Origin of the sequence: Streptomyces sp. SID12488, assembly GCF_010548275.1 — a bacterium.
Classification (GTDB): Bacteria; Actinomycetota; Actinomycetes; order Streptomycetales; family Streptomycetaceae; genus Streptomyces.
Map to the genome: position 1 here is coordinate 57,268 of NZ_JAAGLT010000032.1, position 55,771 is coordinate 113,038.

Here is a 55,771-nt window from a genome sequence, read left to right on the forward strand (position 1 = left end):
ATCCGTCGCCGGCGTGGCCGTCGTGTGGGCGCAGACCGACGACGGCATCCGCGGGTTCGTCGTGCCCACCGACACCCCCGGGTTCTCCGCGCCCGAGATCAAGCACAAGTGGTCGCTGCGCGCCTCCGTCACCAGCGAACTGGTGCTCGACGACGTGAGGCTGCCCGCCGACGCCGTACTGCCCGAGGTCACCGGACTCCGTGGTCCCCTGAGCTGTCTCTCCCACGCCCGCTACGGGATCGTCTGGGGTGCCATGGGCGCTGCCCGCTCCTGTTTCGAGGCCGCTGTCGACTACGCGAAGACGCGCGAGCAGTTCGGGCGGCCCATCGGCGGGTTCCAGCTCACCCAGGCCAAGCTCGCCGACATGGCGGTCGAGCTCCACAAGGGGATTCTGCTCGCCCACCATCTGGGGCGGCGCATGGACGCCGGCCGCCTGCGTCCCGAGCAGGTCAGCTTCGGCAAGCTCAACAACGTACGAGAGGCCATCGACATCTGTCGTACGGCCCGGACGATCCTCGGCGCCAACGGGATCTCGCTCGAATACCCCGTGATGCGGCACGCGACGAACCTCGAGTCGGTGCTCACGTACGAGGGCACCGTCGAGATGCACCAGCTGGTGCTGGGCAAGGCGCTCACCGGACTTGACGCCTTCCGCTGACCTGAACAACGGACGGCGGGGCCGGTGAGCGGCCTTGCTCAGCTCTGGTTGAAGAAACCGTCCGCGCGGTGCGGCTGGGCCTCCCCGCTGACGATCTCCGTGTCGGCGGGGGTCAGCAGGAACACGCGGTTGGACACCCGCTCGATGGAGCCGCGCAGGCCGAAGATGAGGCCTGCGGCGAAGTCGACGACGCGCTTGGCGTCGGCGGCATCCATGGCGGTGAGGTTCATGATGACCGGAACGCCGTCCCGGAAGAGCTCGCCGATGGCACGGGCGTCCCGGAAGCTGTCCGGGGTGACCGTGCCGATCCGGCGGCCCTTCTCCTCGGCCACCTCGCCGGCGACCTTGACCCGGGGGTCCGTGACCCAGGCATCCCCGGGCTGCTCGGTCCCCTCGGAGTAGTCGTCGTCGTAGTAACGCTCGTCATCGTTGTTGTCGTCGACGAGGCCAAGCCAGGCACTCGCCTTGCGTACCGATCCCATGGACGCCTCCTCTCACAGCGGTCTCTCATGCATTCCGCATCCCTATGGTCATCCATGATGCGGATGGCGCGCCAAGTGAATAGACGCCGCGCGGGGGTTTCGTGACGGTACTGGTGCACAACCATTTCGTCGAGAGGCCCCACGCCGCAAGGGTCTTGCTGTGTCCGGCTGCTGACTGAGAGTGAAATATGATTCTTCGTGGCGTATGGGTGACCGTTGGGACGTATGGGTGAATGGGCGTCCTGCCCGCTTTCCTGACGGATGCTCAGTCACGGTCAGCGGGTGCCCAGTCACGTCCGGATCACACCTGACGTCGGGTCAGCCCTTGATCTCCGGCGGGGAGATCGGCGAGCCCGAGCCGTGCGCGGCGATCGGATGAGCGGATGTACAGGTGAGCGGCAGCGCGTTCCTGAGGTGGTCTTCTGAGACGGTCTCCCGGGGGCAGACAGAGGCCAAGGGCAAAAGGCAAAGGGAAGGGAAGGGGCGGGGCCGGGAAAAGAAAAACGCGGTGCTTGAGGGGAGGGGTGTGCGCGAGTGTGAAGGCGCGGATGAGGCGTGAGATGTGCGGGAGAAACGCGAAAAGGCGCCCGGGCGAGCGGGCGCGCAGGGGGTCAGCTCAACAGGACGAGGACCACACTCGACCGAGGTCGATGTGGGAGCGTTTGACCAGCCACTGCTGTGGATGCATGGGGCAAGTGGAACAGGCATTCGATGTGGCGTCAACGACGTGAGATGAACCGCTCACAGTTCGGACAACCTTGACAGTGAGGGGAAACGTCCCCGTACAGTCGGTGGACGGCCCTGCTGAGGGGCTCGGCCGTACCGTGCGCATTGACGGCTGTATCGCGTCCTGCGGCACCCGTGTGAAGGCATCACCGTGTTCGACCTATCGCGTCGCGGAGCCTTTGCATGTCCTCAGACACCCTGGCCGGATCGGCCCCACCCGCAGACCCGGAACAGCCGCGTGACGCGGCGCTGTCGCCGACTCTCGTCATCGTCGGGGCCGGTCCGCGGGGGACCGGCCTCCTGGAGCGGATCGCGGCCAACGCGCCCGAGCTGTACGGGGACTCCGGCCTCGACATCCATCTCGTCGACCCCTATCCGCCGGGCGGCGGCCGGATCTGGCGCGAGGAGCAGTCCCCGCTGCTGTGGATGAACTCGCAGGCCCAGGACGTCACCATGTTCACCGACGAGACGGTGGCCATGGCGGGCCCGGTGCGTCCCGGCCCCACGCTGCACGAGTGGGCGGACATCGACGGCCGCGTCTTCTCGGACCGCCGGCGCCTCGGCGCCTACCTGAACTGGGTGTACGAGGACACGCTGGCCGCCCTGCCGCCCGGCATCCGCGTCCAGCACCATGTCGGGCGCGCCCTGCGGGTCGACGGACCGCGCGAGGGACGCCAGCAGGTGTGGCTGGAGGGGCGCGCCCGGCCCCTGGTCGCCGACCTCGTCGTACTTACGCTCGGGCACCTCGACGCCGAACTCGACGACGAGCAGAGCGAGTTGGCTGCCTACGCGCGGGCCAACGGCCTGGTTCATCTGCCGCCCGACTTCACCGCCGACAGCGACCTGTCCGCGCTGCGGCCCGGTGAACCCGTCCTCGTGCGGGGTTTCGGGCTCGCCTTCGTCGACCTGATGGTGCTCCTCACGGAGGGGCGCGGCGGGCGCTATGAGGAGGACGGCGAGGGGGAGTTGGTCTACCGGCCGTCCGGGCGCGAGCCCGTGCTCTACGTCGGTTCGCGGCGCGGGGTGCCGTACCACTCGAAGATCGGCTACGACTGGACCGGCGAACGGCCGCCCCTGCCAAGGTTCTTCGGGCCCGGCGAGGTGGACGCCCTGCTCGCCCGTCCGGACGGCTTCGACTTCCGGCGGGACGTATGGCCGCTGGTGGAGAAGGAGTTGGGGTTCGCGCACTACCACCGGCTGTTCACCGTCCACCCGGAGCGCACCGGCGGAGCCTGGACGGACTTCGAGGAGAAGTACGCAGCCGCGGACCGGGCGGAGCGCGAGGTGCTGATCGCCTCCGCCGTGCCCGATCCGGCCGACCGGCTCGACCTCGGCGCCCTCGACCGTCCGCTGGAGGGGGTTAGCCATCCGTCGTACGAAGCGCTCCAGGAAGGGCTGCGAGGGTACATACGGGACGATCTGACCCGACGTCACGACCCTTCGTGCAGCCCGGACCTGGCTGTCTTTCTCGGGCTGCTCTCCGTCTACGGGCAGCTGGTGCGGCTCGGCGACATCGGGTCCTGGTGGCACGGCTTCTTCAGCTATCTCGCCTCCGGGCCGCCCGGACCCCGGCTGCGGCAGATGCTCGCGCTGTCCCGGGCCGGCTTTCTCGACTTCCTCGGCGCCGACACGACCGTCACCGCCGAGGACGGGGTCTTCCGGGCGAGCGGCGCCAGTGTGCCCGGTGCCTCGGTGGAGGCCCGCGCGCTCGTCGAGGCGCGGCTGCCGGAACCCACCCTGGAGCGCGCCCGCGACACCCTGCTGCGCGAGCTGTACAACGACGGGGCCGGTGTGACCCCCGAGGGGCTGCTCGCCGTGGACGCCGGTGACGGGCGGCTCCTGGACCGGGACGGCCGGCCGCATCCACGCCGCTTCGCGCTCGGGCCGCACACCGAGGCTCGGGGCTCGGGCGCGTTCACCCGGCCGCGCACCGGCGGCCCCGCCTTCCGGCAGAACGACGCGACGGCGCGCGCTGCACTGACCTTCCTGGGGGCGCTGGACGTTCGCCGGCGCGGTGCCGAGGACCGCGAGTACGGCGAGTACGGCGAGTACGGCGAGGACCGCGATGCCGAACACCTCGACGATGGCGATGCCGAGCACCGTGACGAGCGGGTTGCCGGTCGTGTTTCCGTGCGCGATGCCCAACCGGTGGCCGATCACGGCACCGCCGCATGAAGCCTCCCTCACGACGCGGGTGCTGTGACGCACCGACGAAAGGTTCAACCTCATGACCTCAACGCACGGCCGGGGGCTGCTGCACCTGGCCGCCGCCGTCGATCAGCCCGTGGCCGGTCACCAGGCTCTGCTCGACGCCGACCTGTACGTCGAGTCGGCGCGGCTCGCCGAGAGCGGCGGCCTCGACTTCGTGACGCTCGGCGACTCCTTCGCGCGCCCCGGTCCTGACGCGCTCGGCGTGCTCGCCCGGGTCGCGCCCGCCACCGCGCGGATCGGTCTGGTCCCCACCGTGACCACCACGCACACCGAGCCCTTCCACGTCCAGGCGGCCGTGGCGACCCTCGACTGGGTCAGCGGCGGCCGGGCCGGCTGGCAGCTCGACGTGTCGGCGACCGAGGCCGAGGCCCGGCTCTTCGGCCGTCGCCGCGCCGCACCCGGCGACGAACTGTGGCGGGAGGCCGGTGAAGTCGCCGACGTGGCGGCCCGGTTGTGGGACAGCCGGGAGGACGACGCCGAGACATGGGACGTGGCGGCCGGTAGCTTCGTCGACCGGGACAAGCTGCACCAAGTCGACTTCGACGGTGCCACCTTCTCGGTCAAGGGCCCGTCCGTCGTGCCCCGGCCACCGCAGGGCCACCCCGTCCGCGTCGTCGACGCCACCGAGGGACAGGCCCGGCAGACCGCGGCCCGGTACGCCGACGTGGTGCTCGTCCGGGCGGTGAGCGCCGAGCAGGCGGGGGCCGTACGGGACGAACTGCGGGTTGCCGCGAAGGACCTGGGACGTGACCCGGACGAGCTGCGGGTCCTCGCGAGCCTTGTCGTCGACCTGGGCGGCGGCGAGCACGCGGCCGAGCCGGGGCACGGGGGCGGTGGTCCCCGGCCGAGCGCGCACGGCCCGCTGTACCGGGGCGGGCCCGTCGACCTCGCCGACCTGATCACCGCCTGGCACACGTCCGGAGTCGTCGACGGCTTCCATCTGGTCCCCGTCGAGCCGCGCCGCGACCTGGAACGGCTGGTCAACGGAACGGTGGCACTGCTCCAGCACCGCAGCCTGTTCCGCACCTTCTACCCGGGCCGCACGCTCCGGGAACACCTGGGGCTGGCCCGGCCGGCCAACCAGTACGCGGGCCGGTCGTGACCGCCGGGGGCGCGCCGTGACCGTACGGGCGCCGGGGCGGGGGCAGATGCACCTCGCGGCGTGTTTTCCGGGCGTCGACGGCACCGCCGTGCGGGCCGGCCCGGGGGCGGGGCCGCAGGCCGGGTTCTCCTCGTTCTCCTCCTTCGAGCGGCTCGCCAGGACCGCCGAGCGTGGGATGTTCGACTTCTTGCTCCTCGCGGAGGGGCTGTGGCCGCACGAAAACCTGGGCCGGGTCCATGACCTGGACGTGGTCGGGCAGCCCGAGCCGATCACCGTCCTGGACGCGCTCGCCGCCGTCACCGAGCGGATCGGGCTCGCCGCCACGGCCGACGCGGCCTTCAACGAACCGTACGAACTGGCCCGTGGATTCGCCACGTTGGACTATCTCAGCGATGGCCGGACCGCCTGGCACGTGGTGACCTCCTCCCGCGCCTCCATCGGCGAGAACTTCCGGCGCGGCGACTTCCTCGACCCGGCCGAGCGGTACCCGCGCGCGGCCGAGTTCCTCGATGCGGCGTGGGAGTTGTGGGACTCCTGGATGCCGGACGGGGTGACCAGGCCCTTCGCCTACCGGGGTCAACACTTCGACATCGCGGGTGAGTTCGGCGTACCGCGCTCGCCGCAGGGGCATCCGGTGGTGATCCAGGCGGGGGACTCGGAGCAGGGGCGGGAGTTCGCCGCGTCGTCCGCCGACGTGGTCCTCACGCGGCACGGGAGCCCGGAAGCCGGCCGAGCCTTTTACACCGACGTCAAGGGGCGGCTCGCGAAGTACGGGCGGGCGCCCGGGGACCTGAAGATCATGCCCGGGGTGACCTTCGTGCTCGGGGACACCGCCGCCGAGGCGCGGGAGAAGGCCGCCGGGATCCGCCGGCAACAGGTCTCGCCCGAGCACGCCATCCTCGCCGCGGAGCAGGTCTGGGGCACCGATCTCTCCTCCTACGACCCCGACGGTCCGCTTCCCGACTTCGACCCGGTGCCGGAGCCCGCCCTGGCGCAGGGGCGGGTCAGGGCCGCCGATCCGGTGAAGGTGGCCGAACAGTGGCGGGCCCTGTCCCGGACCAGGGGGCTGTCGATCCGGCAGACCGTCGCCGAGGTGAGCGGCCGGGACTCCTTCGTCGGGACCCCGAGGTCGGTCGCCGACGCCCTTGAGATGTTCGTGCGGGAGGGCGCGGCCGACGGGTTCGTCCTCGTCCCGCATCTCGTCCCGCGTCTCGCCCCGGGCGGCCTGGACGAGTTCGTGGACCGGGTCGTGCCGCTGCTCCAGGAACGTGGCGCGTTCCGTACGCAATACGCAGGGGTCACGCTGCGCTCGCACCTCGGGCTGGGCGAACCCGTATGGCCGGGCTGACTGAGCGCCGCACTTACAAAGATGACATACAGGTTGTGTACGGGCCGCGCGCGGACCGCGTGGTCCGGGGCGTGTGCCGAAGGCGGCGCATGGTGGGTTTCCAGGGAGTGAGCTGGCGTGCGTTCTGGAGTGGGTTCATGACGGCGGACGGGGCCGAGGCGTGGCAGAAGTGGCACGAACGGCGCATCGAGACGGTGTCGGCTTCCTACGGGCCCCTCGCGCTCGTCGGTACGCACTGGCTCGAGGACTTTCCGGACGGTCGACTTCCGGCCATCCCCGGCCGTTGGACGGCCGACGGTGACGGGATCGTCCTGGACGCCGGGGCCGAGGACGGGCTGACGCTCGACGGCGAGCCCTTCGCCGGGGAGGTCCGGCTGACCGCCGACGCAGGTCCGGCGGGCGTGGCCCGGGTCGGGCTCGGCGAACGACGCCTGGTCGTACTGGTGCGCGAGGGCAGCTGGGGTGTACGCGACTTCGACCCCGCCGCGGAGACGCGCACGGTGTTCAAGGGCATCGAGGCGACCCCGTACGACCCGCGCTGGTCGGTACCCGGCCGGTTCGCGCCGTACGACGGGCGGTGCACTGTGCGCGTCGCGAACGCGGACGGGCGCGAGCGTGGGCTCGGGCTCGGCGGTGAACTGACATTCTCGCTCGGCGGGCAGGAGCAGGCGCTGCGCGTGAGCGTCGAGGAGGACGGCACGCTGTGGGCCGTCTTCGCCGACTCGACCAGTGGTGACGGCAGTTATCGCTTCCGGTTCCTGCGCCCCCGCGGCTCCGGACGCCGAGGGGCGCACAACGGTGGACTTCAACCGGTCCCTGCTCCCACCGTGTGCGTTCGCCGACCATTTCGTCTGCCCCTTTCCGCCGCCGGGCAATACGCTGGGCGTCGCGATAGCCGCAGGGGAGCGAAACCTTCGTCAGAACGCCGTGGTTCCTTGATCAACTCCTGCGGACTGTACGGGGGTTGAACAGCGTGCGGCCGAAAGGCGCCCTTGCGTCGATCGGTTGAATGGCCGAATACTCCCACTCAGCGCTTGTCAGGGTCACAGCAAGTTCGGAATCCGGACGGAACAGACCCTGACTGCGCCTCACGGGCCCCGACCCCACGCGGGCCCCCGACTTCCCATGTGGAGGAACGACAAGTGAGGATCAAGCGCACCACCCCCCGCAGTGGCATCACGAGACGGACCCGGCTGATCGCCGTCAGCACCGGACTCGTTGCCGCAGCCGCCATCGCGATCCCCAACGCGACCGCCGCCGACGTCAACACCTTCAGCACCGCCCAGCTCACCAAGGCGAGCGGCTCGGTGCTCAAGGCCGATATCCCGGGCACCGCCTGGGCCGTCGACGCCAAGACGAACCGCGTCGTCGTCACCGTCGACAGCACGGTCTCCAAAGCGGAGATCGCGAAGATCAAGCGCCAGGCGGGCACCACCGCCGACGCCATCACCATCAAGAAGACCCCGGGCAAGTTCAGCAAACTGATCTCCGGCGGCGACGCAATCTATGCGAGTAGCTGGCGCTGCTCCCTGGGATTCAACGTTCGCAGCGGCTCCACCTACTACTTCCTGACCGCCGGTCACTGCACCGACGGTGCGGGCAACTGGTGGTCCAACTCCGGTCGTACGACTCTGCTCGGTGCGACCTCGGGCTCCAGCTTCCCGACGAACGACTACGGGATCGTCAAGTACGCGAGCAGCTACCCCGTCAGCTCGATCTCGGGCAGCGTCGGCAGCGTCGACATCACCAGCGCCGCCACCCCGTCCGTGAACACCACGGTCTACCGCCGCGGTTCCACCACCGGCATCCACAGCGGCCGGGTCACCGCGCTGAACGCGACCGTGAACTACGGCGGCGGCGACGTCGTCTACGGCATGATCCAGACCACGGTCTGCGCCGAGCCCGGCGACTCCGGCGGCCCGCTCTACTCCAACGGCGGCGTCGCCTACGGTCTGACCTCGGGCGGCAGTGGCAACTGCTCCTCCGGTGGTACGACCTTCTTCCAGCCCGTCACGGAGGCCCTGAGCGCCTACGGCGTCAGCGTCTTCTAGGGCAAGGCCACGGCACCATCGGTTTCCGCACGGCCTGACCTGCAGCCGGCAGCAGCAGGAGAGCCCTCGTACGCGACTCGCGTTCGAGGGCTCGCCCTTGTCCGCCCGACGGAGTTACCTTCGGAGTGCGGGAAGAAGCGCGGGAACAAGTACGGGAAGTATCGGCAGCACAGGAAGTCTCCCCTGCATACGCCCACTTCGGACCCTGGGGGCCGGCATGGTCGAGGAGCTGGTGACGGCGGGAGTCGCTGTCGCGTCCGTCGGAGCGCTGTATGTGGCGGCTGCGGCGCGGGTCGTCAAACAGTACGAGCGGGGTGTGGTGTTCCGGCTCGGGCGGCTCTCGTCGAATGTGCGCGGGCCGGGGTTCACCGTGATCGTGCCCTTCGTGGACAAGATCCGCAAAGTCAACATGCAGATCGTGACGATGCCCGTGCCCGCGCAGGAGGGCATCACACGGGACAACGTCACGGTCCGGGTCGACGCGGTCGTCTACTTCAAGGTGGTCGACGCGGCCGAGGCGGTCATCCAGGTCGAGGACTACCGGTTCGCGGTCTCCCAGATGGCGCAGACCTCGCTGCGCTCGATCATCGGCAAGAGCGACCTGGACGAGCTGCTGTCCAACCGCGAAAAGCTCAACCAGGGCCTGGAGTTGATGATCGACAGCCCGGCGATCGGCTGGGGTGTGCAGATCGACCGGGTCGAGATCAAGGACGTCTCCCTGCCGGAGACCATGAAGCGCTCGATGGCCCGGCAGGCCGAGGCCGACCGTGAACGCCGGGCGCGGATCATCAACGCGGACGCGGAGTTGCAGGCCTCGAAGAAGCTCGCGGAGGCCGCCGAGGTGATGTCCGAGCAGCCCGCCGCACTCCAACTCCGCCTGCTCCAGACGGTGGTGGCGGTCGCGGCCGAGAAGAACTCGACACTCGTCCTGCCCTTCCCGGTGGAACTGCTCCGCTTCCTGGAACGAGCCCAGCAGCCGGTCGCGCCGCCGGCCGCACCAGTGGCGGCACAGCCGGTCGCGCCCTCTGCGAGGCTGACACAGGTGGCGCGGGCGTCGCAGGAAGGGGCGCCGCCGGAGATCGCCGAGCGGGCAGAGCAATCGGTGCGGGAGCAACTGCCGTCCGCCGAGTCCCTGTTGGAATTGAACCCCGAGAGGGCGAATTCAAGACAGGACTAGACCTTACGGTCTGCCTATTCGTTACTCACACGTAGTGTTTGCAGTGCGAATATTTGTGAAGCAATCGTGAGATGACCGTGGACGGTCAAGGTGGGTCTGCGGATGGGGGCGCGCGCTCGTTTGTCTACGCGCGTCCTGAAGTCGACCTTGTGTGCTCCCCGGACGCCTCGGAATAGTGGGTGGCGTTCAACCGGCAAGGAAGGTCCCCACAACCTCCCTGCCGAACCCCCCACAGGAGGACGCAAGTTGAAGCATCGACGCATATCCAGGCGCCGTGCCACCGTGGTGGGTGCGGGCATCACCGCACTCGTCGCCGCGGGAGTGACCTTCCAGAGTGCGAACGCGAGTGAGGTCATCAAGGCCCCCGAACCCAGAGTCCTTTCGGTTCTGGCGGCCGGAAAGGTCGCCTCGACGCTCGGCAAGGACCTCGGCGCCGACGTCGCGGGAACGTACTACGACGCGAAGACGAAGAACCTCGTCGTCAACGTGCTCGACGAAGCGGCGGCCCGGACGGTCGAGTCGGCAGGCGCCCGGGCCCGGCTCGTCGAGAACTCGGTCGCCGAACTCGATAGCGCCCGTACGACCCTGAAGCAGGACGCGACCATCCCCGGCACCTCGTGGGCGGTCGACCCGACGGCCAACAAGGTCGTCGTCACCGCCGACCGCACGGTCTCCGCGGCCGAGTGGACCAAGCTCACCAAGGTCGTCGACGACCTCGGTGGCACGGCCGAACTCCAGCGTACGAAGGGGGAGTTCAGGACCTTCGTCGCCGGCGGCGACGCGATCACCGGTGGCGGTGGCCGCTGCTCGCTCGGCTTCAACGTGGTCAAGGGCGGCGAGCCGTACTTCCTGACCGCCGGGCACTGCACCGAGTCGATCTCGACGTGGTCCGACTCGTCCGGTGTGATCGGCCAGAACGAGTCGTCCAGCTTCCCCGGCAACGACTACGGCCTGGTCAAGTACACGGCCGGCGTCGCTCACCCGAGCCAGGTCAACCTCTACAACGGCAGCTCCCAGCGGATCACCGGCGCCGCCTCGGCCACTGTCGGCCAGTCTGTGACCCGCAGCGGCTCCACGACCCAGGTGCACTCCGGCACGGTCACCGGTCTGAACGCGACCGTGAACTACGGCAACGGCGACATCGTCAACGGGCTCATCCAGACCGACGTCTGCGCCGAGCCCGGTGACAGCGGTGGCTCGCTCTTCTCGGGCAGCAGCGCGATCGGCCTCACCTCCGGTGGCAGCGGTGACTGCAGCGCGGGCGGGGAGACCTTCTTCCAGCCGGTCACGGAGGCGCTGTCGGCCACCGGTACGCAGATCGGCTGAGGCCTCTCCTGGCACGCGTCATCCCTTTCGCGGGCCGATCGGTCCGCGACGGTCCCGCCCCTGGTTTCCAGGGGCGGGATTTCGTCGTTCGCGAGGCCCTGCGGAGCGGGCGGTGACGGCGCCGACGACCTTTGATCGCCCGCAGTCGACCTTGATCAGGTCGCTGACCGGGGCCGATGGGGCTAGAGTGAACGAATCAATCGAACGGAAGTGCGAATAAGCGTGAGTCGAGTATCGAACTGGTGATCGATTGAGTGGCTGAAAAGGGGTGGAGTGATGGAGGTGCGGCATGACGGGCTTCGCCCATCTGCACGTCGCGTCCGGTTACTCCGCCCGCTACGGCGCCTCCCATCCCGAGCAGCTCGCCCGGCGGGCCGCCGAACGCGGCATGGGGGCGCTGGCCCTCACTGACCGGGACACGGTCACCGGTGCCGTACGGTTCGCCCGGGCCTGTAAGAAGGAAGAGGTGCGGCCGATCTTCGGCGTCGACCTAGCGGTGGCCGCCCTCGCGCCGCCGCCCCCGGACCGGCGGCGCCGTACCCCGGTGCGCGGCGGCGCCCATGTGGTCGAGCCGCCGCTGCGCTTCACGCTGCTCGCACAGGACCGGGCCGGATGGGCGCGGCTGTGCCGGATCACCTCGGCCGCGCATGTCGGTACGGCGTCCGGCGCGGCGCCGGTGATGGTGCCGTGGGAGGCGCTGCGTGAGTACGGCGGCCCGGGTCTGACCGTGCTGCTCGGCCCGCTCTCGGAGCCGGTGCGGGCGCTGGCGGTGGGCCGGGAGGATGTCGCGGTGCGGTTGCTGGCGCCGTGGAAGGAGATCTTCGGGAGGGGGGTCCGGTTGGAAGCCGTTGCACAGAAACGTTTCGGCACAGGTTCGGGATCCCTCCGTCTGGCCGCCCGCACCCTCGCCCTGGCCGACCGCACCCGTACCCCCGCCGTCCTAACCAACGCCGTCCGCTACGCCGATCCCGGCCAGCACCGCCTCGCCGACGTTCTGGACGCCGCCCGGCTGCTGCGGCCCATCGACCCGCGTCGCCTCGACACCGGGCAGCGGTGGCTCAAGGACGAGAGAGGGATGGCGGTCGTCGCGCGGATGGTCGCCGAGTGCGCCGGAGCGGACGTCCGAAGAGCCCGCCGACTGATGGCGGACACCACGGACACGGCGGCCTCGTGCCGCCTCGACCCGGTGTCGGACCTCGGGCTCGGCACCCGGCACTTCCCGGAACCCTCGCTCTTCGGCGCCGAGCATCGAACGCATCAGGTGCATCGGGCGAGCGGAGCGAACGGAGTGGGCAGAGCGGATAGAGCGGACGGAGCCGCACAGTTGCTGCGCAGGCAGTGCGAGGAAGGCCTGGCCCGACGCGGCCTCGACCGAGACCGTGAGGCGCTCGACCGGCTGGACCAGGAGCTCGCCGTGATCTCCCACCTGGACTACGACTCGTACTTCCTCGCCGTCGGCCAGGTCGTCGCCGACATCCGGGCCAAGGGCATCCGGGTCGCAGCCCGCGGCTCGGGCGCCGGCTCACTGGTCTGCCACGCCCTGGACATCGCCACCGCGAACCCGCTCGACCACCGCCTGCTGTTCGAACGCTTCCTCAGCGTGCGCCGCGCCTCGCTGCCCGACATCGACATCGACGTGGAGTCCGCCCGGCGTCTGGAGTGCTACGACACGATCTTCGAACGGTTCGGCAAGGAACGGGTCGCCGTCACCGCGATGCCCGAGACCTACCGGGCACGCAGGGCGCTCAGGGATGTCGGTCTCGCCCTCGGTATCGCCCCGGCGGACGTCGACCGGATCGCCAAGAGCTTTCCGCACCTGCGCGCCTCCGACATCACCGGCGCCCTCGCCGAGCTGCCCGAGCTGCGTCAACTGGCAGCCGAGGCGCACCGGTTCGGACCACTGTGGGAGCTGGCGGAAGGCCTCGACTCCCTGGTCCACGGCATGGCCATGCACCCCTGCGGCGTCGTCATCAGCGACGCCACCCTCCTGGACCGGCTGCCGGTGCAGCCCACCCCGCAGGGTGACTACCCCATGGCCATGGCGGCAAAGGGGGAGATCGAGGCGCTGGGCAATATCAAACTGGACGTCTTGGGCGTCCGGATGTTGTCCTCGATGGCTCATGCGATCACCGAGATCGAACGGACCACCGGCAACCGCATCGACCTCGACGACCCTCGGCAGGTGCCGCTCGACGACGTCTTCGCGTTCAAGCTCATCCAGGAGAGCCGGACCCTGGGTCTCTTCCAGCTGGAGTCGCCCGGCCAGCAGGACCTCCTGTCTCGGCTTCAGCCTCGCGACCCGCAGGACGTGATCGCCGACATCAGCCTCTTCCGCCCCGGCCCGGTCGCGGGCGGCATGCCCGAGCGGTACATCGCGGCCCGGCACGGCGGCACACCGGTGTACGCCCATCCGGATCTGGAGCCGGTGCTCGCCGACACCTACGGCGTGACCATCTGGCACGAGCAGATCATCGAGACCTTCGCGGTGATGACCGGCTGCGACCGCGCACTGGCGGAGATCGCCCGAAGGGCACTTGGCGACAAGGGCCGACTGCCGAGGATCAAGGAGTGGTTCCACGGCCTGGCACGCGCGCGTGGCTATAGCGCGGCCGTGCGGGACGAGGTCTGGAAGACCGTCGAGGCCTTCGGTGCGTACGGTTTCTGCCGGGCCCACGCGGTCGCCTTCGCCGTACCGGCCCTGCAGAGCGCCTGGCTCAAGGCCCACTACCCGGCGTTCCTGCTGGCAGGCCTGCTCGAACACGACCCCGGGATGTGGCCCAAGCGCGTCCTGGTCGCCGACGCCCGCCGGGGCGGCGTGCAGGTTCTGCCCGTCGACATCAACCGCTCCCGGGTGAGGCACACCGTGGAGAAGGACGACGGGGAGCGGTGGGGTGTGCGGCTCGCGCTGTCCGGGGTGCACGGCATCGGCGAGGAGGAGTGCGCCCGGATCGAGGAGGGTCAGCCGTACGGATCGCTGTCGGACTTCTGGCAGCGGGGCAGGCCCAGCAGGCCGGTCGCCGAACGCCTCGCCGAGATCGGCGCCCTGAACTGTCTCCACGACGGCCGCCTCACCCGGCGCGATCTGCTGCTCCAGATCGCCGAGTTGCACCGGCAGTCCCGCAGCCGGACCACGGGTTCGGGTCAACTGCCCATCGACGCAGGGGCTGTTGGTGGAGTGGAACCGAGCGGGTTGCCCGAGATGACCGGACGCGAGGCCCTCAGCGCCGAGTTGAACACCCTCGGCATCGACGTCTCGAGGCATCTGATGGAGCACCATCACCGGCTGTTGCGGGAGATCGGCGCGACCGACGCGGCCCATCTGGCCGGGCTGCGTGCCGGTCAACAGGTGCTCGTCGCCGGGGTACGGGCCTCCACCCAGACCCCGCCGATCGCCAGCGGCAAGAGGGTCATCTTCGTGACGCTGGAGGACGGCTCGGGCCTGGTCGACCTGGCCTTCTTCGAGGATTCGCATCCGGCGTGCGCGTACACCGTCTTCCACAGCGGGCTGCTGCTGGTGCGCGGCACGGTCCAGGTGCGCGGCACCCGTCGTACCGTCGTCGGCTCCATGGCCTGGGACCTGGACGAGATCGCCGCCGCCCGCCGCGACAACGGTCCCCAGGCGGCCCTCGCCCTCCTCGGCGCCAGCCACCCGCACCCGACCCCTGTACAGCCGCAGCGGACCCTGGCCAACGGCAGCACCGGCGCCCGGCTGCACCCGTACGCCGACCTCCAGCCCGCGGGAACCCGCTCGGCCGACCTGAAGAAGTTCGGTCACCGCAGCCCCGGGAGCGCGGGATGAACGGGGTGATCATGCGGCAGCGCCATATTGCCCACCTTTACCTGCACGCTGTGCTGACCGGGAATCAGTACGCCGATGTAATCGAACTGATGTCTGGTGTCACGCCTCATGTCCAGGCCGTCCCGCCCAACGCCGTGCAATTGGAGCTGACATCGGCGCTCCGGTACTTCGATCTGTCTCCCTACAACGTGGTCCAGTTGGCGAAGATGAGGCTGAAGGCGCTGTACGGCATCGACAGCAGTGCCGGGCTCGCGGGCAACCGCATGCTGGCGGCCATGGCCGCCGACGCCTCTGCACCGGGAGACACCACCTGGGTGCCCACCAGCCACGTGGCCGACTGGCTGTATCCGCGGCCGGTCACTGCTCTGCCCGGGATCGGCCGCACCACAGCGGAGACGCTACGCAGATACGGCCTGCACACCATCGGGCAGGTCGGCGATCTGCCCGCCGGAACCCTGCAGCGACTGCTCGGTGCAGGTCCCGCCCGGCTGCTGGCCGAGCGCGCCCGTGGACACGACCCACGCCCGGTCACCTCGGTGGAACCTGCGGCGAATCTGGTCGCCGACCTGGCGCTGGAGCGGGACTGTCTCGACCCGGCACAGCATCACCGAGCAGTCTTGGGGCTCGCCGACCAGATAGGCCAACGCCTGCGCGGCGAACGCCAGATCACCAGTCGGCTCACCCTCACCGTGCGGTACGCCGACAGCAGTTCCACCACGCGTACGCGCACGCTGTCGGAACCCACCAGCCATTCACCCGCCCTCGCGGTAACCGCCCTGGGTCTGCTGAACGCCCTTGGGCTGCAACGGGCGAGAGTTCGCGCCTTCGTGATCCGTGCCGACGTCCTGCTGCCGGCCGACAGCGCCTACCGCCAACTCTCCATGGATCCGGGCGACGATCGCGCCCACGCCGTCGAAGCCGCCGCGGACCGTGCCCGGCGGCGCTTCGGGCCGGAGGCCGTACGTCCGGCGGCGCTGGCCGACTGACACCGACGCGACTCAGGCCGGGCGTACCAGGCCCGCGTCGTACGCGAAGATCACCGCTTGTACGCGGTCCCGGGCGCCGATCTTGGCGAGGATACGGCTGAGGTGGGACTTCACGGTGGACTCGGCGAGGTGCAGGCTCTCGGCGATCTCCGTGTTGTTGGAGCCGCCAGCCATGGCGGGCGGCTCCTCGCGTTCGGCTTCGGTGAGGTCGGCGCGCCGGAGTTCGTGCCCGGGTGCGGGACCGGCCCGCCGGCTGGGGAAGGTGTCGATCAGCTTGCGGGTGATACCGGGGGAGATCGCGGAGTCCCCGGCGGCCACCGCGCGGATGCCGACTCGGCCGGCCAGGTGTAGCCGGTCGGGTTGGCCCCGTACCCGCACGCGTGCGGGGTGCCCTGCCGGTCGAGGCGGGACGTGCCCACGCGCAGCCTGCGGCCGGGGCGGCCGTCCGAGCCGTACGTCATGTCGAGGAGGAAGTCGGGGCCGCCCTTCCAGGCCGACCGGTTCACGCAGCGCCTGCCCGGTGCTCTTGAGGCCGCTGCCGGTGCCGTGCCGCCTGACGGAAGCCTGGCGGGACGGTGTGGGCGGAGGCCGGGTTGGCCGACACGGGTCCCCGGCCCACGTCTGGCCACTGCAGCCGACAGGGCGTCAGCTTCCGCCGCGTCCGGCGGGGTCGATGTCTCCGAAGTCTCAAATGCGACGGGACCCGCGAGTGGGATGCGGGCCGAGTCGCATTTCGAACGGATAACGATGCGCTGGGTGGGGTGTAGTGACCCACTATCACAGTTTCTGGTTGTGGTGGAAATCTTTTACCGACGCGTAACTTCCCCGTTGCGCTACTCGCCCGTAACTTGACGAGTGAACGACATCCAGTGATCCGGATCACAGGGCGTAGAGCCGTCGCAACTCCCTTGAGCCGCAAGGAGATCACTCGATGCTGCCCTGGAAACGTGCGCTCAGACCTCTTGCCGCACTGCTGCTGGCCGCCGCGGCCACCGCCGTGCCCGTCGCCACCGCGCAGGCCGAATCGCAGACCGCAACGCAGACCGAGACGCAAGCCGAATCCGCCTCCAGCAGGGGCTGGAACGACTACTCCTGCAAGCCGTCCGCCGCACATCCCCGCCCCGTCGTCCTCGTCCACGGCACCTTCGCCAACGGAGTGGACAACTGGCTCACCCTCGCACCGTACCTGGTGAACCGCGGCTACTGCGTGTTCTCGCTCGACTACGGTCAACTGCCCGGCGTACCCCTCTTCTACGGCCTCGGCCCCATCGACAGGTCGGCCGAGCAGCTCGCCGCCTTCGTCGACAAGGTGCTTGCCGCGACCGGCGCCGCCGAGACCGACCTCGTCGGCCACTCGCAGGGCGGCATGATGCCCCGCTACTACCTCAAGTTCCTCGGCGGCGCCGCCGAGGTGCACACCTTCGTCGGTATCGCGCCCAGCAACCACGGCACCACCCTGAGCGGTCTCACCAACCTGCTGAAGTACTTCCCAGGGGCCGACGACCTCCTCACCACGGCCACCCCCGCTCTCGCCGAACAGGTGGCCGGGTCCGCCTTCCTCGCCAAGCTCAACGCGGGCGGTGACACCGTCCCGGGGGTCAGCTACACGGTCCTCGCGACCCGGTACGACGAGGTGGTCACGCCGTACCGCAGCCAGTTCCTGAGCGGCTCCGACGTACACAACGTCCTGATCCAGGACCTGTGCCCGCTGGATCTCTCCGAGCATGCCGCCATCGGGCTGCTCGACCGGATCGCGTTCCACGAGGTGACGAACGCACTCGACCCGGCGCACGCCACCGCCACCACCTGTCTGTCGGCGGTCGGCTGACTCCGGTCGGGGATCGTCCGCCGGGGCATGGCAGGCCTGAGCCGCCGGCCATGCCCCGGCGAACGGAGTGACAGGTCAGCGGCCGGATCGTCCGCCGCCGCCCACCGCGCGTCGGCGGACCGAGAGGAACAGGGCGGCGGCGCCCACCGCCAGGGCGCCCGCGCCGCCCACTGCGAGGTACGAGGTGCCGGAAGTGCCGCCGGTCTCGGCGAGGTTCACCGCGGCGCCCGCTGCCTTCGGCTGCGCGACCGGCGCGCTGACGGACGTGGCGGATGGTGTGCCGGGGGATGAGTTGGCGGGGGATGGGTCGGGGGAGGCGTCCGCGGACGTACTGCCCTCCGCCTTCGCCTCCGCATGCCCCGTGTGTCCGACCGTCGACTCGTCGGCACCGTCCGCGATCTGCTCCTCGGAGGGTGCGGAGGCGCCGCTCGACGCACCGGTTCCTGCCCCCTCGCCCGCCCCTTCGCCCGCACCCGAACTCGCGCCGAACGTCACGTCGGAGCACGAGTAGAACGCCTCCGGGCTGTCCGAGCGCTGCCAGATCGCGTACGGGAGCTCTCTGCCGGAACGTTGCGGCAGAGTGCCGGAGAACGTGTAGAAGCCACCCGCAGCGACCGGGTCCGTCGCCGTCGCGACCGGGTGGTCGAGGTCCAGGTCGGCCCAGGACAAGGGCTGGGCCGGGTCGTAGCCCGTTTTGGTGAGGTACACCACGAAGGTGCCCTTGTGCGGGGCGGTCACGCGATACCTGAAGGTGTACGACCCGCCGCGCACGCCCGTCGCAGGCCAGTCGGCGCGGGCCAGGTCGAGGCCCCTGAACTCGTCGTTGCCCGCGCTGCACAGTTCGCCGTCCGGAATCAGCGCCTGGTGCCGCCCGCCCGCGTCACCGATGCGGATGCCGTTCCAGTCGTAGAGCGCCTGTGTACCGCCTGCCGCGACCGCCGCCCGGCACGCGGCCGACGCGGGATGCTCGGGGCCCTCCGCGTAGCACTGGGCGACCCTGCTGACCGGATCGCCCATGGAGCCGTGCGCGGACGCGGGCGTGGCGCCCAGGGCGAGCGCGGCGACACCGAGGGTGGTGACGGTGGTGATCGCGGCGGCCGTGCGGCGGCGTGCGGGCATGCGGGATCTCCTCGCAACGGTCGATCGGGGGCGCTCAGCAAACTAGCCCCAGGAAACCGCTGAATCGCCTGCTGGAGGCGGGTGGGGGAGATCCTTATGGTCGACTTAAGGAAGGGTTCGGACTGCGCTCAGGTAGGGCGCCCCGACTCAGCCGTCCGGCCACCAGGTGCGGGCGATGTCCTTGCGGACCTCGGGACGCTCGGTGGTGCGCTCGTCGGCCTCTTTCCGCACCCGCCGGGTGTCGGACTTCTTCAGGGGCTTCTGCACGGTTACGCGGCGCATGGCTGCCTCCTTCGGTCCACCGGGTTCCGCGTTTTCGCGGAGATAGACCATTTCCGGGAGGGTGACTCATCGGCGCCGGTCTGTCAGTGGCGGCCGTCACGATTCGATTGTCAGTGGCGGGTGTCACTCTGGGCCCATGACCTACACCGACTGGGACGCCGAGGCGGCCACTTTCGACGACGAGCCCGACCACGGCCTGCGCGACCCGCTCGTGCGTGAGGCCTGGGCGGTCCGGCTGCGCTCCTGGCTGCCGGACCGCCCGGCCGACGTCCTCGACCTGGGCTGCGGCACCGGCAGCCTGTCGCTCCTCGCCTCCGAACAGGGACACCGCGTCACCGGCGTGGACGCGTCCGAGGCCATGGTCGAGCACGCCCGGAGCAAGCTGGCCGGCCGCGCCGCGGTGTTCCTCGTCGGCGACGCGGCGGCTCCTCCGGTCGGGGAGGAGCGCTTCGACGTCGTGCTCGTACGGCACGTCCTGTGGACGCTGCCCGACCCCGCACGCGCGCTGCGCCACTGGCAGGGGCTGCTCAGGGCCGGCGGGCGGCTGGTGCTCGTCGAGGGCGTGTGGGGGACGGTCAGCCCGGCAGGCATACCCGCCGACACGCTCAGCGCACTGCTCGTGCCCCTCGCCACGGACGTCCGCGTGGAGCGGCTGTCCGGCGACGCCCGGCTGTGGGGACGCGAGGTCGAGGACGAGCGGTACGCGGTGCTGGCCCAGCTGTAGGCACGCGAGGAGGCTCCGACGAACAGGTTCGGACGAGCGGCTTCAGGCGAGCAGTGCCTCGAAGCCGCCCTCGCGTGCCAGCGACTCCAGCTCGTCGAGGGCCGACACGGCGGCGGACGCGGCCCGCGGGTCCGACCGCGCCAGACCGCTCTCCTCGAACTCGTCCTCGTCCAGCCGTCGTACGTCCGTGCCGTCGGCGGAGAGCCACAGGTCCAGGTCGAGATCCTCGACGACCAGTTCGGTGCCGGCGAGCGTCGCCGGGCGGGCGATGTCGCAGTACCAGCCCTTCAGCGTGCCCGTCGCGGCACGGACCTCCTTCACGGAGTACCAGCGGTCCCGCCAGTAGTACTCCGTGAACACGTCACCGGGCTCGAAGCGGACGAAGCCGAAGTCACGGACTCCGTCGCCGGCCCAGGGGGCGCGTACGGCGAGGCGTGTGCCGTCGTCGTGGAGCAGCTCGGCGGGGTAACTGATCTTCGTGCGACCGGCCTTGACCAGGACGACGTTCACCCTGGGTGCGGACTGGGCTGTGGCCTCAGTCGAGTTCGCGGACATACCGCACCTCCGTGGCGCAGATCTCGTATCCGAACCAGTTGTTGATGGCGATCATCGGGCCGTTCCCGGCGTCGTTGCCGGTGAGGGCCTCCGTGTACCCGGCTGCGCGGGCTCGGTGCAGGGAGTCGTTCTTGGCGAGCTTCGCGAGGCCGCGGCCACGGAAGTCGCGGGCGGTGCCGGTCATCACGGTGCCGTAGCGGGTGGCGCCGTCGGTACGGGCCGCGCTGAAGGCGGCGGGGCGGCCGTCGACGACGGCGACCGAGGTCAGCTCGTGGCTGAGCAGCGGGTGCTGCCAGGTCTCGCGGAGCCAGGCCTCGTAGTCCGTGAACTCGTAGTCCACATCGCTCGGTTCGTCCAGTGTCGTCTCTGCGTCCAGGGTGAACAGAGGACGTGGATCGGCGGCGAAGTCGGCAGCCGTACGGAGTTCGACGCCGGGCGGGGGGTCCTGGAGCGGGGGCAGCTCGCCGTTCGCCAGGTCCAGGCGGAGGAAGTGCGCGTTGCGGCTGGAGCGGTAGCCGTGACGTTCGGCGAAGGCGCGGTTGCCGGGGGCGTCCAGCACCCAGGAGAAGGACCTCGTCACCCCCGCCGCGGCGAGGTGCCCCTCGGCGGTACGGACGAGGAGCTCGCCGGCGCCACGACGGGTCCGCTCCGGGTGCACGTACACGTTGACGTATCCCTGGCCGGGCTCCGGGCTGTCGTGGACGACCGCGGTCTGGGCGGTGCCGATGACCTCGCCATCCTCCTCGGCGACGAGTGCCCGGTAGTGGGCGTCGGGGTGGGCGTGCGCGATGTCGTACGCGACGGCCTCCGGCGTGAACAGGAGGAAGGGGAGCGCGATGCGCCGGACGTGGGCGAACGCCTCGACGCCGGGCCGGTCTTCGGTGCGGAGGGCACGCACGGTCACTGTCATGAGCTCGGACGTTACGCGGGGAGATACGGCGGGTGCCTCTCATTTTCCGGCCGGTACGGGACAATCGCAGCGTGACCTTGAAGATCCGCGTCGACGACAGCGCGCCGCCCTACGAGCAGGTGCGCGCCCAGATCTCCGAGCAGGCCCGGGCCGGGACACTGCCGGTGGGATACCGGTTGCCCACCGTGCGAGGGCTTGCCGAGTCGCTCGGCCTCGCCGCGAACACGGTCGCGAAGGCGTATCGGGCGCTGGAGTCGGACGGGGTGATCGAGACGCGGGGGCGCAACGGAACGTACATCGCTGCCGCGGGCTCGGCTGCGGAGCGGGGTGCGGCGGTTGCCGCGCAGGAGTATGCGGAGCGGGTTCGGCGGCTGGGGCTGGGGGAGGGGGCGGCACTCGACGCCGTCAGGGATGCCCTGCGGGCGGCCTATCAGGGGTGAGAGGGCGTGGTTCTTTGGCTGCGGCGCCGTGGGGGCTTGTCGCGCCCACGCGGCGGAGCCGCAGATCGACACAGCCCCGCGCCCCTCAAAGGCCTGCGGTTCCCGGCGTGTTCAACGCGGCGCAGTTCCCCGCGCCCCTCAAAAGCCTGCGGTTCGCCGCGCCTCTGAAAGGCCTGCGGATTGCTGCGCCCCTGTGCACGCCCCGGTGACTACAGGTACAGGCCCGCGTCCGCTCCCTCTCTCTGGTCCGGGACTGTTGTCGGGGATGTGCCTCTGCGCAGGGCGTACAGCTCGGCCAGGGTTGCGCCCTCGCGGCCCACTCCCTCCTCCGCGCCCAGCCACGTCGTTGCCTCCCGGCGGGTCAGGGGGCCCACCTCGATGCGGGCCAGGCAGCGGCCGGGGCGGACGACGGCTGGGTGGAGGCGTTCCAGGTCCTCGTTGGTGGTGACGCCCACCAGGACGTTGCGGCCCTGGCCGAGGAGACCGTCCGTCAGGTTCAGGAGACGGGAGAGGGCCTGACCCGCCGTGTGCTTCGCCTCGCCCCTGATCAGTTCGTCGCAGTCCTCCAGGAGGAGCAGACGCCAGCGGCCCTTGCCCGTGCCGTCCTCCTCGCCGATCGCGATGTCCATCAGATAGCCGACGTCGGAGAAGAGACGCTCGGGGTCCAGTACGCAGTCCACCTGGCACCAGTCCCGCCAGGAGCGGGCCAGCGTGCGCAGCGCGGACGTCTTGCCGGTGCCCGGCGGGCCGTGGAGCAGCAGCAGGCGGCCCGCGATGTCCTCCGGCGTCGTCTTCATCAGGCCGTCCATCGCGTCAGCGACCGGCGCGGTGTAGTTGGCGCGCACCTCGTCCCACGTGCCCGCCGAGATCTGGCGGGTCGTGCGGTGCGGGCCCCGGCGCGGGGACACGTACCAGAAGCCCATCGTCACGTTCTCCGGCTGGGGTTCGGGCTCGTCCGCCGCGCCGTCCGTCGCCTGGTCGAGGACCTTCGCGGCCAGCTCGGCGGTGGTCGCCGTCACCGTCACGTCGGCACCCCGGTTCCAGCGGGACACCAGGAGGGTCCAGCCGTCGCCCTCCGCCAGGGTCGCGCTGCGGTCGTCGTCACGGGCGCTGCGCAGGACGCGGGCGCCCGGTGGGAGGAGCGTCGCCCCGGACCGTACGCGGTCGATGTTCGCCGCGTGGGAGTACGGCTGCTCGCCCGTCGCGAAGCGGCCGAGGAACAGCGCGTCGACGACGTCGGACGGGGAGTCACTGTCGTCGACGTTGAGCCGGATCGGCAGCGCGTCGTACGGGTTCGCGGACATGCCGCCATGATCCGGCACCCGGACGCCGAGTGCACCCGGTTTCCGTGGTGCGCGCCGAGTGTCACCCAATGCGACGCCTTCGGCCCGTACATCCGATACATCCGTGTTCTGTTACCCGGCTGTGTGCTGCGGAGGTCTGCCCTCCGCCCGTACCCCGCCGTTACTGTTGCCCTTGATGGGACGTCATGGGTGGAATTCGGGGGCTCGGCGGTGGCAGCTCACCGCCCTGCTCGGTGTGGGGGCCGCCGCACTGGCCCTGGTCCTGACCCTGCTCAACACACTGCCGTCGAACGGTGGCAGCACCGCGGGAACCTCCCGAGACGGCGACAAGGTGCACGGCACACCGTCCGTGTCCTCGCCCGGGTCGTCGGACCCGGACGTCGGATGGGGCTTCACCCACACCCAGTTCAGCGCCGACGAGGGCAGCGGGGCGGCCGTCGAACGGGTCGAGGGACTGCTGTCGAAGGACCCTGGGCTGCCGCAGAACCAGCACATCATGGGCTGGGGCGCCGGCAACCCCGAGCCGGTCAAGGGGCGTTACGACTTCACGGAGATGGACCGCCGCATCGACTTCATGCGCGCCTCCGGCGCCACCCCGGTGGTTACCCTGTGCTGCGCCCCGGACTGGATGAAGGGCGGCAGGTCCGGCTCCGACAAGACCGACTGGAGCCAGTCCGCCCTGGAGACCGCCCCGGAGCGCGCGCACTACAAGGACTTCGCCGCGCTCGCCGCGACTGTCGCCAAGCGCTATCCCGACGTACGCCACTTCATCGTGTGGAACGAGTTCAAGGGCTTCTGGAACAACACCGAGGCGCGCTGGGACTACGAGGGCTACACCGAGCTGTACAACCTGGTCCACAAGGCGCTGAAGAAGGTCGACAAGGACATCATGGTGGGCGGTCCGTACCTCGTCATGGACAGCCTCGACCCACGCCAGAAGCCGGACGCCTCCACGACCGTCAAGGGGCCCTGGGGCGCCATGGATCAGCGGATCCTCGACGCCTTCGACTACTGGAACGCCCACAGGGCGGGCGCCGACTTCGTCGTCGTGGACGGCTCCAGCTACACCAAGGACGACGAACTGCAGCCCGACGAGTTCGCGGCGACCGACAAGTTCACGGCCGTCGGCAAGTGGGTGCGCGCACGGACGGGCGGGCTGCCGCTGTGGTGGGCCGAGTACTACGTCGAGCCCGCCGACGGCAACGACGACCGCACCGGCTGGTCCGAGACCCGCCGCGAGGCCGTCCAGGCCGCCGGCCTGATCGCGATGGCCAAGGGCGGCGCCTCCTCCGGCTTCTACTGGAACCCCGAGGAGGAACAGGGCGCTGGTTGCGCCGGCTGCCTGTGGACTCCCACCTCGAGTGGCAGCGGGGGAGCGGCACTTCCCATGTACGACCTCGTCTCCCGCTTCGGTGCCGCGTTCCCGCCGGGTACGGAGTACCGGACCGTCCCGGTGGCCCCGGACGACCGGTCCAACGTGCGCGTACTCGCCGACGACAAGGCCGTCCTCGTCGTCAACGTCCTGGACCGGCCGATCGACGCGCAGGTCGACGGGAAGCGGTTCGGGATGGGCGCGTACGAGGTGAAGTGGCTCAGCCGCTGAGCCACTCGGTCAGTTGGCCGGTGAGCCAGTCAGTGGCTGAGCCACTCGGTCACTCGGTCACTCGGTCGGGTCGGTCGGTGGCTGAGCCACTCAACCACCCAGCGGGTGAGCCGCTCGCCGGCCGAACCACTCGGCCGCTCAGTGGTTGAACCACTCGGCCGCTCAGTGGTTGAACCACTCGGCCTCTCGGTGGCTGAGCCACCCAGCCACCCAGCCACCGAGACGCTGAGCCAGTCACCGGCCCAGCCACCTCACCCCAGCCGCCACGCCCCGCGATCACGCCCGTCATCGCACCCCCTCACTTCATGGTCAGGAACCGCTGCACCAGCGAGGCCAGCAGCAACGCCAGCAGCGGCAGCGAGAACCAGAAGCTGCTCTGCAGCCACCGCAGTTGCCGAACCCCCGGGCGCACCGCGACCCGTACGGCCTCCCGGGCTGTGAGCAGCAGGATCAGGGCGACGGCCGCCAGGCCGCCCACCACCGACCATGGTGTCCACGTCACCTGGGGACCGATCGGGCCGGGATCGGCCTTCGCGACCCTGCCCTCCGGTTGCTGCCGCAGCGCGTACATCGTGACGTCGGAGTTGACGAACACCTTCTTCAACTCGTCCCGGCCGTCCAGGTTCTGGAGCAGCCGGTGCTCCCAGGCGGCCGAGTAGCCCACGTCCAGCTGGAGATAGACGACCTGGCTGCGGTTGACCATCAGGTACGAGTTGGGGCCCGCGTCCTTGAGCGCCTTCACCAGCCCCGACACCAGCACCGGGTCGGCCGGTGCGAGCGTCGGCTCGTACCGCACCTTCTCCATGTCCCGGGCGCCCCACGGCAGGGCCGGCGTCACGTTGTCGACGAGGTCGTTGCTCAGCCACAGCAGCCGTACGGTCGGATCGTCGTGGGCGTACACGTAGTTCATCGCGGCGACCTCGCCGGGGCGGGTCCGTTCGAACGACTCGTTGCCCCAACGGGCCACCAGGAAGCCGCCCATGAGGAGCAGGCCCGCCATCAGGGCCGCCAGCGGGGCGAGGCTGATCCGGTCCCGCTCCTGTTCCTTCGGGGTGACACCGGTGCGCGGGAAGAGTGCGAGCGCGGCGAGCAGGGCCGCGCCGGGCAGGGCGAACATGAAGACGCGCAGGGCCATCTCGCCGCCGTACGACTGCATGCCGAAGCCCAGGAACGGGACGAAGGTGAGGACGAGCAGGGAGCGTTCGCGGTACTTGTGGTCCCGGCGGCGCCACCAGCCGTAGCAGGCGAGGGTCATGACCCCGCCGGCCAGCAGGACGCGCGTGTAGAGGACGAGTTTGTGGGCCGAACTGCCGCCCTCGATACGGCCGGAGACGCTCGACGACACATTGCCGCCCACTCCGCCCATCCCGCCGAAGAGTTCGTCGAAGTGCCCCGACCAGTACGGCTCGGCCATGAAACCGACCCAGGCCGCGACGATCACGCCGAACAGGATGGGCAGGCCCCGCAGTTCGGACCTGCCGATCAGGACCAGGACCGCCAGCACGCCCAGCATCACGAACGGCGTCAGCTGGTGCGCCGGGACCGTCGCCGCGAACAGGACGATCAACACGGCCAGCAGTACGGCCTGTTGGCGGCGGTCCGTCGGCTCGACCTCCGCCTCGCCGGGCCGCACCTTCGCCCACAGCACCCGCGGCGCCCGGAACCACACCAGCAGGATCGCCACGAAGACCAGATACAGGAGGTAGGTGAAGCCCTGCGGGGAGAAGTAGTCCTGGCCCACCCAGCCGCTCAGGACGAAGATCCACACGCCGGTCCACTTGGCGCGCCAGCTCGCCCGCAGTGAGCGCGTCAGCAGGAACAGCGGTGCGAGGTACAGGAGTTGCATGGTCAGGGGCCACCAGCGGATGACCTCGGTGAGATCACCGACCCCGCAGGCCTTCGCCACGAACGCGGCCCCCGCGAAGAAGCCCGGCCAGCTCCAGCGCGCGTCCAGGTCCGGTACGGCGGTCCCGGTCCGGTCGATGTAGTCGATGAACCCGAGGTGCTGCCAGGCCGTCGCGAACCGCGGTTCGGCCTCGATCACCGCGGGCAGCGCGTGCAGCGACACGACGGTCGCGAGCAGCGTGAGAGCCAGCAGCGTGCGGTGTTCCCGGTTCCCCCACAGCAGCGACGAGAACACCACGACCAGCAGCGCGGCCCCGATCAGCGTCGGCAGCGGCAGTACGGAGACCAGCCCGAGCCCGCCCATCCGGTCCAGGTCGGCCTCGCCGAGGCGGGACGCGGGCACCCAGTAGAGCAGGAGCGCGGCGATCAGCAGACCGCCGAGGACCAGTCCGCCCCGGGTGGGCAGCAGACGTGCGCGCAGGGAGGGCAGAGGCGGTGTCGTCGCGCCGGGTGGGGTGTGCGGGGTGCGCAACTCCCGTACGAGGGAAGCCTGTACGGCGTGTGCGAGTTCGGCGTCCGCGCCCGCCGGCACGGCGAGGTCCCGGGAGGCGCCCTCCACCGGCAGTCCCAGGGCCTCCGGCCCCACCTGTTTCAGTGCCCAGGCCGGCCGGTGGTCCGCACGTGGAGCCGGTGTCCCCGTGGGCGGGGTCCCCGGCCCCGGGCGGACGTCCGGGCGGCGTTCCAGGTGGTCGAAGTCGAGGCGGACGCCGAGCGCGAGGGTGTCCGAGTCCCGTGCCCAACCCTGTCCGCGCCTGCGGGAGTTGGCCGCCAGGACATCGCGTGTACCCAGGTCGGCGAGGTCCCCGTCCGGTGCCGGGCCCTCGGGTACGGCGTCTGCCGGCGCCGCCATGACCGTCCGGTACAGCCTGGGTGCGGCGAGCGCGACGATCACCGCGAGGGACGAGATCTCCGCGACGCCCGCGCCGGTCAGACCCATCCGGGGGAGCAGCAGCAGCGTCAGTCCGAGCACGAGGACGCACAACAGGCCCTGCATCCAGGCGAGTGGGCCGGTACGGCTCTGGGCGCGCAGCACCGCGAAGTACGTCTCCATGACGACCCGCAGCACCGCGCCGACCGCGAACCAGCGCAGCAGCGGGGTCGCCGCGTCCGCGTAGCCCGAGCCGAAGACGCCCAAGATCCGGGGCGCCCCGAAGAACAGCACACCGGCGACCGGCAGCATGATCCGTGCCATGCGTCTGAGGGCGGCCCGGGTGTTGGCGGCCAGCCGGGCCGGATCGTGCGAGCCCTCGACGGTCAGTGAGGCGCCCATGTTGATGGCGAGCAGGTTGACCGTGCCGCCGATGGTGGTGGTGATGTAGAAGTACGCGTTGTCGGTGGAGCTGACCTGCGAGGCGACGATCACCGGCACCAGGTAGACCACCGCGAGGGAGAACAGGGACCCGGTGTAGTCGCCGGCCAGGAACCGGCCGATCTCCTTCGGCGTCGGCGGGTTCGCCTTCGCGTGCTCCTCGGTCGCCTTGACGTGCCGGGGCACCAGCCGACGGAACACCAGCCAGCCCAGCGGCAGTACCGACATGGCGATCGCCGCGACCCACGACACGAAGACACCGCTCGTCGGGATCGCCGCCGCGAAGGCGACCAGCAGCCCCAGCTTGACCGCCGAGAACGCCGTGTTGCCGACGGGTACCCACAGCGCGCTGCGCAGCCCGGTCAGCACCCCGTCCTGGAGGGTGAGCAGGTTCCACAGGACGACGGCGCCGACGAACCCCAGGGCGGGCACCGGCCCGTGCAGGAACCGGTATGACGGCCCCCAGCTGTTCAGCGTGAGCAGGAAGACACCGCCTGCCAGTGCGACGATCATCGAACTGCCCACGTACGTACGGAAGATGAACCGTCCGGTTTCGCGGCCCGCGACTGGGATGAAGCGGGCCAGGGCACCCGTCAGCGTCACCGCGGTGAGACCGGCGAGGAGCTTCATGGCGGCGATCGCGGCGGAGCTCTGGCCGACTGCCGACTCCGAGTAGTAGCGGGCGGCGGCCAGCCAGAATCCGAGCCCGAGCACGGCGGAGATACCGGTGTTGAGCATCAGCGCGTAGGCGTTGCGGAACAGCTGGCTGCCGCCCCCCTGGCCCCCGCCCAAGCCGGGTAGCCGCAGCCGCCGCCCAGGACGCTGCTCGGGTGTCTGGGCCCCGGGAGTGCCGGCGGCCTCGGTCGTGGGTGTGGTCGTCGTGTCAGACACGGGAACGGATGGCCTTCCGGCGGACCTGACGTGCTCTGCGGGCCAGGGCGTACCCCTTGGTGAGGGCGCGGTCCCGGGCGAAGTTCCGGGCGATCTCACGGCCTTCGATCAGCCGCTCGAACTCCTGGACACTGGTGCCGTGACGCACGGTGACGCGTTTCAGGGCGTACGGACCCTGCGCCCGGCGTGCCAGACCGTTGCCGACGGCGAGCGCCTGCGCGAACCCCGCCTCGCGGACAGCGGTACGCACCCGGCGGCTGGAGTAGCCGTAGGGATAGGCGAACGACACGGGTACGGCGCCCAGTTCGTCCGCGACGATCTCCCTGCAACGCGTCACTTCGAAGCGCAGCGCGTCGTCGTCGAGCTGGTCCAGCTCCGGGTGCGTGTGGCTGTGGCCGCCGATCTCGACGCCCACGGCCGCGAGTTCGCGCACCTGGGCCCAGTCGAGCATGGTGTCGAGAGCGCCACCGGTGCGGTGCGCGCCCCGGAGCCAGCCCGTCGAGACGAACAGCGAGGCGGAGAAGCCGTGTTCGGCCAGCACCGGCAGCGCGTGCCGGTGCACCCCCTCGTAGCCGTCGTCGAAGGTGATCAGGACCGGCTGCGGGGGCAGCACCCGCTCCGTCGAGAACGGGCGGCGCCAGGAGTCGGCCAGCTGGGCCGTGGTGACCGGATGGAAGTCCCGGTTCGCGAGCAGCGCCATCTGCTCGGCGAACGCCTCAGGCGTCACGGAGAGGGCACGAGTGGGGGGATTGGGCGTCCGGGTGACCGAGTGGTACATCAGGACGGGTACGGGCGCGTTCATGCCGTCCCCCCTTCGACGCTCCGCTCGATCTCCACCACCGTGAACGTGGCCCCGCCCCGGCGCGCCCGCAGGCTCCCGAGGACGTACCCGCCCGCCGCCGTCAGCACACCGACGACGATCGCGCCCGCCCGGCCCGCGCCGCCCGGCCTGGCCAGCAGGGCGTCGCGCAGACCGCGTGCGATCCCTCCGGGCAGCACCCGGGTGGTGTAGCGGCGTTCCGACTCAAGTCCCTTGTCCGCGCCCACACTTCGGGCGACCAGAGCCTTCGACAGGCCCTCGGCGTAGGTGCGGGTGCGGAAGTAGCCGAAGTGCTCGCGGACCTCGGGCACCCGATGGTGGATCACCGCACGGTCGTCGATCAGCAGCACCGCGTCGGGCCTGGCCCGGGCGAGCCGGATGCACAGTTCCGTCTCCTCACAGCCCAACGGCCGCTTGTCGCCGTCCCGTCCGATACCGGTGGCGAAACCGCCGGCCGCGTCGAAGGCCGTACGCCGGAAGGAGGCGTTCCCGCCCAGCACGTTGCGGACCCTGACGCGTCCCCCGGGCAGCCCCTTGTAGGTACAGCCGACCACCCAGTCGAACTCCTCGGGGAACCAGGCCGGCCGTCGGCCCGACGCCCAGATCGGCATCGTCCGGCCGCCGACGGCCATCACCCGGGGGTCCGCGTAGCCCTCGGCCAAGTGACGCAGCCAGTCGCGTTCGGCCACGGCGTCGTCGTCGAGGAAGGCGATGATCCCGCCGTACGAGGCGGCGATCCCGGTGTTGCGGCCGGCCGACAGGCCGCGCGGGCCCGCGTTGGCGAGCACCCGTACCTCGTCGGTCTCCTTGTACTCCTTGGCCAGCCGCGCCAGGAGTGCCTGGTTGTGGTCGACGACCAGGAGGGTCTCCAGGGCCGGCCGTGACTGCGCCCGCACCGAGGCGACCGCCGCGAGGATGTCCTCCCAGCGGTCCTCGGTGTAGACGCAGACGACCACCGAGACGGCCGGCTCGTTCAAGACGACTCTCCCCGGCTCGTGCTGAGAACGCGGGAGTGCGAACGGCTGCGCAGCGCACGCCGGTTGGAGCGCTCCTTCAGGATCACCCGCAGGACCCGCAGCCCGTCGTGCACGGCCCGCAGATTGCTCGCGCCGTGAATACGGAGGTACTCGTGGCTCGGGATCTCCTGCACCTTGAGCCCCGCCTTGACGACCCGGATGTTGATCAGGGTCTCGATCTCGAAGCCGGTGCAGTCGAGGTCGATCTTGTCGAGGCAGTGTCGCCAGAACGCGTTGTAGCCGTAGCAGAGGTCGGTGTAGCGGGCGCCGAACTTCTTGTTGACGACCGTGCACAGCGCCCAGTTGCCGAGCTTGCGGATCGGCGTCATGTCGTCGGTGCCGCCGCCGTTGGCGAAGCGCGAGCCCTTGGCGAAGTCGGCGCCCGAGACGAGCGCGGACACGTACGACACGATCTCGTTGCCGTCCGCCGACCCGTCCGCGTCGACCATCACGATGATGTCGCCGGTGCAGGCCTCGAACCCGGTGATCAGGGCATCCCCCTTGCCCTTGCCCTGCTGCTCGACCACCTTGACGCCGGGCCACAGGTCGCGGGCGACCTGGACGGTGTCGTCGGTGGAGTTGCCGTCGACCAGGATCACCTCGTGGATCCAGTCGGGCAGGGTCTTGAAGACGTACGGCAGGTTCTCCGCCTCGTTCATGGCGGGGATCACCACGCTCACCGGCGGCGTGATCGCCAGGTGGGAGGAGATCGGCCGGTACACGTCGGCCGTGATCGGTTGCTGATCGGCGATCGCGGGCTCCTGGCCCGGTATCGCCGGTCGCAGAACGGAACTCATGAGTCTGGTCCCTCTCGTCCGGTAGACCGCCCGCCCCTGGGCAGCCCGGTTTTTTGTCCGGTTCGAAAGGGGGGTTCTCACTTACGGCATGCCGAATGGACTCTCCGTATCAGTTGCTAGCTGTTTACGAACATGCCGGGTGAGCTGGCAAAGCTGGCCGAACACCGTGACCCGGTGGTCGGTTTCGCGGCACGGCCCGGCGGGACGTACGTCCACCGAGCACGGCACCCCCCTACCGCGTCCCGCTCCGACGGTCGTCGTGGACCCTGAGCCCTCCCCTGAGTCACAGGACGACGTACCGATGCGGGTGAGAGTACGACGGTATTGAGGATTGTGCCCTTATGGCAAGACCTGGAACGAGGTCTCACGTTTTTGTTGGTTTGACCGTTACGCAACTACTTTGATCGATTTCTGGAACGGATTTGTCCCATCCGCTTCAGTGCCCGGTCCGCCGGTTCGAAGAGCTCCGGCCGTGACAGCACCACGTTGCGCAGCGCGCGTACCGGAGCGCGCCGCGCCCGATGTCCGGCCGCCACCGGGTGACGACGTGTCACCCACCCCTCGGACACCAGGAGTTCACGTGTTTTCAGGGAGTCCTTGTACTCCTTCTGGCCCCGGCCCAGATCCAGGTACGCGATACCGTCGGCGGCTGCCGCCTCGGCCATCCGCAGATGCAGGATCAGCCCCGGCGAGTACTTCGAGTACGCCGGGTCGTATGCCGGGAACCAGCAGGCCAGTACGCGTTCGGTGCGCAGTCCGAAGTGGGCGGCGATCGGCTTCCCATCGGCGTAGAGCACCGAAAGGATGCCTGCGAACGGGTCGGAACGGGTGTGGAAGAGCTGCTGTACGAGCCGGGTGATCCAGGGGTGCGCGAACCGGTCGCTGCGGCCGGTCCTGCGGTACTGGGCGGACTTCCACGCCATCAGCCTGGTCAGCGCCTCGGGATCGCGCTCGTCGTGCACGTAGTGGACCTCGCCGGCGTCCCGGCCGAGTCTGCGCTCCTTGGCGAGCGTCGTGCGCGTGAACTTCGGGGAGCGCGCCCGGAGTCCGGCGAGATAGGTCTCGTACCCCTGGTCGACGTCCATCACCGGGGACGGGAAGGTGCCGGAGGCTCCGGCCTCGAACGGCGTCTGGCCGCCCACCAGATGGTCGAACTCCCACACCGCGAGCCCGCAGGCCCGCAGCAACTCCCTTGCGTCCCAGTCGAATCCGGGGCGGTGCACCAGCCCCTGGCAGTCGGAGACACCGAGCCCGATCGCCCGGCCGACTCCGGCGGCGGATCTCTGGAACGGGAAGAACGCGGCCGGTTCCCCGCCCTCGTGGAGCACCGCGATGCGTACGCCGCGTCTGCAACGGCCGATCGCGAGCGCGAACTCCGGGGACAGGAAGGGGTTCGCCAGTTCGGGCGAGCCGTGCAGATGGGCCTTGGCCTGCAACGCCGTCCAGGCGGCCCGGTCGGCGGCGGTCAGTTCGCCGGGCCGGTGCACGGTGAGGGTCACGTCGGGAGTCAGATTACGAGCCACGTCACCAACCACGTCAGGGGGTCCGTCTTCTCGCCGTACGGCCGCGCTGTCGCCCTGCCAGAACCAGCAGGAGGATCAGCGCGCTGATCACGGTCACGGCCACGACTGCACCGCGGACCGACCACCGGTGCGTCGCCAGCATGCCCTGGGCGACCAGGAGATCGAGTGCGACCGCCGCCGCCACGGATGTGACGACCCGGCCGAACGGCTCCAGCCCGCGCAGCGCGGCTCCCACGGCGACCGCCGGCGCGGCGAGGAGGAGGAACAGCGTGAGGGGGCCGCGCAACGGCGAGACGGTGGCGGTCAGCGCGAGGGCCGCACCGACGGCCGCGAGGGCCACGAACACGCCCGTGAGCAGCGGCAACAGGTCCTTTCCCGGCCCCTGTTCCGGCGGCTCACCGCCGCCCGATCCGCTCCCGGATGAAGATGGCTTGATACGTATGGTCTGCATTGGCGACTTTGCCCCCCGACGCGCCGGATGCCGGGCTTCAATGTCGCGCAGCGGGCCGGACGAGTCAAGATGCGCAACCCTCGCGACAACTGGTCCGAATGCGTACACGACGTTCCCAGGAGGGGAACGAAGGGGTGGACGGACGAGTTCCCCGGAGGTGCCGGCTGCCTCCGGGGAACTGCCGTTCAGGTCGGGCGGGTTACTGGTGCGGGACGGGTGTTACGAGACGAGCTTCAGCAGGCGGTTCGGGGAACCGGTGCCCGGGCTGGTGACCACGCCGGTGGTGGCGCCGCCTGTGAGAGCGGTGGCTACCTGGGCCGGGGTGGCCGAGGTGTGGCCCGCGAGGTAGACCGCCACCGCACCCGCGACATGCGGGGTGGCCATCGACGTACCCGAGATCGTGTTCGTCGCGGTGTCGCCGGTGTTCCAGCCCGCCGTGATCGAGGAACCCGGGGCGAAGATGTCCAGCACCGATCCGTAGTTGGAGTAGCTGGCCCGGGCGTCCGTGCTGGTCGTGGCGCCGACCGTGATGGCCGCCGCGACCCGCGCGGGGGAGTAGGAGGAGGCGTTGGCGCTGCTGTTGCCGGCCGCGATCGCGTAGGTCACGCCGCTGGCTATGGAGTTGGAGACCGCGGTGTCCAGCGAGGTGGAGGCGCCGCCGCCGAGCGACATGTTGGCGACGGAGGGGCCGCTGTGGTTCGCGGTCACCCAGTCGATACCCGCGATGACGCCGGCAGTGGTGCCGGAGCCGGCGTTGTCGAGCACGCGGACCGCCACGATCTTCGCCGCCTTGGCGACACCGTAGGTCGAGCCCGCGATGGTGGTGGCGACGTGGGTGCCGTGGCCGTTGCCGTCCTGCGCGACGTTGTCACCGTCCACGGCGTCGTAGCCGTTGGCGGCCCGGCCGCTGATCTGGGAGTGCGTGATGCGTACGCCGGTGTCGATGACGTACGCCGTCACCCCGGCGCCGGCCGTGTCCGGGTAGGTGTAGGTGCCGGACAGCGGCAGAGCGGCCTGGTCGATGCGGTCGAGGCCCCAGGGGGCGCTGGACTGTGTGGCGTCGACGTGCACCGTCTGGTTCTGCTCGACGGCTGCCACCGCGGGGTCGGCGGCGAGTCTGCGGGCCTCGGTCGCGGAGAGGGTCGCCGTGTAGCCGTTCAGCGCGGTGCTGAACGTCTTCTTCACCGTGCCGCCGTACTCCTTGATCAGGCCCTTGCCGGCGCTCGACGCGGACTTGAGGCCCGCCGTCTTCTTGAGCGTGACGATGTAGCTGTCCTTGACGGCTGTGGGGGAGCCGGCGGCCAGCACGTTGCCCTCGGCGGGTGCCGGGGCTGCCTGGGCGGGGAGCGCGGTGAATCCGCCGACGAGAGCGGCGGCTGCCACGACGGTGGTCGCGGCGGTCCTGATCTTCTTGCTGCGCAGTTGTGCCATTACGAGGGAGTCCTCCTCTTAGGCAGCACACGCCTGGATACGGGCGCGTCTGTGGGGGGTGCCCGCTGGTGCGGACACAACCCGGAGCGTCGCGTTCCGCCCGGGCTGAGGTAAAGACTCGGTCATGGACGGGAGTTGCTCAAGGGTCTGGCTCGCTTGTCACATGCATGTCATAAGCAGGCAATCGAAGGCGCCGTGAGCGCGGGTGATCCGGCCCTTTAGCGGCGGAAAAGTCTTGGCATGGACACTTCCGGTCAACACGCGTAGTTGATACGAACGTTGTGGCAGAGATCCTGCTAATGGAGGTTTCATGAGACATTCCCGATTCACGGCATGCATGATCTCGCTCCTCCTCGCCGGCGCCGCCGCCCTCACCGGGGCAACATCGGTGCAGGCGTCCCAACTCGCCGCCCCCACCGGCTATGTGGCCCTCGGCGACTCCTACTCCTCGGGGGTCGGCTCGGGCAGCTACATCGGCTCCAGCGGCGACTGCAAGCGCAGCACGAAGGCGTATCCGTACCTCTGGGCCGCCGCTCATTCACCCTCGAGCTTCAACTTCACGGCCTGCTCGGGCGCTCGAACGGGTGATGTTCTGGCGAACCAGCTGACCCCGCTCGGCGCCTCCACGGGCCTCGTCTCGATCAGTGTCGGCGGCAACGACGCGGGCTTCGCCGACGTCATGTCGACCTGTGTGCTCCAGTCCGACAGTTCCTGTCTCGCCCGTATCAACACCGCGCGGGCGTACGTCGACTCGACCCTCCCCGGCCGGCTCGACACCGTGTACGACGCCATCAGCTCCCGGGCGCCCGACGCCCACGTGGTCGTCCTGGGCTACCCCCGCTTCTACCAGCTCGGCCAGGCCTGCCTCGGACTCTCCGAGACCAAGCGGTCCGCGATCAACGGCGCGTCCGAATACCTGAACAGCGCGATCGCCAAGAGGGCCGCCGACCACGGCTTCACCTTCGGTGACGTCAAGCCGGCCTTCACCGGTCACGAACTCTGCTCGGGCAGCTCGTGGCTGCACAGCCTCAACCTGCTCAACATCGGCGAGTCCTACCACCCGACGGCCGCCGGCCAGTCGGGCGGCTATCTGCCGGCGTTCAACAGCGCCGCCTGACCGCCTGACTGTCCGATCGCCCGACCGGCGTCCGTTCAGGGCGTGGCGGCGGGAGTGCCCGTGGGAGAGGAGACCCCGTCCGTCGGGGTCTCCGTCTCGCAAGTCACCGAGAACGGCACGGAGTTGGACTTCACGCTCACCGGGTCGCGGACCTCCACGCCGATCGCGTTCTCGATCGTCCCACTCTTGTCGTACGTCGTCACGAAGACCTTGTTCTCCTTGGTCTTCCCGCCGCCCGAGGGGAACGACAGCGTCCGCCAGCCCTGCTCCGGCGCCTCGCCCGTCTCCGTCACCCAGCGGTAGGAGATCTTCGTGGGCACGTTGCCCACCGTGAACGTCGCCGTGAAGCCGGGCGCCTGGGCCTCGGGCGGCGGACAGGCCCCCGAGTAGTCGGTGCCCGAACCGGCGACGTGGACCTCCACTGTCTGCGCCGGCTGTGAGGTCCTGCCGCTGTCGCTGCTGCTCGGAGTGGGGCTCGTCTTCTCGTCGCCGGAGTCGCTGGGGCTGTTCTTCGGTGAACTCGCCCCGCCCGTACCATCATTGCTCTGCTGTGTGCTGCTGTCGGCGCCGGCGTCGGTGCCGTCATCGCCGTTGTCGTGGTTGAGCAGCGCGTATGTCAGTCCGGCGAGCGCCAGTGCGATGGCGGCGAGGCCCGCGACCAGGGCGACGGCCGCCCGGCGGTTGCGATCCGGTTCGGCCGGGCGAGTGGTCGCGCGGGTGTCCGGGGGAGGCGGCACGGGCCCGGTCGCGGCCGTGGGAACGGGCATCGGCTGCGGGGGCGTAGCCGGGTGCTGCGGGAAGGCCGCCGCGATCGGCGGCGTGTACGGGGCCGTCCGGACGGTGTCCGCGCTCAGGGTGCCTCCCGCCCCGATGATCCGCAGATCGTGCTCGGCCCGCTCGGCGGGAAGACGTTCGGCCGGATCCTTGCGCAGCAGCCCCTCGATGACGGGCGTCAGCGGCCCCGCCCGGAGCGGCGGCGGCAACTCCTCGTCCACGATGGCGCGCAGGGTGCTGAGCGGGGTGTTCTGCCGGAAGGGCGAGTTGCCCTCGACCGCCGCGTACAGCAGCACGCCCAGCGACCACAGGTCGGACTCGGGGCCGGGGGTGCGCCCCAACGCCCGTTCGGGCGCGAGGAACTCGGGGGAGCCGATGAGTTCGCCGGTCATGGTGAGGGCCGAGCTGCCCTCGACCGTTGCGATTCCGAAGTCGGTGAGCACCACCCGGCCGTCGTTGGACAGCAGTACGTTGGCCGGCTTCACGTCCCGGTGCAGCACCCCGGCCTCGTGCGCGGCCCGCAGCGCGGCGAGTACCTCGGCGCCGATGTGCGCGGCCCGCTGCGGGGACAACGGGCCCTCGGCGTCCAGCTGATCGGCGAGCGAGAGCCCGCGGACCACCTCCATGACGATCCAGGGCCGGCCCCCGTCGGTCGCCACGTCGTACACCGTCACGACGTTCCGGTTGGAGACGCGGGCCGCGGCCCAGGCCTCGCGCTCCAGTCGGGCATACAGCCGTTCGACCTCCGAGGTGGCCAGTCCGGCGGGCGCGCGCACCTCCTTGACGGCGACCTCGCGGTGCAGCACCTCGTCCCGGGCCAGCCACACCGTGCCCATACCGCCCTCGCCGAGCGGTGAGAGCAGTCGGTAGCGGCCCGCGATCACCCGTTCACTGCCCGGTTCCTCGGACACGGACGTCCCCCCATCGCAGCCGCGCGTTCACGGATCCGGTCTCATTGCACGCCGATTTTCTGCACTCCGCCTGATTTCTTACCAAACGTAGCTCAGCCGAGTGCGGATGCCGCCCCCTTGAGCACCAATCCGGCTCCCAGCGCGACAACGAGGAACGCGGACGCCAGCGGCGCGGTACGCCGGACGAGCGCGAGCATCGGGCCGCCGGCCAGCCCCGGACGCCGGTCCAGCAGCCGGTTGGCCCCGCTGCCCAGCCGTACGACGAGGAACCCGGCCCCGGTGAGGGTGAGCGCGAGCCCGACCCCGTACGCCAGCACGAGCAGGAACCCGAACCACGCCTTGCCCAGCGCGGCGGCCCCGACCAGCACGACCACGGCCGACGGACTCGGCACCAGCCCACCGGCGAACCCGAGCAGGATCGTGCCGCGCAGGGTGGGCGCGATGTCGTGCGTGTGGGTGAAGCCGCCGTGGGTGTGTTCGAGGGTGGTGCGGTCGTGCTTGTGCTTGCCGTCGTGGTGCTCGTGGTGCTCGTGGGTGTGGCCGTGATCGTGCTCATGCCCGTGGTCGTGCTGGTGGCCGTGGTCATGGTCATGCGTATGTGCGGGAGCCGCGGCGGGTGCGGGTGCGAGCGCGGTGTCCGAGTGCGCGTGGGCGTGCGATGCGTGGGCGAGGACCAGTTCGCGTTCCGGCGCCTTGTCGGCGGCGTGAGTGTGGCTGTGGGGGTGCTCGTGCTCATGGTCATGGTCATGGGAGTGACCGTGCTCGTGGTCATGCGGATGGGGGTGCGGACGGGAGGCGAGGTGGGTGCGCTCGTGTGCGCGCTGGCGCCAGGCCCGGCGAGTGAGGGTCAGGCCCGCCCCCGTCACCAGCACACCGCTCGCCACGCCGAGCCAGGCGATCACCGAGGGCGCCGCCGCCGAACCGGCCGTCACCAGCAGGCCCAGGGCGACCACGCCCAGCGTGTGGGTGACCGTCACCGAGGCGGCCAGCGGCATGACGTCGCGCAGCCGGGCCTTGCCGCCCCGGGCTGCCGCCGTGGCCGCCATCAGGGTCTTGCCGTGGCCCGGGGCGAGCGCGTGCATCGCGCCGAGGAAGATCGCGATGACCAGGGCCAGCGCGGCGAAGCCGACCGTGAGGTCGTGCCGGGCCACCAGGGAGTCCAGCGCGCGCGTCCACCGGTCGGCGCCGCGCGGCAGTACGGAGGACGCCGGTGCCGCCTTCTCGCCGCTCTCGGCGAGGGCCGGGCCGCCCGGGCGCACCTGGACGGCGGCCGTCGCGGTGTCGGCCGGCGAGGAGAGCAACTCCTGCGGATAGCTGGTCAGTTCACCGGATACCGACTTCTGCGGTACGTCGGACTCGGCGAGGGTCATCCGGTCGCCGCGCGCGGTGATCTCGCGCCAGCCGGGCCCCGACTCGGTGCCCGCACTGTGGAACCCGAGGGCGAGGGTGTCCCCGTCGGCGACCTCGGGGAGGGCGGCCGTGAGTTCGCACTCCACGCGCAGGGTGTCGAGGCCGGCCTGACCGGGGCGCGCGCTCGCCTTGGCACTGCCGACGGAGAGCGGGACCGTACGGCCGGCGACGGTGACCTTGCTGCCCTGCGCGGCGGTCGAGCACCGCTGCGCTGCCCAGTCGGTCAGGCCCAGCTTCTCGATGTCGGGTTTGGCCTGGGTGGCCGGGATCTCGGCGAGGTCCTCGACATGGGCGACCCGCAGCTGGCCGGGGGCGACGACGAGACCGTCGTACCGGTTGACGGTGAAGTTGCCGAGCGGATGCGCGCTCGCGGCGGAGGCGGGGACCAGGACGAGCGCGCAGGCGGCCGTGAACACGGCGGCACCGGCGGCGGCCGAACGACGGGGCTTCACTTCGCCGCCTCCAGGGACTTGAGAGCCGTACGGGCCTTGCGGGCGCCCAACGGGGAGAAACCGGGGTTGAGTTCGAGGGCGGCGGAGAGCGAGGCGCGGGCTTCCTTCGGGTGGCCCGTGCCCTGCTCGATCATGCCGCGATGGTAGAGGAACGAGGCGTTGCGGTAGCCGGTCGCGGTGGCTCGGCGGGCGTACGGGAGAGCTTCCTCGTCCTTGCCGTTGACGTGCAGTGCCCACGCGAGGGCGTCAGCCGTGTGCACGGTCTCGCGACGGTCCCACTCGGCGCGGGCCGCGCGCAGCGCCGACTTCCGGTCGCCGTGGTCGGCGGCGGCCAGCGCGGTGTCCAGGTCGGCGTTGACGCCGTTGGCGCGGGCGATGGCCGTCCACGCGTTGACGAGCGCGTACTGGGCGCGGGCCTTCGCCAAGTCACCGTCGCCGCCCCGGACTTCGTACAGCTCGCCGAGTTCGACGAGCGGACCGGGCAGCGGATAGCGGGAGACGACGTCCTCCATGCCCTTGATCGCGCCGGCCCGGTCGCCGTCGGCGGACTGGGCGCGGGCACGGCCCTCGAGCGCCGGAAGGTAGTTGTCGTCGGCGGCGAGGGCGCGGGCGTAGTGCTCCAGGGCGGACTTGTACTCGCCCTGGTTCCAGGCGAGTTGCCCGAGTGCGGTGGACACGTACGCGATGTCCCCGCGCGAGGTGGCGGAGTCGAGCGCCTGCTCCAGCACACGCCGGGCGGTGCTGACATCGCCGCGCAGCTCACGCACGTACGCGTACCGGGTGAAGACAGGAACCCCGGGCCGCTTGGCGTCGGCCTCGTCGGTGGCCTTCAACGCCTCGTCGTAGCGCCCGAGTTCGACCAGGGCGTCGATACGGGTGGACAGGGCGCGCTCGCTGTAGGGGTTCTGCGCGAGGGCCTGGTCCGAGTACTTGAGGGCGCCGGGAAAGTCGTGGCGAGCGGCGGCGAGAGCGGCACGCCCGGCGAGAGCGGGATCGTTGTCGGGCTCCAGCTCGAGGGACCGCGCCAAGGCCTGCTGAGCCTGCGGATACCGGGAGGGATCGCCCTTGGTGCGGGCCTGCTCGACATACGCGAGCCCGAGAGTGGCCCAGCTGCCGAAGTCCTTGGGCTGCGCCCGGAGATGGGCCTGAAGAGAGGCGATGCTCGCGCCGATGTCCCCGCTCGCGAGCAGCGCGGGGGACATCGCGGCCGGCGCCGACGAGACGGTGGCGGTCCCGGCCCCGTCCCGAACGGCCCCCAGCACCACGGCACCGGCGGTGAACGCCACCGCCAACGCGGCGGCACAGGCACCGAGTTGCACCGCCCGCCACCGTCGCGACGACTCGCCGAGCCGCCGGACAGCGGCGACCCGCTCGTCGGGGGCGGGGGCGGGGGCGGCGCCGCCGGTGGCGGTGAGGGACGACTGGTCGGGGGAGACGTGCGGCGCGTCCTCGGCAGCCACGCCGCCCACGCCTGCGGGCGAGGCTTCGGGGCTGGGGGCCGCGGCTTCTTCGCGGCTGCTGGGCAGGCCGTCGGCCTCCGGCACATCCCGGGTCTCTGGAGCGACTTCGGCCGTCGGGGTCTTCCGGCTGTCGCCGGACGCGGCGTGGTCGTCGGCGCCCTGCGCGGAGCTGTTCCGCTCGGGGGCGGACGTGTCACGCGGCGCGTGCGTCCGGTGGGCGTCCGGCCCGGCCGTGTCCGTCCCGCCCGGTACGGGCAGGGCCGTGTCGGCGTGTTCATCGGTGACCCCGGCCCTCACCGTGCCGAGGATGTCGGCCGCCCCCGCCGTGTCGGTCGGCCGGCTGCCGAGCTCACGGCCCGGTCGCGTGAGTGGCGGCTGTGGCGCCTGCTCGCGATCCGGTGCGCTGTCGTTCATACGCGGGGGCATGCCCTCTCCTCAAGGTTCCTGGGCGGGTCATCTGCGGGGGAATCGGGGGTCGACCGCCCGGGTGGGGCCGGGAGTCGACGGGAGTGCGGCGCGGCCCGCGCCGTGGGGATGGAAACGGGCCGCGCCAGCTGGTGGGGGTGGGAACTGACCGCGGGTCAGTACGCCCGGTTCCCCATGTTCCGGCGCCACCACACGAAGCCGGCGGTGAGCAGCAGGAACCCGGCCGCACCGGCCGCCGCCGAACCGGCGATCAGCATGGTGTCGGTGCCACCGGAGGTGCCGGCGGGCTGCAGTGCGTCACCGAGCTGGCTGCGGACGTCGTTGGTGCCGGTCGTGCCCTTGGCGAGCGGACCGCGCGAACCCTCGGTCGGCAGAGCCACGTACGGGAAGTACTTCTCGAAGTTCTTGTCGTTCTTGTCGACCGCGTCACCGAGGTCGTTCTTCGCGCCGAGCAGTTCACCCTCGACGACCTGGAGCGAGGCGTCGATCACGTCGTCCGTCAGACGACGGCCGTTCGGGAAGCCCGCGGTGTCACCGTCGAGGACACCGAGACGCTTGGGGTGCGCGGACGGGGCGATCGAGGTGTTGAGACGCAGTTCCTCGGCCGGAGTGACGTACGGCGGCTGGTTGAGACCCTTCACACCCTTGAGGAAGACGTCCACCAGGTCGTTGCGCGGCTCCTTGGGCGCGGGGATCTTGTAGATCGCCTCGATGAGCTTCGGCAGCTCGGGGTTGGTCACGTTCTTCAGGAACTGGGCGTCGCCGTACGGCGAGGACGCGTTGAACTTGTCCTTGTCCTTGATCGGGTTGACGACCTCGTTGACGAGCGGCATGCCCAGTCGCGAGACCTGGGAGTAGTAGCCGCTGGCGTTCTTGCGCTGGGTCGTCGACCAGATACCGACGACCGGCTGCTTCGACGACTGCACGATCATGTGCGTCGGCACCTGGAGCGCGATCGAGTTGACGTTGTAGCCCTTGAGCGTGTCGTTGCCGACCTCGGAGAGGTTCCCGCCGTACAGCAGGTCGAAGACCCGCAGGTCCGCGAAGAACGGGTCGTCGGCCTGGCCGGCGAACGTGGTCGAACCGTTCGTCAGCTTGTGGATGGCCTGGTCGCGCAGCTTCTTGTAGTTCGGCATCGACGCCTTGCCGACGTTCGACGGGGCGACCGGGACGTCGTCGGCGATCTTCGTCTTGTACATCTCGTGCTTGTTCTTGAGCTTGATCAGCTCGATGTCGTACGTCTGCGTGACGTTGAGGTCCGGGTCGTACAGGCTGTCGACCGCACCCGTGTTGTACAGGAACGTCTTCTTGTTCTTCACATGCGTCTTGAAGGTGTAGCGGAACAGGAGGTCGTCCTGCGCGTCACCGTCGTTGTCGATGTGAAGGTCGTACTGGGCGTCCTCGGCGAACTGGTAGAAGTTCGGGCCGCCGCCCGGCTCCTCGAACGGGATCCAGTTCGCGACGATCGTCGTCGTGTCCTTCTTGTCCGGGCTCACGAACGCGTACAGGTCCGTGTTGTCGAACTGCGGGGTGCCCGAGATCAGCGGCGCCTCGCGGTGGCTGGAGGCGGCGGCCGTACCCGGTACGAGCGCGGTGACGCCGGCGGCCGCGAGCCCACCGGCAGCCAGCGCACCACAAATCATGGTCGCGATGCTCCTGCGCCGCGCGCCGCCCTTGGAGATGGTTGTCGTCATACCGTCCGTCCTCACCGTGTCAACTTGCCTGACGAGGAGGATTCGGAGCCCTCCCGGATGCGGATTGGTCGAATCTGAAAAGTGTCTTGAAAACGTTTGGGAGGCGGCCGGCCCGCGTTCCGGGCCGGCAGATCCGTACCCATCCGGACGCGGGTTCGCTTCGAATGCCTAAGGTGACGGTGACAAGCGTGATGGAGCGGGGAGGGGCCGTGTGCGGCCATAGAGAGGGGACGCGGGTGGGAGCGGACGAGCTTCTGGTTCTCGTGGCCGGTGGAGACCAGAAAGCCTTCGAAGAGCTGTACGGGATCGTGTCGGGGCCGGTGTTCGGACTGGTGCGGCGCGTGGTGCGGGACCCGGCGCAGTCGGAGGAGGTGTCACAGGAGGTACTGCTCGAACTCTGGCGCTCCTCACCCCGGTTCGACCCCAGGAAGGGCAGCGCCCTGTCCTGGATACTCACGCTCGCGCACCGCCGGGCCGTCGACCGGGTGCGCAGTGCCCGCGCGGCCGGTGAGCGCGAGCAGCGCGACGCCGAGCGCTCCCACCGTCCCGCCTTCGACCATGTGGCCGAGGAGGTCGAGGCCGGGCTCGAACGCGAATGGGTGCGCCACTGCCTGGACCGGCTCACCACCCTGCAACGCCAGTCGGTCACCCTCGCCTACTACGACGGCTACACATACCGTGAAGTGGCGGAGCGGCTCTCGCTCCCGCTGGGCACGGTGAAGACACGGATGCGCGACGGACTGACCCGGCTGCGCGAATGCCTGGGAGGTGTCGCATGAGCGTGCTCGGCAGACTGTTCCGCCGCGAGGATCTCCATTCGCTCGCCGCCCCCTACGCCCTCGACGCCCTGGATCCCGACGAGCGGCGCCGCTTCGGCAAGCACCTGGCCGGCTGCGACGCCTGTACCGCCGAGGTGCGCATGCTGTCCGAGGACACGGTCCGGCTGGCCTGGTCCACGGCCGCGCCGCCCCCGTTCGCCATGCGCGACCGGGTCCTGTCCGCCGTACGCGCGACTCCGCAGGAGTTCCCGGGCCAGTCCCCGGCGCGCGCCCCCGGCCGCTCCGCCGAGGCGCCCCGCAGGCGGAGCCATCAGCTGCCGGCGCACGTCTGGGGCACCGAACCGCCGCCGGTCCGCCGTGCGCCCCGCATGCGCCCCATGTTCGCCCCGCTGGCCACGCTCACGGCGGCAGCCGCCCTCGTGGTCGCCGCGCTGTTCGCCGTGCAGAACACGCAGACCCAGGACAAGCTGGACACCGCGCAGGCCCAGGCACGTGAGATTGCCGACGTTCTGTCGGCTCCCGACGCGCGGGCGACCGCCGACCGGGACGCGCGGGGCCAGGGGATCACCGCGATCGCCTCCGCCTCCGAGGGGCGCGCGGTGGTGACCCTCAGTGGGTACGGGGAGTTGCCGAGCGACCGCGTGCACCAACTGTGGCTCATGCGCCCTGATGTGCAACCGCGCTCCCTGGGACTCTTCAAGGGCGACACGCCCTTGGTCGCGACCGGTCTCGACAAGTCGGCCACATCACTCGCTGTGACCGTCGAACCCGACGGGGGTTCAGAGCAGCCCACCAGCGCACCAGTTGTCCAACTCGCCCTGGAATCGGTTGGATTCGGAGAGTAATCGTCAACACCCTTGTGGGGAAGGTGAATCCTGTGACCGAGATACACGAGTGCCCCGGGGGAGCGATAGGGTTAACCTGCCCGGGCCGGGTGGACTTGTACGGGTGGGGAGTGACATGGAACAGATAACGATGCACAGCAGGGCACGCGTCCCTGCGATCACGTGCGGAAGCAGTGCGACCAAGGCGCGCCTCGACCGCCACCTCTCGGTGCTGTCGGGACCCGCGGTTCCTCAGCGTGAGACGGCGGAGGCGACCTCGCTGATGCGCGAACTCACTTCGCGGGACAGGGTGAAGCAGCGCAGTGACCTCGGTACGAGGGTCAGCAGGCTTTCGCTCTTCGCCCCGCTGCGCCGTCTGAGCCGCACCCTGTTCGGCGGGCGCTGAGCGGGCTGAGCGGACCGTATCGGCGCCCCCGCGCCGTCCACGGTCAACCGACTCCGTCCACTGTCCGGTCGTTCGCCCAGTCGTTCCCTGCCCGTGCTCAGGCGGCCACACCGTCCCGGCGCAGCGCTGCGATCTCCTCGCCCGTCATCCCCACGGCGCGCAGCAGCGCTTCGGTGTGCTCCCCGAGCGCGGGCACATCACCCATCCGTGCCTCGCCCCCGCCCGGCAGATTGATCGGGGGCAGCATCGCGCGCAACGGCCCCGCCGGTGACCCCACCTGTCGCCATCGGTCCCGCGCCGCGAACTGCGGATGCTCCGCCACCTCCTGTACGTCCCTGAGTCGCGCGCACGCGATCCCGGCGCCCTCCAGCCGCACCAGGGCCTCGTCGACCTCCAGCCCGCCGAGGGCCTCGGCCACGAGAGCGTCGGTCCGCCCCCGGTTCCCGACCCGCGCCGCGTTCGTCGCGTACGCCGGATCGGACCCCAACTCGGGCCGCCCCAGCACCTGTTCGGCCAGCCGCCGCCACTCACGGTCGTTCTGTACAGACAGCAGCACCCGGCCGCCGTCCCTCGTGCTGTAGGCGTCGTACGGGGCGATGACGGCGTGCGCGAGGCCGGTGCGCGCCGGGGGAGTGCCGTCGTGCATCGCATGGTGGAGGGGGTGCCCCATCCACTCGGCCAGCGCGTCCAGCATCGACACCTCCACCGGCCCGCCCCGCCCGGTCACACCCCGCCGTACGAGCGCCGCCAGCACCCCGGAGAACGCGTACATGCCGGCCGCGATGTCCGCCGCCGGAATCCCGGCCTTCACCGGCTGCTCCGGTGTCCCGGTCACCGACACCAGCCCGGCCTCGCACTGCACGAGCATGTCGTAGGCCCGTTTGCCGGCGTACGGTCCCGAGGGCCCGTATCCCGAGATGTCCACGGCGATCAGCCGGGGGTGCGCGGCGCAGAGGGTGGCCGCGTCGAGGCCGAGGCGGGCGGCGGCGCCGTGGGCGAGGTTCTGGACGAACACGTCGGCGTCGGCGATCAGTCGCTGGACGACGGCGAGCCCGCGAGGGTCCTTGACGTCGAGGGCGAGGGACTCCTTCCCGCGGTTGCACCACACGAAGTGCGAGGCGAGGCCGTGGGCGGCGGTGTCGTACGCCCGTGCGAAGTCGCCGCCGTCGACGCGCTCGATCTTGATGACCCGGGCGCCGAGGTCGGCGAGCTGGCGGGTGGCGAAGGGGGCGGCGACGGCTTGTTCGAGGGCGACGACGGTGAGGCCGGTGAGGGGGAGGGGTTCCATGCGGGGGATCATGTCGGGTTTTCGCCCCCGCCGCCCCTACCCGTCCCGTCCTGTCCCTGGGGGCTGCGCCCCCAGACCCCGCTGTCGGCCCTGAAGGGGCCTCGTCCTCAAACGCCGGACGGGCTGGAAATGTCGGTCGGCGTTGGTATTTCAGCCCCTCCGGCGTTTGAGGAGCGGGGGTTCGGGGGCGGCGCCCCCGAGGATGGAACGACCTGAGCGGTCAGCCTTCGCCGTCCGCGTGCCGTCGTACAGCCAGCGGCAGGAACACCGCGATCAGTACCCCGCACCACGCCAGCGACCCGGCGACAGGGTGGACGACCGGCCACGCCCCGTCCACCGGGACCGGAGCGTTGCCGAACAGACCCCGCATCGCCGTCGCGACCGCGCTGATCGGGTTCCACTCGGCCAGGGTCCGCAACCACCCGGGCAGACCGTCCGTCGGGATGTACGCGTTCGACAGCAACGGCAGGAGAAACGTCGCGCCCCCCAGTTGACCGGCCGCCTCCTCGCTCCGGGAGAGCAGCCCGAGGTAGATCCCGATCCACGTCGTCGCGAACCGGAAGAGCAGCAGCAACCCCACCGCACCCAGCGCCCGCAGCGCCGACCCCTCGATCCGCCACCCCACCGCGAGCCCGACGAGGAGCAGGGGAACCGTCCCCGCTGCGGTCACCACGAGGTCCGCGAGGGCCTGCCCCAGTGGTACGGCGGCCCGGCTGATCGGCAACGTACGCAGCCGGTCGGTCACGCCCCGGTGGGTGTCCTGGGCCGCCTGGAACATCCCGGTCATGATGCCGTTGGCGGCGGTCGCCACCAGCAACCCCGGTACGAGGAAGGCCCGGTAGTCCTCGCCGGGCATCGCGAGGGCGCTGCCGAAGACGTACCCGAAGAACAGCAGCATCGTGACCGGCATGGACTGGGTGAGGATCAGCAGTCCCGGGTTGTGCCGCAGCCGCCGCAGATGCCGGCCGAGCATGGCCGTGCCGTCGTACGCCAGGGCCGAGGTCGCGGACGTCGCGGATGTCAACGTACTCACGCGGCAAGCTCCTTACGTTCCGTCAGGCGGAGGAACACGTCGTCGAGGGTCGGGGGGCGCAGGCTCACGTCGAGCAACGCCACGCCCGCGGCGTCCAGTTCACGCACCAGCCGGGGAAGGGTGAGCGTCGGGTCCGTGGTGACCGCGCCGACGGTGAGCCGGTCCCGGTCCAACACCGGTTCGGATCCGGTGAGTCGGTCGAGGATCCCGGCGGCGCCGAGCAGCGCGCCGGCATCCGCGACCACGACCTCGGCGTACGAGCCGATGAGCGCCTTGAGTTGGGCCGGTGAACCGGTGTGGGCGACCCTGCCGTGCTCCACGAGGGCGATCTCGTCGGCGAGTTGGTCGGCCTCCTCCAGATACTGGGTGGTCAGGAGGACCGTTGTGCCCTCGTTCTTCAGCTCACGTACCGCCGCCCAGATCTGGTTGCGGGCAGCGGGGTCGAGCCCCGTCGTCGGCTCGTCCAGGAAGAGCACCGCGGGCCGCTCCACCAGGCTCGCCGCGAGGTCGAGGCGGCGGCGCATGCCGCCCGAGTAGGTGGACGCGGGCCGGTCGGCGGCTTCCGCCAGCCCGAAGCGGTCGAGCAGCTCGTCGGCGCGCGGGACGGGCCCCCTGATTCGGTGCAGCCGGGCGAAGAGCCGTAGGTTCTCGCGGCCGGTGAGGTCCCCGTCCACCGACGCGTTCTGCCCCGTGACGCCGATCCGGCGCCGTACGGCAGCCGCCTCCCGTACGAGGTCGTGCCCCGCGACGCGGGCCGAGCCCGCGTCGGGCCGCAGCAGCGTGGTGAGCAGCCGTACGGCCGTGGTCTTGCCTGCGCCGTTCGGCCCCAGCAGTCCGCACACGGACCCCTCGGCCACGGCCAGGTCCAGTCCGCGTACGGCATGGACCTTCCCGAAGGACTTCTCCAGTCCTTCACTAAGTACAGCGTACGTAGTGGTCATGAGGTGACCATAGCGCACTACGTACGCCGTACGTAACTACGATGGGTGGTCGAGGTGATGATCAATGGCCGGCCGAGCCGCCGTACCCGAAGTGATCTGGACGCGTCCCGAACGTGCGGGCCGGGGTCCGAAGGCCGCGTACAGCCGTGCGGACATCGCGGCTGCCGCGGTGCGGATCGCGGACGCGGAGGGGCTCGATGCGGCCTCGATGCGGCATGTCGCGGCCGAACTCGGCTGCGGCACGATGTCGCTGTACAACTACGTCCCCCGCAAGGAGGACCTGTACGAGTTGATGGTTGACGCGATCAGTGGCGAGCACGAGTTGTGGGAGCCGTCGGGCGACTGGCGCGCCGACATGCTCCGGGTGGCCCGTCAGACACGCGCTCTCATGCGGCGCCATCCCTGGCTGCCGCGTCTGATGTCCCCGGTCCACGGCTTCAGCCCCAACGCCCTGCGCTATCTCGAACACTGTCTGAGCTGCCTCGACTCGTTCGACGCCACCTATGGCACGAAGTTCGAGCTGATCGCGATGCTCAACGGCCTGGTCACCACGTACGTCGGCAACGAGTTGGCGACGGCCGAGCGGGCGCGGTCCCTGCCCTGGTCCGAGGAGCAGGAGAACGCGATGCGGATCGGGTATCTCGGGGGGCAGGTGGCGAGCGGGGCGTATCCGCGGATGGCGGCGGCGTTCATGGAGGACGCGGGGCCGATCGATCTGGAGGCGGTGTTCGAGCGGATGCTTCTGCGGGTGCTTGATGGCTTCGCGCCGCGTCAGTGAGCTTTCGTTGCCGGGTGCGGGTCCGTTGTGGTTGCTCGCGCCCACGCGGCGGAGCCGCACAATGTCACAGCCCCGCCCCCCTGAAAACCTGAAGGCGGGTCGGTCAGAGCAGCGTGAACTGGCCTTCTGGGCCTTCCTCGTGGTGGTCCAGCACCGACGCGGGCCTGCGTGCCGTATCCGGTACCGGGAGTACGCCGGTCTCCCGCAGCTCTGCTGCAGTGATCGGGTTCGTCACCGTCAACTCGGCTTGCTGTGGGCGTAGTTCAGCGAGCAGCGCCAGGACGGTGATCAGCTCCAGCAGCTCCGACGTCCAGGTCTGCTGCCATGTCGCCGGGCGGATCGCCTCCAGAGTTCCGGGCTCGGCGGGGCCGGGCATCCGCGCCGCGAACCACCCCTCAAGCACCCGTACCCCGCCCGCCTCGAAGTCCCAGGCCTCGGGCGGCACCGGGGAGATGCGGCCGTCGTCGAGCTGGAGGGTCTCCTCGGTGCGGTCGTAGTGGAGGGCGACCGGGCGGGAGGGCAGTGGGGCCCGTACGTACGGGCGTCGGCCGCCGGGCAGCTTGGGCCGTTCTCCGTCCCGGCGCATCAGCCAGAGCACCCGGCGGCCCAACTCGACCCCCCGGGACCAGAGTTCGGGGTCGGCGGTGAGCGGGACACTCAGCCCCGGGCGTACGGCGACCAGGGCCCAGGCGAGCACGTCGAGCGGGTCGGGGCGATGGCCCAGGCGGTCGGTGAGGTGGTCCGACAGGCCCGGGGCGAGGTTGGGTTCGGTGCCGCCGGGGCGCCGGTACAGGGGGCGGATCCGGCCCGGGCGGACCAGCGGCAGCACGCCCGAGGCGAGCAGCAGGGGCCCGCCGGAGTCCGCCGGCGCGATCGCCGCCTCGACGACGAACACCTGCCGTTCGTCCGCCACCCGCCACAACTCCGGACGCGCCGCGTCGATCAGCCGGTGGTCCGGGATCAGCCACTGCTCGTCGTAGGGCGCCCGCAGGACCCGTACCGGCTCCGCGCAGGGGCCGGTGGCGCGGGCGAGCTTCTCCGTGCCGCCGTGCCGGCCGGGCAGCTGTCCCACCGCCGACTGCGGGGTGCGTGAGCGCGTCGGCTCGAACAGGGCCTCGCGGTCCGGCCCTTCGGCCTTCAGAAGGGCGTCCCAGCGTGCCTTCAGGGATGCGGCGTCGGGGGCCGCCGGCCACCCCCGGCCCAGCCGTGGCGGTGCGACGGACCACGGCATGAGGTCCGCGAGCAGCGGAGCGTCGTCGGGCGTCACGCTGGGCATCGTACGACGACGTCCGGCAGCCTCTGCCTCGGACGAGCCATCGCGCGTGCGGACGGTGTGCCCGGGAACGCGGGCAGGGCGTCCGGGGTCGTTGTGCGACGAACATCCCGGACGCCCTTGGCGACGCCGACCGGAGTGCCACGGGCCCGGTTCTCCCGGAGCGGGGGCCCGCGGTCAGATGAGGCCGGCGCGTATGGCGTAGGAGACGGCGTGGGCGCGGTTGCGCAGGCGCATGCGCTTCATCACGCCGTAGAGGATGTATTTGACGGTGCGTTCCGAGTAGGAGAGCCTCGTCGCGATCTCCGCGAACTCCTTGCCCTCGGCGACCAGGCGCAGCACGTCCACCTCGCGCGCGCCGATCCCCGACGCCGCCAGGCTTCGGGGGGCGAGGACCTCCCGTTGCACCCACTGGATCTGTTGCATCAAAGTGCCCTGGAGGGTGGGCGGGAGGCTGCCACCGCCCTCCGCGAGGGTGAGCAGGGTTCGGATGAAGTTCGCGACGGTGAAGGAGTTCCGCCAGAGCACGGCACGGACCCCGAGGTCGACCGCCGCCGCGATGTCGGTCTGCCACTGCCCTCCCACCACCAGGGCGAACCGGGCGTCGGGCTTGTCGCTCAGGGTGCGCATCAGGTCCAGGGTGGCGGCGTCGGCGTTCTCCACGGCGAGGACGATGACATCGGCTTCCTGGATCCTGTCCGGGGGGACCTCGTGAATGCGACGGTCGTCCCGAAGGCAGCTGACCAGCCCGGCGTGGATGATGGGGTCGGACGCGTGGATCGCCACCCGCACAGTGTCCGTGAGTACCTGCTGAGGCACTGGCCCCCCAATCGGGAACTCGAAGTGGTCCATGTGGTTGAGGAGTTGATCGTGACAGGTGCGGTTGCTCCGCCTCGGGCACGGAAGCCCCGCGTCCGTTAATGACAGGGGAATCTGGCACGAGTGGCCGGACCGGCGCGTGGGGGAGGTCAGCGGTCGTCAGCCGTGAGCGGACCGCCCGTGAGAACGGCTGTCACGACCTCCGTGCGGGAGCGCATACCCGTGCGTGCGAACAGCCTGGACACACGGTTCGCGACCGCGTCCTCGCTGAGCCGCAGTACATGGGCGATCTGACGGTTGGTGAGGCCCTCCGCCAGCAGGATGCCCAGCAGGTGCTCGTTCTCCGCCGTGGCCTGCCCCCGACCGGGTACGGCGATGCCCGCCTCGCGCATCGCGGACCTGGTGCGGAAACGCCACAGCGCGGCACCGGTCTCCCCGAACAGGTCGTACGCCTCGCGCAGCAGTGTCGCCGGGCCCGCGTTCGCGCGCACCGCGGCCAGGAGTGCGACCGCCGTTTCGAACGGCTGGCTGCGCGAGCGGGCCAGCTCGACCGCTTCGGGCAGGTGCCTGCCGGCAGCCGCGGAGTCCGGCCGGACTCCGGCGGACGTCAGCAGGTACAGCAGACGTGTCCGTCCGCTGTTCATCTGCTCGGCCAGCAGATCGAGGCGCTCCAGACAGGCCGCCGCCCGACCGGTGTGTCCCGCTTCCGCGTGCACCTCGGCGAGAGAGGCCCACAACTCGTCGGTGCCGTAGACGGATCCACGCTCCTGGGCCGCCCGCAGGCCGCGCCGCAGTGTCTCCTCGGCCCGGCCGAGTTCGCCGAGAGTGCGCAGCACCTCGGCCTCGGCGTGGTCCAGGAAGAGTTCGAGCGGTCCGTGCGCCCGCCCGCGCACGCTGCTGACCAGACGGTCGGCGCTGGTGATGCGCCCGCGCGCGAGGAGGATGGCCGCCGTCCGGGCCGGGAGCAGATGGTGCGTGGGGACCGCGGTCAGCACCCCGCCGTTGACCATGAGCCGCCGGGCCAGCGCGAGCGCCTCGTCCCACTGCCCCCGGAGGTGGTGGAGGAGAAACCGGCTGGACTCGGGCAGCAGCTCAGCCGACAGCTCCCGGGCGGACAGCAGGGCCGTGGCCCCCGGCAGGTCGCCGGTGCCGAGCAGCAGGTCGAACTGGGCGATGGTCCTCGCGAACACCTTGTCGCGGGACATGCCCGGCACCTCCGGCAGGGCCAGCGCGCGGGTGAGTCTCTCCGGTCGGCCGAGCACGAACTCCGCGACATTCCGGAACAACTCCAGCAACGCCCGGCTGTCGGGGGTGGACTGCCACACCGGTTCGGTCCGTGACAGCAGGGTCAGTGCCTCCTGCCACTTCTCCAGCTGCCACAGGGCCTGGACGCGGCCGGACACGGCGGCCATGGCGGGCAGGCGAAGTCCGTCCCACCACGGTGCGGTGCCCATCCGGTCCAGCGCCGGCCAGTCCCGCTCGACACCCGCTGACGCCACCAGGAGGGTGGCGGCGTCGTAGAGCGTCAGCGGGTCGAGGCCCTCGGCCGGGTCGCACACGATCCGCTCGGCCACCGCCCGGGCCGTCCGGTAGTCACCGCAGCCGAAGGCGGCCTGGCCGCACCGCAGTATCGCGAGGTCGCGCGCGATCGGTTCCTCGATGAGACGGACGGCTCTCAGATGCCACCGCACCATCCCCCGGCGCTCGTGATCGGGATACAGAGCCCTTGCGGCAGCTGTCAGTTCCGCCACCGCGCGGTCGCGGTCGACCAGGACGCCCGCGTCGGCTATCCGGTCCGGCAGATAGGTCTCCGCGTCCGCCTCGGCGAGGATCACCGCCACCGGCGCAGTCCGCTGGTCCTGTCGGACCGGCGGGTCCTCCGGGGCCCCGCCCGCCCACAGCGCCTCCACCGCGGCGGCGGACAGACGACCGCGCTCCAGCGGACCCAGCCGCTCCCGTACGGCGTCTTCCATCAGCGGTACGCGGAACGTCCAGCCGCGCGGTGCGTCGCCGGTCTGCCCGGGCAGTTCGTCCACGACGCCCTCGTCCACCAGCGTGCGGATGCCGTCGCGGACGGCCTCGGCGGACAACTCGGTCGAGGCCGCGGCCAACTCCTCGGCCGACCGGCCCAGCGGCCACAGGATGCTCAGCGCCGCGGCCACCGTCCAGCAGGGCTCCCCCAGAGCCCGCAGCGCCTCGACGAACCGGTCACCGTCCGGCAGCACCGGCACCGGCGCCCCGAGGGCCAGGAAGGCCTGTCTGTCGACCATGCGTATCGCGTCCTGGCCGGCCCACCCGAGGAGCAGGGCGTCGAGTGCCCCGGGGATCCCCTGGCTCAGCCGGTGGGCCCGCCGTGCGAGGCCGGCATCCGGCGCCGCCCGCAAGCGCTGTGCCACCGCGGCGGTGACGTCCTCCGCCCCGAGGCGCGGCAGCACGATCGTGTGCGCACCCCGGCTGCGAGCCAGCTGTTCCAGGGCGCGGCCGGACCCGGGAGACGGCTCCGTACTGTCCGGCCCGGTGTGCTGGACCGCTGTGACCAGCAGCCGGACCCCGGGCTGCGACGGCCGGAAGTCGACCTCGCCGAGCAGGGCGAGGGATTCGGCGTCGGCATGCTGGGCGTCCTCGACGACCACGGTCGCGGGCGTCGGCTGTGCCAGCGAGCCGGCGAGCACCTCGGCCAGCGACGCCCGGTCGCCCCGCCGCGTCGCGGACAGCGCCTGCGCGGCGGCCCGGCGCGCCGTACCCGGTCTCGCCGCGGTGGACCGGTGCTCCTCCAGAGCCATGACCAGGCGCAGCGCCAGGAGCAGCGGGCGTTCGCCGTCACCGGGAACGCAGTCCACCCGCAGGACCGCGATGCCTTCCGCGCGCAGTCGCTCGGCGGCGGCACGCGTGAACGCGCTGCGCCCGATGCCCCGTTCACCCCGGACCAGCACCAGACGCGGGCCGTCCGGGTCGCGCAGGCCGCGGTCGATCGCGTCCGACTCGCGCTCCCGGCCGAACAGGCGCGCGCCCGTCCGGTCGAAACGCGCGGCTGTGCCGCCGAGGACCAACTCGGCGTCCGCCCGGGCAGCCACTGTCCTCACCACAACCTTCGACGACGAATGTGACGACCCGTGTACGGGACGGCGTCCGCCTCGGTCCGACCCGGTCCGACCCGGCGGACCTGGCCGGTCCCAGTATTTGCCATCATTGCGGACCCGGCAAAGAAACAGGTGGCCCGCTCTCGGGACATCGGGCCGAACTTCGCCTATCCTGCGTCCCGTTCGGAGCGGGGAGAACGGGGAGGACGGGGGCAACGAGGAGTCGTCGTGCAGCAGGACCGTTCGCCTCTTGTCGCCAGGGACGGCGAAGTCGGGGACGTGGCAGAGGTGTTGCGTACGACCGGTGCCGAGGCGCGGACCGTGCTGGTCACCGGTGGGGCCGGAACCGGCAAGACCGCCGTGGTGGAGCAGGCGCGGCGGGCGGTGGTCCAGGAGGGCGCCAGGGTCCTGCGGCTCGGCTGGGAGGCCGCCGAGGGCCCGGCCGGCGCGGACGCCCTCGCGGACACCGTCTGCGGAGTACTCGCCAGGATCCACGACGGCCGGCTCCCGGTGCGCGTCACCGCCGTACGCCGGGTGCAACTGCGGACCGCCGGCCCCGGCGCCGAGGTGGCTCTGCTGTCGACCTTGGGGGAGGTACTGGCGGACGCCGCCCGGCATGTTCCCTTCGCGCTGGTCCTCGACAACGCCCAGCGGATGCCGGCGCGGACGGCCTCGGCCCTGGGGCTGCTGCTGCGCGTGTTCCGTCCCGTGGGTGTGCCGGTGGTGATGGCAGGCCGGCCGATGAGCCCGGGGCACATCGCCGGAGCGCAACTGGTCGCGGCGGCGGACCAGGTGCTCGAACTGCGGCCGCTGACGCCGGCCGACGCCGGAGCGCTCATCGTGCGGCGGCTGGGCCGCCCCGTCGAACCCGACCTGGTGTCGGCGGTGTCGCGTGCGCTGGGCCCGCTGGCGGGGAGCCCGGGGGCCGTGCTGTCGGTGCTCGCCTCGCTGGAGGAGTGCGGCGGCCTGCTCGAACTCGACGGTCAGGTCTGTCTGGCCGTGCCGGAGGGCGGGCTGCGGCTCACGGCGGACGTCGCGGAGCTGGGCCGGCTCGGCTGGCCGGACGCTTCACCGGACGCCGACACGGTCGCGACGGCGGTCGCACTCGCCCGCCTGGCGGAACAGGGCGAACTCCGGCTCGACGATCTGCGTGGAGTGCGGTTGCCGGGAGGGCGGCTGGGTCCGCGTGGTGTGCGATCGCCGGACGGGCGGTTGGATCCGCGTGGCGTGGAGGCGTCGGACGGGTTGCTCGGCCCTGGTGGCGTGGAGCGGTCGGACGGGACGGTGGAAGCTGTCGGCCGACGGGTGGACGGCCTGGTCAGGGACCGGGTCGTGACCGTCGACCCGGACGGGCGGACCTCGTTCGCCGTTCCGGCGCTCGCGGCGGCGCTGCGGACGCTGCCCGATCCCGGGAGCCCGTGGCCGCCGTACGCCACGATCAGCGGAACGCCGACCGACCGGCCGGGCACCGGGTCGGCGTGGCCGGGCGGCCACGAGGCAGCGGCGGGCCCGACGCCGGACGGCCCTCTCGC

The 55,771-nt window shown here is 70.9% G+C and carries 42 protein-coding genes and 2 pseudogenes (1 of these 44 cut by a window edge); 20 read left to right on the forward strand and 24 right to left on the reverse strand.

The features are described from left to right. Positions 1–658, forward strand: the 3' portion of a protein-coding gene (locus G3I56_RS34975) for an acyl-CoA dehydrogenase family protein (protein WP_164416166.1). It extends 539 nt beyond the left edge of the window; 658 of the gene's 1,197 nt are visible here — the last part of the coding sequence; the start codon falls outside the window, past its left edge; its stop codon occupies positions 656–658. A 38-nt stretch (positions 659–696) separates the two neighbouring features. Here G3I56_RS34975 and G3I56_RS34980 read toward each other — a convergent pair whose 3' ends face one another. After that, positions 697–1,140 carry a cell division protein SepF gene (locus tag G3I56_RS34980; RefSeq protein WP_164416168.1) on the reverse strand — a complete coding sequence of 148 codons (444 nt, stop codon included), beginning with the start codon at positions 1,138–1,140 and terminating at the stop codon, positions 697–699. Between the two features lie 975 nt (positions 1,141–2,115). On the opposite strand from G3I56_RS34980, the gene G3I56_RS34985 reads away from it, so the two are divergent. The 9 genes and pseudogenes from G3I56_RS34985 (at position 2,116) to G3I56_RS35025 (ending at position 15,866) form a co-directional block, all read left to right on the forward strand. Then, positions 2,116–4,041, forward strand: a complete 1,926-nt coding sequence (locus tag G3I56_RS34985; protein WP_239135295.1) for an FAD/NAD(P)-binding protein — start codon at positions 2,116–2,118, stop codon at positions 4,039–4,041. 52 nt (positions 4,042–4,093) lie between these two features. Continuing rightward, positions 4,094–5,179, forward strand: coding sequence for an LLM class flavin-dependent oxidoreductase (locus G3I56_RS34990; RefSeq protein WP_164416170.1), 1,086 nt, complete (start codon positions 4,094–4,096; stop codon positions 5,177–5,179). 46 nt (positions 5,180–5,225) lie between these two features. After that, positions 5,226–6,527 carry an NtaA/DmoA family FMN-dependent monooxygenase gene (locus G3I56_RS34995; RefSeq protein WP_164416249.1) on the forward strand — a complete coding sequence of 434 codons (1,302 nt, stop codon included), beginning with the start codon at positions 5,226–5,228 and terminating at the stop codon, positions 6,525–6,527. Between the two features lie 137 nt (positions 6,528–6,664). Continuing rightward, positions 6,665–7,466, forward strand: a pseudogene (locus G3I56_RS35000) (DUF1684 domain-containing protein). 203 nt (positions 7,467–7,669) lie between these two features. Continuing rightward, on the forward strand, positions 7,670–8,578 hold the full coding sequence (locus tag G3I56_RS35005) for a S1 family peptidase (protein ID WP_164416172.1): 909 nt from the start codon (positions 7,670–7,672) through the stop codon (positions 8,576–8,578). Positions 8,579–8,795: 217 nt separating this feature from the next. Continuing rightward, positions 8,796–9,755 (forward strand): slipin family protein, encoded by a 960-nt coding sequence (locus G3I56_RS35010; protein ID WP_164416174.1) that lies wholly within the window; start codon positions 8,796–8,798, stop codon positions 9,753–9,755. Positions 9,756–10,001: 246 nt separating this feature from the next. After that, on the forward strand, positions 10,002–11,081 hold the full coding sequence (locus G3I56_RS35015) for a S1 family peptidase (RefSeq protein WP_164416176.1): 1,080 nt from the start codon (positions 10,002–10,004) through the stop codon (positions 11,079–11,081). A gap of 289 nt (positions 11,082–11,370) precedes the next feature. Next, a complete protein-coding gene (gene dnaE / locus G3I56_RS35020) occupies positions 11,371–14,880 on the forward strand; it encodes a DNA polymerase III subunit alpha (protein ID WP_164416178.1) in 3,510 nt (1,169 codons plus the stop codon). 5 nt (positions 14,881–14,885) lie between these two features. Beyond that, positions 14,886–15,866 carry an ImpB/MucB/SamB family protein gene (locus G3I56_RS35025; RefSeq protein WP_164416251.1) on the forward strand — a complete coding sequence of 327 codons (981 nt, stop codon included), beginning with the start codon at positions 14,886–14,888 and terminating at the stop codon, positions 15,864–15,866. Positions 15,867–15,878: 12 nt separating this feature from the next. On the opposite strand, the pseudogene G3I56_RS35030 reads toward G3I56_RS35025, so the two are convergent. Further along, positions 15,879–16,196, reverse strand: a pseudogene (locus G3I56_RS35030) (response regulator transcription factor); the annotation flags it as partial. A gap of 601 nt (positions 16,197–16,797) precedes the next feature. On the opposite strand from G3I56_RS35030, the gene G3I56_RS35035 reads away from it, so the two are divergent. Continuing rightward, positions 16,798–17,694, forward strand: coding sequence for an alpha/beta fold hydrolase (locus G3I56_RS35035; protein WP_164416180.1), 897 nt, complete (start codon positions 16,798–16,800; stop codon positions 17,692–17,694). Positions 17,695–17,769: 75 nt separating this feature from the next. On the opposite strand, the gene G3I56_RS35040 is transcribed toward G3I56_RS35035, so the two are convergent. Next, a complete protein-coding gene (locus G3I56_RS35040; RefSeq protein WP_164416183.1) occupies positions 17,770–18,813 on the reverse strand; it encodes a lytic polysaccharide monooxygenase in 1,044 nt (347 codons plus the stop codon). A gap of 147 nt (positions 18,814–18,960) precedes the next feature. Continuing rightward, positions 18,961–19,095 carry a hypothetical protein gene (locus tag G3I56_RS44875; RefSeq protein ID WP_275406918.1) on the reverse strand — a complete coding sequence of 45 codons (135 nt, stop codon included), beginning with the start codon at positions 19,093–19,095 and terminating at the stop codon, positions 18,961–18,963. A 136-nt stretch (positions 19,096–19,231) separates the two neighbouring features. Here G3I56_RS44875 and G3I56_RS35045 point away from each other — a divergent pair, with 136 nt between their 5' ends. After that, on the forward strand, positions 19,232–19,819 hold the full coding sequence (locus G3I56_RS35045; protein ID WP_164416185.1) for a class I SAM-dependent methyltransferase: 588 nt from the start codon (positions 19,232–19,234) through the stop codon (positions 19,817–19,819). A gap of 42 nt (positions 19,820–19,861) precedes the next feature. Here the strand turns inward: G3I56_RS35045 and G3I56_RS35050 are convergent, their stop codons facing one another. Beyond that, positions 19,862–20,374, reverse strand: coding sequence for a DUF402 domain-containing protein (locus G3I56_RS35050; protein ID WP_164416186.1), 513 nt, complete (start codon positions 20,372–20,374; stop codon positions 19,862–19,864). Continuing rightward, a complete protein-coding gene (locus G3I56_RS35055) occupies positions 20,355–21,284 on the reverse strand; it encodes a GNAT family N-acetyltransferase (protein WP_164416188.1) in 930 nt (309 codons plus the stop codon). The genes G3I56_RS35050 and G3I56_RS35055 overlap by 20 nt, the downstream gene beginning before the upstream one ends. A 71-nt stretch (positions 21,285–21,355) precedes the next feature. Between G3I56_RS35055 and G3I56_RS35060 the strand changes: the two genes are divergently transcribed. After that, positions 21,356–21,724, forward strand: coding sequence for a GntR family transcriptional regulator (locus G3I56_RS35060; protein ID WP_164416190.1), 369 nt, complete (start codon positions 21,356–21,358; stop codon positions 21,722–21,724). Positions 21,725–21,933: 209 nt separating this feature from the next. On the opposite strand, the gene G3I56_RS35065 is transcribed toward G3I56_RS35060, so the two are convergent. Then, complete coding sequence (locus tag G3I56_RS35065; RefSeq protein ID WP_164416192.1) at positions 21,934–23,028, reverse strand: DUF5925 domain-containing protein; 1,095 nt, start codon at positions 23,026–23,028, stop codon at positions 21,934–21,936. Between the two features lie 175 nt (positions 23,029–23,203). Between G3I56_RS35065 and G3I56_RS35070 the strand changes: the two genes are divergently transcribed. Further along, the gene (locus tag G3I56_RS35070; RefSeq protein WP_164416194.1) at positions 23,204–24,631 is read left to right on the forward strand and encodes a xylan 1,4-beta-xylosidase; all 1,428 of its coding nucleotides are present in this window, start codon (positions 23,204–23,206) and stop codon (positions 24,629–24,631) included. A 298-nt stretch (positions 24,632–24,929) separates the two neighbouring features. Here G3I56_RS35070 and G3I56_RS35075 read toward each other — a convergent pair whose 3' ends face one another. The 7 genes from G3I56_RS35075 to G3I56_RS35105 all read right to left on the reverse strand — a co-directional run bounded on the left by G3I56_RS35075 (position 24,930) and on the right by G3I56_RS35105 (position 34,774). Continuing rightward, positions 24,930–28,736, reverse strand: coding sequence for a lipopolysaccharide biosynthesis protein (locus tag G3I56_RS35075; RefSeq protein WP_164416196.1), 3,807 nt, complete (start codon positions 28,734–28,736; stop codon positions 24,930–24,932). Next, positions 28,729–29,538, reverse strand: coding sequence for a polysaccharide deacetylase family protein (locus tag G3I56_RS35080; RefSeq protein ID WP_164416198.1), 810 nt, complete (start codon positions 29,536–29,538; stop codon positions 28,729–28,731). Before G3I56_RS35080 ends, G3I56_RS35075 begins: the two co-directional genes overlap by 8 nt. Beyond that, the gene (locus G3I56_RS35085) at positions 29,535–30,533 is read right to left on the reverse strand and encodes a glycosyltransferase family 2 protein (protein ID WP_164416200.1); all 999 of its coding nucleotides are present in this window, start codon (positions 30,531–30,533) and stop codon (positions 29,535–29,537) included. Before G3I56_RS35085 ends, G3I56_RS35080 begins: the two co-directional genes overlap by 4 nt. Continuing rightward, complete coding sequence (locus tag G3I56_RS35090) at positions 30,530–31,369, reverse strand: glycosyltransferase family 2 protein (protein WP_164416202.1); 840 nt, start codon at positions 31,367–31,369, stop codon at positions 30,530–30,532. Before G3I56_RS35090 ends, G3I56_RS35085 begins: the two co-directional genes overlap by 4 nt. A gap of 395 nt (positions 31,370–31,764) precedes the next feature. Beyond that, entirely contained in the window at positions 31,765–32,868 is a 1,104-nt protein-coding gene (locus tag G3I56_RS35095) for a GNAT family N-acetyltransferase (RefSeq protein WP_164416254.1), read from the reverse strand. Positions 32,869–32,905: 37 nt separating this feature from the next. Continuing rightward, a complete protein-coding gene (locus G3I56_RS35100; protein WP_239135293.1) occupies positions 32,906–33,256 on the reverse strand; it encodes a hypothetical protein in 351 nt (116 codons plus the stop codon). Positions 33,257–33,562: 306 nt separating this feature from the next. Beyond that, positions 33,563–34,774 (reverse strand): S8 family peptidase, encoded by a 1,212-nt coding sequence (locus G3I56_RS35105; RefSeq protein WP_164416206.1) that lies wholly within the window; start codon positions 34,772–34,774, stop codon positions 33,563–33,565. 310 nt (positions 34,775–35,084) lie between these two features. On the opposite strand from G3I56_RS35105, the gene G3I56_RS35110 reads away from it, so the two are divergent. Beyond that, on the forward strand, positions 35,085–35,891 hold the full coding sequence (locus G3I56_RS35110) for an SGNH/GDSL hydrolase family protein (protein ID WP_164416208.1): 807 nt from the start codon (positions 35,085–35,087) through the stop codon (positions 35,889–35,891). 35 nt (positions 35,892–35,926) lie between these two features. Here G3I56_RS35110 and G3I56_RS35115 read toward each other — a convergent pair whose 3' ends face one another. From G3I56_RS35115 to G3I56_RS35130, 4 genes are all read right to left on the reverse strand, one after another. Further along, entirely contained in the window at positions 35,927–37,576 is a 1,650-nt protein-coding gene (locus G3I56_RS35115; protein ID WP_343240143.1) for a protein kinase, read from the reverse strand. Between the two features lie 92 nt (positions 37,577–37,668). Beyond that, entirely contained in the window at positions 37,669–39,438 is a 1,770-nt protein-coding gene (locus G3I56_RS35120; RefSeq protein ID WP_164416210.1) for a sulfite exporter TauE/SafE family protein, read from the reverse strand. Beyond that, positions 39,435–41,324 (reverse strand): tetratricopeptide repeat protein, encoded by a 1,890-nt coding sequence (locus G3I56_RS35125; RefSeq protein WP_164416212.1) that lies wholly within the window; start codon positions 41,322–41,324, stop codon positions 39,435–39,437. Before G3I56_RS35125 ends, G3I56_RS35120 begins: the two co-directional genes overlap by 4 nt. 155 nt (positions 41,325–41,479) lie before the next feature. Continuing rightward, the gene (locus G3I56_RS35130) at positions 41,480–42,967 is read right to left on the reverse strand and encodes a DUF4331 domain-containing protein (protein ID WP_164416258.1); all 1,488 of its coding nucleotides are present in this window, start codon (positions 42,965–42,967) and stop codon (positions 41,480–41,482) included. A 287-nt stretch (positions 42,968–43,254) separates the two neighbouring features. On the opposite strand from G3I56_RS35130, the gene G3I56_RS35135 reads away from it, so the two are divergent. The 3 genes from G3I56_RS35135 (at position 43,255) to G3I56_RS35145 (ending at position 45,027) form a co-directional block, all read left to right on the forward strand. Further along, entirely contained in the window at positions 43,255–43,797 is a 543-nt protein-coding gene (locus G3I56_RS35135) for a sigma-70 family RNA polymerase sigma factor (protein ID WP_164317835.1), read from the forward strand. After that, positions 43,794–44,642: an anti-sigma factor gene (locus G3I56_RS35140; RefSeq protein WP_164416214.1), complete on the forward strand. Its 849-nt coding sequence runs from the start codon at positions 43,794–43,796 to the stop codon at positions 44,640–44,642. The genes G3I56_RS35135 and G3I56_RS35140 overlap by 4 nt, the downstream gene beginning before the upstream one ends. A 115-nt stretch (positions 44,643–44,757) precedes the next feature. Continuing rightward, positions 44,758–45,027: a hypothetical protein gene (locus G3I56_RS35145; RefSeq protein ID WP_164416216.1), complete on the forward strand. Its 270-nt coding sequence runs from the start codon at positions 44,758–44,760 to the stop codon at positions 45,025–45,027. A 97-nt stretch (positions 45,028–45,124) separates the two neighbouring features. Here G3I56_RS35145 and G3I56_RS35150 read toward each other — a convergent pair whose 3' ends face one another. The 3 genes from G3I56_RS35150 to G3I56_RS35160 all read right to left on the reverse strand — a co-directional run bounded on the left by G3I56_RS35150 (position 45,125) and on the right by G3I56_RS35160 (position 48,289). Beyond that, positions 45,125–46,327 (reverse strand): CaiB/BaiF CoA-transferase family protein, encoded by a 1,203-nt coding sequence (locus tag G3I56_RS35150; RefSeq protein WP_203691385.1) that lies wholly within the window; start codon positions 46,325–46,327, stop codon positions 45,125–45,127. A 208-nt stretch (positions 46,328–46,535) separates the two neighbouring features. Further along, positions 46,536–47,288 carry an ABC transporter permease gene (locus tag G3I56_RS35155; RefSeq protein ID WP_203691418.1) on the reverse strand — a complete coding sequence of 251 codons (753 nt, stop codon included), beginning with the start codon at positions 47,286–47,288 and terminating at the stop codon, positions 46,536–46,538. A gap of 56 nt (positions 47,289–47,344) precedes the next feature. Further along, positions 47,345–48,289 carry an ATP-binding cassette domain-containing protein gene (locus tag G3I56_RS35160; RefSeq protein WP_164416220.1) on the reverse strand — a complete coding sequence of 315 codons (945 nt, stop codon included), beginning with the start codon at positions 48,287–48,289 and terminating at the stop codon, positions 47,345–47,347. 64 nt (positions 48,290–48,353) lie between these two features. On the opposite strand from G3I56_RS35160, the gene G3I56_RS35165 reads away from it, so the two are divergent. Then, entirely contained in the window at positions 48,354–49,067 is a 714-nt protein-coding gene (locus tag G3I56_RS35165; protein ID WP_164416222.1) for a TetR/AcrR family transcriptional regulator, read from the forward strand. A gap of 103 nt (positions 49,068–49,170) precedes the next feature. Here G3I56_RS35165 and G3I56_RS35170 read toward each other — a convergent pair whose 3' ends face one another. The 3 genes from G3I56_RS35170 to G3I56_RS44880 all read right to left on the reverse strand — a co-directional run bounded on the left by G3I56_RS35170 (position 49,171) and on the right by G3I56_RS44880 (position 54,233). After that, on the reverse strand, positions 49,171–50,343 hold the full coding sequence (locus G3I56_RS35170) for a type ISP restriction/modification enzyme (RefSeq protein ID WP_164416224.1): 1,173 nt from the start codon (positions 50,341–50,343) through the stop codon (positions 49,171–49,173). 174 nt (positions 50,344–50,517) lie between these two features. Next, entirely contained in the window at positions 50,518–51,126 is a 609-nt protein-coding gene (locus G3I56_RS35175; RefSeq protein ID WP_343240144.1) for a response regulator transcription factor, read from the reverse strand. A gap of 182 nt (positions 51,127–51,308) precedes the next feature. Further along, a complete protein-coding gene (locus G3I56_RS44880; protein WP_164416227.1) occupies positions 51,309–54,233 on the reverse strand; it encodes an AAA family ATPase in 2,925 nt (974 codons plus the stop codon). 234 nt (positions 54,234–54,467) lie between these two features. Between G3I56_RS44880 and G3I56_RS35185 the strand changes: the two genes are divergently transcribed. Then, positions 54,468–55,771 (forward strand): ATP-binding protein (locus G3I56_RS35185; protein WP_164416229.1); only part of this gene is annotated, 1,304 nt, incomplete at its 3' end.

Excerpts from the sequence above, each read along its gene's own strand:
- G3I56_RS35070 (WP_164416194.1), top strand. The coding sequence starts at position 23,204 with ATGGGACGTCATGGGTGGAATTCGGGGGCTCGGCGGTGGCAGCTCACC.
- G3I56_RS35130 (WP_164416258.1), bottom strand. The coding sequence starts at position 42,967 with ATGATTTGTGGTGCGCTGGCTGCCGGTGGGCTCGCGGCCGCCGGCGTC.
- G3I56_RS35065 (WP_164416192.1), bottom strand. The coding sequence starts at position 23,028 with ATGTCCGCGAACCCGTACGACGCGCTGCCGATCCGGCTCAACGTCGAC.
- G3I56_RS34990 (WP_164416170.1), top strand. The coding sequence starts at position 4,094 with ATGACCTCAACGCACGGCCGGGGGCTGCTGCACCTGGCCGCCGCCGTC.
- G3I56_RS35150 (WP_203691385.1), bottom strand. The coding sequence starts at position 46,327 with ATGATCCCCCGCATGGAACCCCTCCCCCTCACCGGCCTCACCGTCGTC.
- G3I56_RS35080 (WP_164416198.1), bottom strand. The coding sequence starts at position 29,538 with ATGAACGCGCCCGTACCCGTCCTGATGTACCACTCGGTCACCCGGACG.
- G3I56_RS35165 (WP_164416222.1), top strand. The coding sequence starts at position 48,354 with ATGGCCGGCCGAGCCGCCGTACCCGAAGTGATCTGGACGCGTCCCGAA.
- G3I56_RS35045 (WP_164416185.1), top strand. The coding sequence starts at position 19,232 with ATGACCTACACCGACTGGGACGCCGAGGCGGCCACTTTCGACGACGAG.
- G3I56_RS34980 (WP_164416168.1), bottom strand. The coding sequence starts at position 1,140 with ATGGGATCGGTACGCAAGGCGAGTGCCTGGCTTGGCCTCGTCGACGAC.
- G3I56_RS35055 (WP_164416188.1), bottom strand. The coding sequence starts at position 21,284 with ATGACAGTGACCGTGCGTGCCCTCCGCACCGAAGACCGGCCCGGCGTC.
- G3I56_RS35050 (WP_164416186.1), bottom strand. The coding sequence starts at position 20,374 with ATGTCCGCGAACTCGACTGAGGCCACAGCCCAGTCCGCACCCAGGGTG.
- dnaE (WP_164416178.1), top strand. The coding sequence starts at position 11,371 with ATGACGGGCTTCGCCCATCTGCACGTCGCGTCCGGTTACTCCGCCCGC.
- G3I56_RS35010 (WP_164416174.1), top strand. The coding sequence starts at position 8,796 with ATGGTCGAGGAGCTGGTGACGGCGGGAGTCGCTGTCGCGTCCGTCGGA.
- G3I56_RS35040 (WP_164416183.1), bottom strand. The coding sequence starts at position 18,813 with ATGCCCGCACGCCGCCGCACGGCCGCCGCGATCACCACCGTCACCACC.
- G3I56_RS35145 (WP_164416216.1), top strand. The coding sequence starts at position 44,758 with ATGGAACAGATAACGATGCACAGCAGGGCACGCGTCCCTGCGATCACG.
- G3I56_RS35110 (WP_164416208.1), top strand. The coding sequence starts at position 35,085 with ATGAGACATTCCCGATTCACGGCATGCATGATCTCGCTCCTCCTCGCC.
- G3I56_RS35035 (WP_164416180.1), top strand. The coding sequence starts at position 16,798 with ATGCTGCCCTGGAAACGTGCGCTCAGACCTCTTGCCGCACTGCTGCTG.
- G3I56_RS34995 (WP_164416249.1), top strand. The coding sequence starts at position 5,226 with ATGCACCTCGCGGCGTGTTTTCCGGGCGTCGACGGCACCGCCGTGCGG.
- G3I56_RS35125 (WP_164416212.1), bottom strand. The coding sequence starts at position 41,324 with ATGCCCCCGCGTATGAACGACAGCGCACCGGATCGCGAGCAGGCGCCA.
- G3I56_RS35155 (WP_203691418.1), bottom strand. The coding sequence starts at position 47,288 with ATGCTCGGCCGGCATCTGCGGCGGCTGCGGCACAACCCGGGACTGCTG.
- G3I56_RS35140 (WP_164416214.1), top strand. The coding sequence starts at position 43,794 with ATGAGCGTGCTCGGCAGACTGTTCCGCCGCGAGGATCTCCATTCGCTC.
- G3I56_RS44875 (WP_275406918.1), bottom strand. The coding sequence starts at position 19,095 with ATGCGCCGCGTAACCGTGCAGAAGCCCCTGAAGAAGTCCGACACCCGG.
- G3I56_RS35160 (WP_164416220.1), bottom strand. The coding sequence starts at position 48,289 with ATGACCACTACGTACGCTGTACTTAGTGAAGGACTGGAGAAGTCCTTC.
- G3I56_RS35090 (WP_164416202.1), bottom strand. The coding sequence starts at position 31,369 with ATGAGTTCCGTTCTGCGACCGGCGATACCGGGCCAGGAGCCCGCGATC.
- G3I56_RS35170 (WP_164416224.1), bottom strand. The coding sequence starts at position 50,343 with ATGCCCAGCGTGACGCCCGACGACGCTCCGCTGCTCGCGGACCTCATG.
- G3I56_RS35105 (WP_164416206.1), bottom strand. The coding sequence starts at position 34,774 with ATGGCACAACTGCGCAGCAAGAAGATCAGGACCGCCGCGACCACCGTC.